The organism is Pedobacter sp. (assembly GCF_045627485.1).
In the GTDB taxonomy this organism is placed as follows: Bacteria; Bacteroidota; Bacteroidia; order Sphingobacteriales; family Sphingobacteriaceae; genus Pedobacter.
This window is the reverse complement of the sequence record NZ_JAZQNU010000092.1, coordinates 1-57,671: the sequence shown is the minus strand read 5'-3', so window position 1 is coordinate 57,671 and position 57,671 is coordinate 1. Positions and strand designations below refer to the sequence as shown.

Genomic DNA, 57,671 nt, shown 5'->3' with positions numbered 1-57,671 from the left:
ATAAATTTCTGGAACACCTGGGAAACCAGGCTGCCTTTCTGATCTGAAAATGCCGTACGAAGCGTCATAAAAGTAACGCTGTAATCGCCAGTAGTGTTGGGGCTCAGGTTATCAAAGCTTTCCGACTGATTGTTATAGCGGAAATTACTGGAATAATTTAGCGTACGGTTTTTATTGGCCGTTAACGTAATGCGTAGGTCGCGAATGGGTTCAAGGGTGCTGGTAAAGCTAAAGTCCTCCCGGATTGTGTTAATGTATAATTGCGATTGCAGGGTATCTGTAGTGATCCAACCGTTGTTAATGGCCATCATCCTGATGTCTCGCTGACTGCCGAATACAAAACCCAATCCCGGTGCACCAGTAGCCTCATCGATCCCAAAATATTGTGTGCGCGGCAGGTAACCAGGCAAGAAGATACCTTTGGTTTGTGTAAAAGCACCATTAACAGTTTTTACACCTGTCAACAGGTCTGACAAAATTTGGCCGACACCTGTATTGTCGTGCGATCCCTGTAGCCCCAGCTGGCTGTAAAAACTACTTAGGTTAAGAGTAGGATTAACCTGTATGGTTCTTGAATTTTGCACTGTATTGCCTAAATCAACCTGCGGATCAAGGCGCGTCACCTGACTTTCCGTTTGCCAGTTAAAGGTGGTTCCATAACGGGTAGCCACATTAATCCAATCCAGGCCCGGTATTTTGTTTATCGGCAGGTTATAGGTCAGGTTAAGATTATGCGCATAATCAGTAGTACGCCCTAAACGTTGGAGGTTTTGCCACACCGTGTCTCTTTTTAGTCCATTGATGCGCCCATCTGGTTCGTCAATAATAGAATAATTGGTCGCATCGAAATCAAGCAGGAAAGAACGGGTCAGGTTCCATGAAATACCGTAAACGCGGGTAACCAGGAAATTTTTATTAAAAGTAGTATTGATGGGAATACCATTAGATGGATTGTTATCGCGCAGGCTGTTTTCTGCATAATATCTGTCAAGCTCTATCCTGAAATTAATGGCAGAAGGCAATAAACTAAAGTTTACGTCCCTGAGTAAAGCCAGGGTGTTTGATTTAATTAACTTCTCAAAAGGCGAAATCATCACGGGCGGTGCTGAATAAGTATAGTTCAGCGAACCTCTGTAGTTGCGTTGTATGTTGTTCTGGTTAATAAAGTCACGGTGTTCAACATTGCTGTAAGCATAACTGGCGCTCAGGTTTTCTACATCCCATAACTGTGGCTTTTTATCTGGGTTTGTACGCTCTTTGCGTACATTGGTCAAACTAATGCTATTGCGCGTGGTATGGTCCTGCGCATAATTGAGGATACTTTCTTTCTCCTGATCCGTTTTGTTAGCGAGGGCATTCTTGAGTTCCACATCCGGAATTAATGGATCGTATTGTGGTGTACTCACCTGGTTGGAATAACTAAGAAACAGTGGGATTTTTACACCAGATTTTGCTGGAAAGAATTTACCAAGTTCCATGCTGGAGCTGAGGTCAAAGAATACATGATCTGCACGGTTGCGTTCACTTACCCTATTTTCTATCGAACCAAAGCCAATGGTAGATTTGCTGCCGGAGAGATTCACATCAGCGAAATCGGCCAAACGTGCATTTACCCTCGCTGTGGCGGCCCAACCTCCACGTTCATCAAACTCTGTTAGCCGAAGTTCATTAAACCATACCTGTGCATGTTTGTCAAGACCATCGTCACCTGCCTGCGCAGCCGGGTTACGCAACGGGTTTTTTATGCCCAGCATATATACCCTTATTTTACTCATATCAGGTTGCCCTTTCACAATGACGGTATTTGCGCCATCCCGGTATTCAAAAGGTATATTTTGTGGCCACAATTGTCCGTTTGGCATCATGGCCGCATTACGCGCCAGCTTAGCCTTTTGAAAGACCTCCAAATCAATGCGCATTACATTTTCTTCTGGCCAGATGGCATAAGGGCTAGCCGTACCAGGCCGGGTAACCAGCAAAGGCTGCACATATTCATAATAGTTATCCTGGTTATCAGTTCCAATCCTTAAAAAAGCATTCAGGTCGCGGTCGTTTAACACATTGTTACCCTCCGCTTCCAGATGGATATACATTTCCAGGTTTTTATAGGCCCTGAAATCATTAATAGCGGTTCTGAAAGCGGCACGTCCATAACCGTCGCGCAGGTTCTTAACCGTCAGGGTTAAAGACTGCTCATTTTGAATTGTTTCTGTGCGGTAATTGCTGTAATCACGCTCTCTTTCAATGCCTGGGGGCAACACATAGGGAATAGGCGTGCGCTTGCCATTTTCTTCGATGTTTATCGTTGCCACCTGTAAGGTCGAATGATCTGCATTTATTGCAGGGAGGCTGGGATCGGCAATCACCTTTGAGGCCTCGTTGGCGTTGTTGTATTGGCGCCATTCGCCTTTTACCAACTGTATTTTTGCAAAGCGGAGCACCGTGGTATCCTCAAAATTTGTCATAAACAAACGGATAAAACGGATGGATTTAAAGTCCTGTATGCCGCCCACACGCTGATCATATTCACTTAGGGGAATGCGTATCTGGTACCAGTTCACCGATTGTGTCTGTCCGTTTGAAAGCTTCACTTGTGAAGTGACCTTATCGGTGACATATTTTTTGCCCACCACCAGGTCAGCCGGGCGCATGGAGATTTTGTATTGAAAGTACTCGTCAGACTGCGTCATGTTGTTGTCGCGGTTTACATCCTCGCCGTCCGGTAAGGCTGTAGCTGCAGAATTTTCAACACCAAAGTCCTGCATAGACTGGCTGGGGGTTCTGGAATTTCCCTCCATACCGTTATAGCGCTGGTATCTTTGTAAAATACCGGCATTGCGCTGGTCCATAGCGGTACCCCTGAAATAGACATAATCATCAGACGAAGGGTCACTTTCCAGCGCTGCAGCGGCAGCAGGTAATAGCTTCCCTAATATTTGCTGTAATGGCGTGGCAAATTTCACTTTTTCATCAGCATTAGATAAACCATCCAATCCAACATCCTGTACTTTCCTTGATACCGGATTATTATCAAAAGTGGCCACTGCGGGTTGTAATTTGGACACCCTGCCCCAATTGGTTTCCTCAAATCGACTGGGGTCACCATCCACCGGCAAGCCATTTTCCAAAGCCTTACGACCGTCTTTTAAAATATCTTCGCTCAGGTTACCTATGTTAAAATAGAGGTCACCACCTGTGGCTGCTGGTTTATAGAGAAATGGGTCGAGCACCCAAAGTTCAATGTATTCAATATTCTGCGCTTCAAAATCGTTATTTTCCATTCGACGGAGCAGACCGCCCCATTTACTGCGCGGATTTACCCAGCTGCCATCGGGATTAAAACCTGTTGTATTAAAATTATATGGACCACGTACGGTGGGATAATAGGCTATATCAAGGGTTGGCAAGGCCAAAGCCTGACCAGCACCCAGGTCTTTAAAAGGAAATACTTCCTGCTCTAATACTTCACGCACGTAATGATTTGAGCGTTCAGTACGATTCTGACGCAGGGATTCGGGCAAATTAGCGGTGTTTCCATAATAAAAAGTAGGATCAATATTATAAAAGGCAATTAACGAGCGGTTATAACCATAAGCGAGATTATCAACCAGTTGCGATTCTGAAAATAGTTGTGGCGTGCCCGACAGCTGCCAGCTTAATGCACTTTTCAGGTCGATAACAGACCGTGCGGCTTCAAAATCATCAAGGTAACTCGTACCAGCTGTGGTTCCGTTAGCGTTTAATGCCTTTGGGTGTCCGGGAATTAACCTGGCAAATTCACCCGAAAAAGTAATGCTGGAGGGTTCTCTGGTGGAGAGAAATGGTAACTTATCGACCATTTTAGTTAAAAACCTCGATGGGGCGCTGTAATTCAGGTCCATACCCCACATGGTGTTGGCTATTGGTTCTTCACCCAGGTTTACTTTTGGCGTAATGGGTTTTTCACTCAGGTTCATCAAAGTGGCACCCAGGTAGAGGTGGTTGTTTAGCCGGTATTCCAGGCGTGTTCCGAAAAGGGAACGCTGCTGCTGACCGAAAAGTTCGTTATTTTCTGTGGAGATGCGGATGGGTTGTGCTGTTTGCAGTAAACTCTCATTAAGGATCTTCACACTTCCATTCATGTAGTTAACGGTATAATCCAAGCCTTCCTGTAAAGGCAATGTTCCGGCGAAAACCCTTACCGAACCTTCTGCTACATTAATCGCATTTAGCGAATATTCATTGGTATTGCTGCTTTGGAAACTACCCTTTAAGATGTACCTGTTTTTAGCAATAAATTGCGTTTGCGCCACTACTTTGGTAGAATCGTATAATGCCTGGTAGGTATATTTATCTATTAAATTTTGTTCAGCGGCATAAAATTGACTAGCCAGGTCTTTACCAAAAGGTTCCAGCACCGGGAATATCAGGCTTCCCTGCTGTGCGTCAATGGTGACGTAACCGCTTTTCCCCAGGGTTGTAAATTCAGTTAAGCCTGCATTTGCATCAACATTACCGCCACCGGAAAAAGGGTTATTTTCAGATTCAAAATCGAACATTCCATCAGCGGAGTTTTCTCGTTGCTGGTTTAACCGGTCCAAACGGGTTGCCTGCAACCAGGGTTTATTTTTTAAGGGAGTTTTAGTTTCGGCATCGATTTTTTCCCCTTCGGCAATAAATGCCTGCTCCACACCTGTTTTTTCGTCGATGCGGTAAATATCCAACTTAAACTGTTGCGGACTAATCTGATAGCCTCCAATGGAATAAATATTTTTCATCATCAAGTTCCATGTCGGCAAATAAGTTTTAATGGTTTCATTTTTTAATAACTTGGCAAATAGCACTTTCGGTACTAACGGATCAAAAGGTGTGTCGGTACTCAGTTCCCCTACCTGGTATTCTACACCATTGTAGGTGTAGCGAAAAGCAACTGCCAGCACTTCATCTGCATTCAAGGCGTTATTTAACGATATGTAACCTAATTGTGCATGAAATCTAAACTCACGATCGCTCAACTTCCTGGCATAACTTAACCGTGCAAAGTTGTCGGTACCTCCATTGGCTTGAAAAAAGGAAATTGCAGCATTGGAATTGCTTAACCTGGCATCGGCCGGAAGTTGAGTAAGTAAATCGTTTGAAACACGTGGAAAAGCTGGCGAGTTAAAACCCGACGGCATGGAAGAATAACCCGCACCGCCTTGCACTAAATTGTTAGCATAGGGATTATTTTCTCCAAGATCTAAAAGGGCGAGTACATCACGTGAATCCTGTGTGGCTCCCGATTTATTGGTAACCCATACCTCTATTTTGGTAACATTGATTCCAGTGGTTATAATTGGGGCCTTAGCTAAGGCCTGGTTATAGTGCTCCCTGAAATATTGGGCCAGGAAATAATGTTTATTTGCCTCGTACTGATCGGCTCCAAACCTAAACTCATTATGCTGTGCCCCATTATTGATGCGTATCTCCCTGCTTTGAGACTTTTGCTGTGAATAAACGGAGGTTACACTTAAACGGCCGAATTGTAGTTGTGTCTTCACCCCAAATAGCGACTGCATGCCCGTCATTAACGAGGTGTTTAAAGGGAAATTGACATACCCAGCTTCTATTTTTTTTATAATCTCATCTTCGCTGCCTGTATATTCCAGCTTAAATTGGTTCTCGAAGTCAAATTGCGCTTCGGTATTATAATTCATTTTCACCTGAAGCTTGGTCCCCACCTGTCCTACAAGGTCCATTTGAATGCGCTGATCAAAATCAAAACTACTTTGCTTGCGCTGGCGTTCATTAAGCAAAGGATTCTCATTTCTATTTACGCGGCCTAAGAAAACAAGTTCCGCTTCTCCCCTTGGTTTAATACTGATGGTATTACCGCCAAAAAGGCGCTCAAAAGATCGGTCGTTTACCTCAAGACTGGGAATTATTCCTGTTTCGCGTATCTGGGAAATTTCTGCATTGGAGTATTGCCGCCAGTTCTGGCGTTTCATCTCTGCATTCAGCAGGCGCTGGTATTCATCGACTGTTAAGTACTGTGGGGCAGACAGGTAACGCCCTTCCGATCTCTCGCGCAAGATATATAACCTACTCGGTGCATCGTATTCCACCTCCCTTTGCCCCAGACGGAAGCCAAGATCCTGCCGTTCTTTCCAGCCGAATGTATTTTTGAGGCTATCAGGAGCAACAGTGCTCCCCTCCTGCGAAAAAGCTTGCTGTCCCTGAAAAAGAATAACCAAAAAGGTTATCAGGAGAGATACGTTACGCAAGATAGGTTACAAATTATAGGTTCTTTAAGGCAATTTTGATCATCTGTTCTACAGTAAGATCCAAACCATTATTTTTAATGGCATTATCAAGGGCTTTTTCTGCTGGTGGTTTGGCAAAACCAAGCATCATCAGGGCGGAAAGCGCCTCCTCTCTTACGGTATTATTTAACGGTGCAGCCATTAGAGAGCCAGTACCTTCTTTTTTTAGTTTATCTTGCAATTCGAGCACTATACGTTGTGCACCTTTTGCGCCAATGCCTTTAATTCGCTGAATCAGGGCAAGATCACCATTCACAATGGCTTGTTGTATTTCTTGTGGGGTAATGGAAGAAAGCATCATTCTTCCGGTATTAGGGCCGATTCCGGAAACGGAGATCAGGTGTAGGAAAAGTCTGCGCTCCCCTTCATCGGCAAAGCCGTAAAGGGTATGCGCATCTTCCTTAATGTGTAGCCAGGTATATACTTTGCAGCGCTCAGCATCTGCAAGAAGGCTATATGTGTTTAATGATATATTGAGGTGATAGCCAATCCCACCAGTTTCAACGACGATATAAGTGGGGCATTTAAAAGTTAACTTGCCATCAATATATTCAAACATGTTTTATATTTTAGTCTTTCTTTTTAGACCACTTTTAGCAGCCGCTTCACTTTCTTTGGTTTGCACGTCTACCACAGCAATGGTTACCATATTTACAATCTCACGAACTGAACTACCCAATTGCACAATGTGAACTGGTTTTTTCAGACCTACCAAGATAGGACCAACCGCTTCTGCACCACCTAATTCTTGTAATAATTTATAGGCAATGTTACCCGATTCAAGGTTAGGGAATACCAGGGTATTCGCAGGTGATCCCGCCAGGGTGCTAAAAGGGAAATTATCATTAAGCAACTCACTATTCATAGCGAAGTTACCTTGCATCTCACCGTCAACCACAATCTCAGGGTGATCTTTATGTAGTATGTTCACTGCTTTTCTTACTTTCTGAGGTACTTCGCCATCGTTTGAACCGAAGTTAGAGTAAGATAACATTGCAATGCGGGGTTTAATGTTAAATTTCCTTACCGCACGTTCCAATAACAAGGTGAGGTCAACCAACTCTTCTGCTGTAGGATCCACGTTTACTGTAGTATCACCAAAGAAAACAGGCCCTTTCGTTGTCATCATCATGTACATTCCGGCCACGCGATTCACCCCCTCTTCTGTTCCGATAACTTGTAAAGCAGGTTTAATGGTAGAAGCGTAATTTTTTGTTAAGCCAGAAATCATCGCATCTGCTTCTCCAAATTCCACCATCGAAGCACCGAAATAATTCCTGTCGCGCAAAAGTTTCGCTGCGTCAACAGACGTTATACCCTTCCTTTGTTTTTTCTGGTATAAGGACTCCGCATATTTTTTCATTCTTTCAGGCTCCTGAAAAGGATCAATAATCACTACACCATCCAGTTCTAAGGCACTTTCCTCAATAATTTGGTTGATTACAGCTTTATTGCCTAAAAGAATTGGAATAGCAATGTTCTCTTCTTTTACAATCTGAGCTGCTTTAAGAATTTTGTAGTTATCAGCTTCGGCAAACACCACCGTTTTAGGCGCAGATTTCGCGGTATTGGTAATGGCACGCATAATGGAATCATCTTTCCCTAAACGTCCTTTTAACTCTTCGAAATAAGCATCCCAATCGGTAATAATTTTTCTGGCTACACCCGATTCAATGGCTGCTTTTGCTACCGCCATTGATACATTGGTCAACAACCTGAAATCATTAGGTTTTGGGATAATATAATCCTTACCGAACTTGATGTTCTTTTCGTTGTAGGCCATAATTACCGCTTCAGGAACTGATTTTTTAGCCAGTTCAGCAATGGCATTAACGGCTGCAATTTTCATTTCTTCATTAATACTGGTTGCCCTAACGTCTAGCGCACCCCTGAAGATATAAGGGAAACCCAACACGTTATTTACCTGGTTAGGATAATCAGAACGGCCTGTAGCCATAATTAAATCCTTACGTGAACTAATGGCCAAATCGTAGGCAATTTCGGGATTAGGGTTAGCCATGGCAAAAACGATTGGGTTTTTAGCCATCGACTTTAACATGTCGGCAGTTACGCAATCCGCTGATGAAAGACCGATAAAGACGTCACTGTCTTTCATGGCATCAGCCAGCGTATTAATATTTCTGCTGGTAGCAAACTCAGCTTTTAGGGCACCCAGATCTGGGCGATTGGCCCTGATTACACCAGCCCTGTCGCACATTACGATATTCTCAAGTTTCGCACCTAATGAAACGTATAACCTTGAACATGAAATGGCGGCAGCACCCGCACCGTTAACTACAATCTTAACTTTATCTAATTTCTTTTTCTGTAATTCGCAGGCATTTAATAAGGCGGCGGCAGAAATGATTGCAGTACCATGCTGGTCATCATGCATCACCGGAATTTTCATTTCCTCTTTTAAACGGCGTTCAATCTCAAAACATTCTGGAGCTTTGATATCCTCCAGATTTATTCCGCCGAAAGTAGGCTCCAGGGCCTTAACGATTTTAACAAAATCATCAACATTTGTCGTATCTAATTCCAAGTCAAACACATCGATGTCAGCAAAAATCTTAAATAATAAACCTTTACCTTCCATCACTGGCTTACCTGCTTCGGGACCGATATTTCCTAAACCAAGCACTGCTGTGCCATTACTGATTACCGCAACAAGATTACCTTTCGCGGTATATTTATAAACGTCTTCGGTATTATCTGCGATCTTCAAACAAGGCTCAGCTACCCCCGGTGAATAGGCCAAAGTTAAATCTCTTTGAGAATTAGTTGGTTTGGTAGGTACTACCTGTATTTTTCCTGGTCTACCTTGGGAATGGTAATCTAAAGCGTCCTGTTTCTTGTTCGTCTTACTCATATGAAATTTCTTCGTAAAAGCCCAAAGTTACAATTCTTTCATGAGCCTCGAAATAAAACGCTGTTAGATTTTGCCAGACTGGCTAGAAGCACTGTTTTTTTCTCTTGAAGAAATATATCCTTTTGTAGACCTTGATGAAGAAGGTGACCTGACAACCGCCTGTTGGGAAACAATTAATCGTTGTCCAGGCATTAATACCGAGGATTTCAACCTATTCCAGACCTTTAAGTCCTGCACTTCAACCTTATATTTTTGTGCAATAGTAGAGAGGCTTTGTCCCGGGCTCACCCTATGGTATTTAGCCGGCGTTTTTGCAGTTGTTCTTTTCTTTGATACGCGACGATCGTCATTGGCTGCTAATATAACCCTGGATGCTGGAATTCCTTCCTGGTTATAGAGTACATCATATACTCGGTCAAAATTATCGATCGTAATCCTTGGAACTACCAGTCGTTTTGGGTTTTCTTCCGTACCGTTTATTATATTTTTTTTATAAGAAGGATTCAGGGCGTATAACAAATCAGGCTCCATGTTCATAGCTTGAGCGACCATAGGTATGGAAACAAAACGGTTCACTTGTATGGAATCCGTAGCAATGGCAAGGGCCGAAGGCTGGTGTTTGATATCATGTGCTTCAGAAAACTTCATTACATATAAAGCAGCTATGAAAGCTGGCACATAATTTCTTGTCTCTGCAGGAAGAAAAGGCCTGATTTCCCAGAAATCTCTGGAATTGGCTTTGGCCATGGCGCGGTCAACATTTCCACGCCCACAATTATAAGCGGCAATGGCTAAAAGCCAATCCCCTAAACTTTCATATGCATCTCTAAAATAAGCAGCAGCGGCATAACTTGCCTCCACCGGATCCCGGCGCTCATCTACATAGTTGTCCATATTTAAGCCATAACCCTTAGCGGTACCAAACATAAACTGCCAGATACCGGTTGCCCCAACACGGGAAACCGCCTTAGGATTCAAATTAGACTCAATGATCGACAAGTATTTAATTTCTTCCGGAATATCATAGGCCTTAAAGGCCTTTTCGAAGATAGGAAAATAGTATTCAGACATCCCCAGCATTTTACCAAACTGGCTTGAACGGGCGCTATAAATATCTATATATTTATGCACATACTCGTTATAATTTAAGGGAACGCGCTGCTGAACAGCATCAAGCCTTTCTTTATAAAGACCATTATACTCGTCAAATACTGGGGTTTCCACAATCATAGGCACTATAATGGTGTCCACAATCAATAGAGGGTCGTATTTTTGGGCGGTTGCCCTGAAGCTGATTAACGCTATTATACAAAATGAGAGCAGACATGCATTTGTTTTCATAGGCTTAGTTTCAAGCTCACGCTTAATTTAGGGTTTCATATCTAATTTAAATATATACAGAATTATTTTAAAAAGCTATCAGATAACGAGAATAAAATCTCTTCCTTGAAATGTCCGGCCATTAATTGTAAACTTACCGGTAAGCCATTATCATTATTACCAAGGGGAATTGCAATTGCCGGTATTCCCGCCAAAGAAGCTAACACGGTATATATGTCGGCCATATACATTACCAAAGGATCCTCAATATTCTCCCCGATTTTAAAAGGCGGTGTTGGTGCCACTGGTGTTAAAATGACATCATAATCCTGTAGAAGATTTTCAGCCTTCTCCCTGATCAGACGTCGAACCCGCTGTGCTTTCTGGTAATAAGCATCATAATATCCTGCGCTTAATACGAAAGTACCCAGCAGGATACGCCTTTTTACTTCCTCACCAAAACCCTCTGCTCGCGAAAGTTTGTATAATGCATTGAGACTTTCCGCTTGTGTATTTCGATATCCATAATGCACACCATCGTAACGGGAAAGATTGGACGAAGCCTCTGCAGTGGTCAATACATAATAGGCAGGCACCATATAATCCAGCAGTTCAAATGAAACTTCAGTAACGGTATGTCCCTGGCCTCTCAATTTGTCAATAGCCGCCAGTATCGCAGATTTAACACTGCTATCTAGGGCCTCGCTGGATAAGGTTTCTTTCAAAACAGCAATCCTGAATTTTTTATCTTTAGTTTTTATCTCACTATACGCCGGTACCGGTTGTTGCGCTACTGTGCTGTCATAATCATCGGCACCCGCTAAAACTTCAAGCAATAATTCGGCATCACTTACAGAAGAAGTAATGGTTCCTACCTGGTCAAAAGATGATGCATAAGCAATTACGCCATACCTGGAAATACGTCCGTAGGTAGGTTTCATACCAATGCAGCCGCAAAAAGCCGCTGGCTGGCGTACCGAACCACCAGTATCCGTGCCTAACGCTGCCAGACATAAATCAGCCTGTACGGCAACTGCCGAACCGCCTGATGAACCACCAGCTACACGATCCTGATCAAAAGCATTTTTAACCGGACCAAAATAAGAAGTCTCGTTAGAGCCGCCCATGGCAAATTCGTCACAGTTGAGGCGGCCAATAATCACCGCATCCTCATCCAGTAACCGTTGCACCACAGTGGCCGAGTAGGGAGAAACAAAGCCGTCAAGCATCTTCGATGAAGCGCTTACCTGGTGGTCTTTATAACAGATATTATCTTTAATACCGATCACCATGCCTGCAAGTTTGCCTGCAGTACCTTGCTCTAATTTTTGTTGAACTGCTGCAGCTTGAAGACTTGCCGACTCCGAGAACACCTCATTAAAAGCGTTAAGCCCTTCATTAGCGGTAATCTGGTTAAAATAGTAGTCCAGCAATTGAGGCATGCTGGTCTTTTTTTGATCAATAAGTGTTCTTATCTCTTTTAAAGAGCTAAATTTCTTCAAAACTGCAGGAAATGTTTAAAATAATAATAGGGTGAATTAAAGCGGCTTATTTACTTTGTTGCCATCGCGATCGTAAAGATCATTGTCGGCTCCATCTTTACCATCTTTAAATTCTTTCACACCTTTACCTAATCCACGCATCAATTCAGGAATTTTCTTACCGCCAAAAAGCAATAAAACGATTACTAAAATTATCGCAATTTCCGGGGCGCCTAAGGCTGCTAATATGGTTGTGTTTAACATAGTCGTTAAATTAAATGTTGTTACTTGGTTTTATATCTTCTTCAGCATGACTTACAGGTGCCTTTGGTTGCACAGGAACCGTATTTTCTACAGGTTCAGTGTTAATTACCGCCGCTGTGCGTTCTACTGTTGATGGATGTTCTAATGGTTCGTTATTAACAACAGGTTCCGTTGCTGGTGCAGCATTAGATGCTTGTTGCTCTTCACGCTTTAATTCATCATCAATATCCATGGAATTAATATTTCTATGAATTTCGCGTTTTACCCCTTCCGAGGCGTCTTTAAAATCTCTGATTCCTTTTCCTAGTCCACGTGCCAGCTCAGGTAATTTCTTGCCTCCAAAAAGAAGCAACACTACGGCTAAAATGAGCATGATCTCTCCACCGCCCATGTTTAAGAATTCTAATAATGTTACTGTGTACATTTTAACCTCTTTTATGATTTGCTAATACAAATATATGCATTAAAATTTTAAAATTATTTCGCAATCCATGCTTGTGGGTTCTGAGCCACAGAACCTCTCCAAATCTGGAACTGTAATTCTGGTATATCTCCGGTATCAGCTACCACACCTATGGATTGTTTGGTACTCACATTATCACCTGCAGATACACTTACGGAGGTAAGGTTTTGATATACCGTAAAATACTCCCCGTGTTTGATTAACACGAAATAGGTTCCCAAATTATTCATCACCCTGGATACCTTTCCATTAAATACAGCACGAACCGTAGCCCCCGCAGCGGTTTGTATAGTGATACCTGCATTATCGTAACTTGCCTGGCCCTCCCGATGCCTACCAAAACCTTCTGTGATGGAACCCTGCGCCACCGGCCATGGTAAACCACCCCTATTACTTTCAAAAGCAGCAGAAAGCTTTGCTGACTCTGGAGTAGCTGTTAAATAACCGGCAGTAGTTTTAGCTTTTGGCGCTTCAGGAGCAGGTTTATTTTCTGCCCTCGCTTTTGCCGCTGCCGCTCTTGCTGCTTCTTCTTCACGCTTTTTAGCTAATGCAATTTCACGCTGAATCGCCTGACGAATCTGGCGGTCTATAGCCTGTTGCTGCTTTTTACGCTTGGAAATATCCTGGTTATATTGCCGCTCCTGTTTACTAAATTTATTAAGAACTGCAGAACGCTGGGTTTTATTTTTCCCTAAAATTTCTTTTTCATTCTCTTGTTCCCGCAGCAAGTTGCTTTTTTCTTTCAGACTTTTATCAAGAATAACAATTTTGTTATTTAGGTTTTTTTCTGTTCCCTGGATATAAGCGGCCTGTTTTTTACGGTACTGCCCAAATTGCTGCATGTATTTAATACGCTTATAAGCCTGGTTAAAGTCTTTCGCCGCAAATACAAACATCATCTTATCGTAAGCATTTTTGTTCCGTTGTGCAAAACGGATCATTCCTGCATACTCTTTCTTTAAATGGGCCAGCTGCTCTTTCAGTGAACGAACGGTATTGGTGTTCTCATGAATTTGGTTATCCAGATTTTTAATTTCCGAGTTGATCACCGTGATTTTGCTTTGCATTAAATCGATCTTGGTGTTCAAAGCCCTGATTTCACTTAAGGTAAGTTTTTTTGCATTGGCAGCCTTCTTCAAGTTACGTTGCAAAAGTTCAATCTCTCTCTGGATGGCTTCTTTTTTCCGTTTTAACTGTGCGCTGTTTTGAGAAAAACCCTGAACAGCAAAGGTCATAAGGAATAAAAAGAAAAATAATCTGTATAGCTTCATTAATTCAAAAGTATAAAAAATTTAGTTTATAACTTTAAACCTCTTCGGAACTGTAAACGAAAAATCCAGGTCAACATTGCTTTCTATTTTTGTAAAGTCGAAGTCAAGGTTGATCTTCTTCCGGCCTGAAAATGATTGCAATTGTATGGCAGTGGGATATAAAGCCTTGTTCACTTCCGTATAATTTGCATAAGTCACTTTGAGCGCCTGTGCGGTTTTTACGTCGTTCAAATTGGTCTCAGAGGCTTTAAGTAAGGTATTAAAGAGGATTTGGAAGCCCAAACCGTTTTTTTCACCCTTTAATAACCAGGATCCATTTACCGGGGTTAGCTCCGCATCGGCTACCATAAACTCATTTATTGCATTGCCGGCAAGAATGTCCTGCAGCATTTTAAAGTTTATTTCCCGGTTGGCGTACTGGTGGATGTAACGAAAAGGTTGCTGCAACACCAGCCCATGTAGGCGATTAATAACCACGAGGCTATCTGGCGTTACCAATACCCTGGCTATTTCTATTCCCGCAATGGCCGTCACGCTCATCCAGATTTTTTTATCTCTTAACATCCTGATATTAACCGATACGTTGTGCGCCTGGCCATCAATATCCACCGCTGCCTTTCCCCTCATAGAAAGGGTCTGGTATACGCTGTTTTTATTCTTTAGCAGCTGAATATTTGTTAATTTCACACTTGCTGCAGTATCTTTTTTAACCACTGGAGGAACTTCTACCAGTTTACGGCTTTTACAAGCCGCTAGAGTCAATACTACCGCCCCCATTAACAATACACTTCTCAGTTTCTTTGTATTATTCATCCCCTAAATTTTTTATGGTCTCCCTATTTGCCTGTATGGCCATACCCACCTTCTCCACGTGCCGTATCACTTAGCTCACCAACACTTTCCCAGGTAACAGTTTCATGTTTAGCGATTACCATTTGTGCAATTCGGTCTCCACTATTCACAACAAAGTCTGTATCTGACAAGTTCACTAACAGCACTTTTATTTCTCCACGGTAATCCGCATCAATAGTTCCAGGTGCATTTACAATACTAATTCCATGTTTATAAGCAAGGCCACTACGTGGACGAATCTGTGCTTCATAGCCAATGGGAAGTTCAATGTGTAAACCTGTTGGAATCAACATACGTTGTAAAGGTTTAATTTTAATTTCATTTCCTATGTAAGCACGCAGGTCCATACCAGCTGCATGTGCTGTTTCGTATTGTGGCAAAGGGAATTCTGAATGATTAACGATTTTTATCTTCATAGTTGTATTTATGGTAATTTGTACGTGATCAGGCTGTCATTGCCTTGTTAATTATTATTCTTTAAATCTTTACGCAATAACATCCTTACATCGTCTTTCTCTACAAAAACAATGAATGCAAGAAAAGCAAGGAGCAAGGCGTTGCCAATATAGATATTACGGTCGAAGACCCAAAAACTCAAACCTACCAGCACCGATGATAATACCAAATATAACACAAGGCGTTTTAGATTATAAGGAATGGGATAATATTTCTGGCCTAAAACATACGAAATCACCATCATCACAAAATAGGTTAACATCGATACCCATGCCGACCCCATATAACTGAATTTAGGGATTAAAAGAAGGTTAAACAGAATGGTAATTACAGCCCCTATCACCGAAATGTACAAACCAAATCGCGTTTGGTCAGATAAGCGATACCATATCGATAAGTTCATATAAATACCCAGGCACATGTATCCCGCCAACAAAAAGGGAACAGCAGGTAAACCCACCCAATACTCCTTACGGGTGATGAAATATTTTAACAGTTCGATGTTGGCTACCAGAAATACAAATAACAAGGTAAGCGCAATGACAAAGTAATGGAGTATGACCGCGTATGCTTTTTTTGCATTGAGGTTTTTGGCATAACCAAAGATAAACGGCTCTGCCCCTAAACGAAAGGCGGTGATGAAAATACTCATGAAAACTGCAATCTTGGCCACTGCGCCATAGATCCCAACCTGAGCGTCTGATATTTCTGCAGGCAACAGTTTACCGAGGGCAAGTTTATCGAGATTCTCGTTCACAATAAATGATAGGTTTGCAATCACGATCGGCCAGCTGTAAGAAAACATCTTCCTAAACAGTGCTTTATCAAACCTAAGCTGTAATTCCAAAAACTGCGGCAAAAGCATCAGCATAGTTACCACGCTGGCTACTAAATTAGCTATAAATACATAGCCTATCCATTGAAATCGATACCAGGAAGCAAACCAATCCCCCAAAGGCCAGTGATTTTTAATCATAAAAGGGACAACAAAAATGAAGAACAGGTTGAGCCCAACGAACGTCCCAATGTTCACAAATTTTATCACGCTGTAACGTAATGGCTTACCATCAGCACGCAGCTTGGCAAACGGAATTACGCATAAGGCGTCAACAGCCAACATGGCGACAAAAATCCGAACATAGTGCTGGTAGTCGAGTATCTTGTTGTCTACGCCTGTATAAATATATCGTGCAATGGGGTCGGTAAATACAAATCCTGTTACCAAGAACAGTGTGGCTATAAAAGCCACACACAAAAAACAATTGTTGTATACCTCCTGCTTTTTATCTTCGTGTTTGTTCAGGTAACGGAAAAACGTACTTTCCATTCCAAAAGCCAATAGGGCATTAACCATGGCCGCGTAACTGTATAAGGTAGTAAACACACCATAGGTTGCCGTTGCGTATACAGAAGTATAAATTGGCGTAAGAATAAAGTTGAACAGCCTGGAGAAGACTGTGGTAAGACCGTAAACGGCTGTCTGACCGAGGAATTTTTTAATAACCGACACGTGGAACCCTCATACTATTGTTATTTACTTTTTATAACCTCAAAATTACCATAGTTTTTTATTTCGCCCGGTGTCACTTCCACATTTTCTACGATTGCGCGATCTGGCCCATCATGGCACCATTCCAAAAATACTTCCAGCGACACGTCATCACCTTCAGCTTCTATATAGACACTTCCGTCTTTTTCGTTACGGATCATCCCACGAACCCCCATTTGATCGGCAATCATTTTTGTGACCGCCCGAAACGAAACACCCTGTACTCTTCCTGTAATTCTTATGTTGATATGTTTCATTGCGTTATTTATTTTTTCTTATGGAATGAAGCTGATAATGATTTCATTGCTTTATATAATCTAATTAATGGGTGCTAAAATCATGACGACCTTAAAACCTAAGCTGGGTAATTCTTTCCTTTTCCACTAAAAACTCGTGCCATATCTGCTCCAGAATTGCCTTAGCGCCTGCAATTTTAGTCAAACTTGCCGATACCTGCCCTATTTCCAGTTCTCCTTCTTCCAGGTCACCTTCAAACATACCAGCTTTAGCTCTTGCACGACCTAATAATCCCAGTAACATCTTTTTATCGGCACCTTCTGCTTCCGCCTTTGCTACCGCAGCTGCAAACGGATTGCTTAATAAACGCACTGGCAAAAGCAATTTCATCCTAAGCTGTGTATCCCCTTCCCTGGCCTCTAAAATCTTTTCCTTAAAATGTTGATGAGCAGAAGACTCTTCAGCCACGGCAAATGCAGATCCTACCTGCACCCCTTCGGCACCTAAAGCCATTGCGGCAAGCATAGCTGCCCCACTGGCAATTCCCCCGGCAGCAATCACCGGAATCTTCACTGCCTTTTTAATTAACGGAACCAAACAAAGGGTTGTAGTTTCCTCCCTGCCATTATGCCCGCCTGCTTCAAAACCCTCGGCAACAACGGCATCGACCCCACTGGCCTCTGCTTTTAGTGCAAACTTCGTATTCGCAATCACATGCACCACAGTAATCTGGTGTTCCTTCAGGAAGCTTGTCCAGGTGTCAGGGTTTCCAGCAGATGTGAAAATAATTTTTACCCCCTCTTCCACCAGGATATCCATAATGTCCTTTACCTGGGGATACATTAAGGGCACATTAACCGCGAAAGGCTTAGATGTTGCTGCTTTACATTTGCGAACATGATCCCGCAGCACCTCCGGATACATCGATCCAGCACCGATAATACCCAAACCACCTGCATTTGAAACGGCCGAAGCCAAACGCCAACCACTGCACCAAACCATTCCAGCTTGTATAATTGGATAACTAATATTAAATAATTCGGTAATGCGGTTGCCCATCTATATCCTGTTTTATATTAATCTTTTAATGGTCGTTCCCGAAGTCAACCGTCCGCCTTCCATGTGTTCTACCAAATTGATACCCGGCTTTTTACCAGGCTCCAGCGAACCAAACTTTTCTGTAATTCCAAGAAACTCTGCACCGTTTAACGTTGCCCATAACAGCAGCTCGTCAAAAGTAAGTGTCTCCCCAGATAAATGCTGACTTTCCTGAAGGATTTTCATTTCGGCTAAAATACTTAATTGGTGATTGCTTGCCAGGCTATCTGTACCCAGGGTAATTTTTACTCCAGCTTCCTTCAATACTTTCACATCAGGCAACCTGTTTTCTATATATAAATTCGCATTTGCACAAAGGCACCAAAATAAGTTATTATTCGTTGCTTTCGCAAAGGCGATATCTGAATTGCTGGTTAGTGTATTGTGCACCAGTAAAGCTTTTTCAGCCGGCAACTGAGGTAATACCGATTGAAGGGAAGTTTTACCTGTTGCATGAAAGAAAGAAATATCCAATCCTAAAAACTCATACAACTTTAAAAAAGCACCTTGTTTCTTTTCAAAAAACAAGTTCTCATCCGCGGTTTCCTGATTATGCATACTAATCAGGTTAGCGGTAGTTTCACTATATCTTTTAATCTCTGCAAATAATTCAGGAGATACTGAGTATGGCGCATGTGGAACTATTGATGCGCGCATGGGTGCAAAAGCCTCTTTTAACTTAATTGCTCCTTGCATTACCTGTGCGGCCTGGGCAGGATTAAACCCAAGAACTTCCACAAAGGTGTGGTATAAAATACCACTCTCCATCTTTATATCTTTAGAAATAAGTACATTAGAAATATCTCCTACTGCCACAATACCGTTCTCGTACATTTCCTTATCCGCCCTTTTCATGGCCTCAATAACATCCGCATCAGGCGCAGCTCTGTATTTGATTACCTGCTGCACAAAAGCCTGCAAGCCTTTATGTTCAGGAATGCGTCGAAAAAGATGCGAAAGTTCGAGATGACAGTGGGTATTGACCATACCGGGAATCAGGCATCCATCGTAATAGGTTATCTTGTCGGGATCTAAATGTCTGGCCGCTTCGGCTGTCATTAATGAATGGATGGTTCCATCACTTTCCAGGGCGATTACCCCATTTTCCAGGGGCGCTGAATTTACCGGATATATTGTCGATGCTGAAAGGTAGTGTAACATGGCTGCAAGTTAATACATTCCAGTAAACTGACGTGGGTACAGGTTACTGAAGTTAATTTCCATAGCTATAATCAGGTCTTACTATAGGTTAGGGAGCCAGCCTATTAAAATATTTAATAAATTAGGGTTTAAATTGCTTTTCTTTGCAAAAAGAAATTCAATATTAAAATTATCCCATGTCTGATACCAATACAAGATTAAATAAATACATAAGTGAAAGCGGTTTGTGCTCAAGAAGAGCTGCTGACAGATATATCGAGCAGGGCAATGTATTCATCAATGGTAGAAAGGCCAAAATTGGCGATAAGGTTCTTTTTGGAGATGTTGTAGTGGTTAATGGTCAAACCATTGAGCCTAAACAAGCGGAAAACTCCATTCTGCTCGCTTTTAACAAACCCGTTGGCATTACCAGCACCACCGAACCAGGTGTAAAAAGCAATATTGTTGATTACGTGAATTACAGTGAAAGGGTTTTTCCAATCGGTCGCTTAGATAAAGATTCGCAAGGTCTCATATTTCTGACTAACAATGGTGATCTTGTTAATAAGATCCTAAGAGCGGGAAATGCACATGAAAAAGAATACATTGTTACTGTAAATAAACCCATTACGGATAGCTTCCTGGAAGGGATGTCTAAAGGTGTTCCCGTTTTAGGCGTAATGACCAAAAAATGTAAAGTGGTCAAAGAAACACCTTATATTTTCAAAATAACCTTAATACAAGGCCTTAACAGACAAATTAGAAGAATGTGCGAATACTTCGGGTATGAAGTCACCAAGCTGGAACGCACCAGAATCATGAACATCACTTTAAAAGGCTTGCCTTTAGGTGAATTTAGGGAATTGACGCCAGAAGAAATGGAAGTCATCAATAAAATGGTCGCTAAATCAAGCTCTGAAAAAAGTGCCGAACCCCGTCGCGTAGTTAAAAAGGCAAAAAGCGATAAACCTGCCTTAGAGGAGATTTTAGGTAAGGATGCGCAGAAAAGAAGCTTCGTTAAAGGATCAAAAGGACGGGCAGCTGCAGCAGCAAAAGCCAGCTCTGGCAGATCAGCCAAACCAAAACCAGGTGCAGCAAACGCTGGCAGAAGTGCAGCGGCTGCGAGCGGCGACTGGCATAAAACCAATGGGCCTGCAAAAAGACCAGTAAGGCCATCCCATGGAAAACCGGGTGTGCCAGGCAAAAGTGGGAGCCGTAAACAACGATAAAATTGATTACAAAGCCATTATAAAAATACTTACATTATTTTGGTAACTTTGCACCCAAATGGCAACTACCAAAAAAACAGACATACGAGCGCTTGATTTAACACAATTACAACAGCATTTTAGCGCTATAAAAGAACCTTCTTACCGTGCTAAGCAGGTTTACCAATGGCTGTGGGAAAAATCTGCACGCACCTTTGCCGAGATGAGTAACCTCAGTAAGGACCTGCGTCGGAAGTTAGATGAGCATTTCGCCATCAATGTTGTCGAAGTCAACAGTTCACAAATAAGTAACGACCACACCATTAAAAGCGCGTTCAGACTTTATGATGGCAACATTGTGGAGGGGGTATTAATACCACTTGCCGACCGTATGACGGCCTGTGTAAGTTCACAAGTGGGTTGCAGCTTAACCTGCAAATTCTGTGCAACTGGTTATATGGACCGCAAACGAAACCTGAACGCTGACGAAATATATGACCAGGTGGTTCTGATCGATCAACAGGCCAAGAAAAATTACAATGTACCCTTAACCAATATTGTATACATGGGTATGGGCGAACCCCTGCTTAACTATGCTAATGTGCTAAAATCCATCGAACGAATCACATCGCCAGATGGCTTGAATATGGCCTCTAAACGGATCACCGTTTCTACTGCCGGTATTGCAAAAATGATCAAAAAACTAGGCGACGATGGCGTAAAATTTAACCTTGCCCTTTCCCTTCATGCGGCTAACGACGTCAAGCGAAACGAGATTATGCCCATAACGGAACATAACTCATTAACCGCACTGGCAGAAGCCCTCAAATATTATTTCTCTAAAACTAAAAACCCTGTTACTTACGAATACATTGTATTCAATCACTTCAATGATGAAATTGAAGATGCAAAAGAGCTGGCTAAATTCTGTAAGCATGTTCCCTGCAAAGTTAACCTAATAGAGTATAACCCAATACAGTTTGCCGATTTCGTTAATGCCGAAGGCGATAAAATCGATGCCTTCTCCAATTATTTGAAAAGCCAGGGCATAAACACCAACATCAGAAGAAGTCGAGGAAAAGATATCGATGCTGCATGCGGACAATTAGCTGTAAAAGAGCTAAGTTAGCTCATGCAGCTATTCTTTAACAACCCTATAACAGATTTCTTTAACCTGTTGTATCCCAGGTTATGTCCAGGATGTAATAAATTACGTAAACAAGGGGAAAAGGAAATATGTGTTTCCTGTGCATATCAATTGCCGTATACGGATTTTCACCTATATCCGGAAAACGCCTTAGCTAAACAGTTCTGGGGACGAGTACCCTTGAATGCGGCCATGGCGCTACTGTATTTTACCAAGGGCGGACGTACCCAAAACCTTATCCATCATTTAAAATATAAAGACCAGCCCGAGATAGGTGTGTTTTTAGGAAGAGCCATAGGCCTGCGGCTATTGCAAAGTGAGGCGTACTCAGGTATAGACCTGTTGCTGCCCGTGCCGCTGCATCCCAGGCGGGAAAGATGTAGAGGATACAACCAAAGCGATTATATTGCCAGGGGCATCGCAGAATCATTAAACACCACATTTAACAACAACATCTTGTATCGCAGCATTTCCACCGCTACGCAAACAAAAAAAGACAGGTATAATAGGTTTGAAAACCTGCAGCAGGCGTTTATCGTAAAACAACCCCAGGTTATTCCGAATAAACATGTGTTATTAGTAGATGATGTGATCACCACCGGCGCTACGCTCGAGGCCTGTGTCCAGGCCCTCCTGCAGCATCAACCTTTTAAGATCAGTGTAGCTGCCGCAGCATTTACTGCATAATTGCAGTAAAAAAAATACGCAACTGTTGCACTCACAAATGCCTATAAAATAACGAGTTAAAAATTCAATTAAACCTTTTCCTGAAAAGCGTCGCAACAATTTTAAAATAAATTAGGCCAATTCAAAATAAATATGTTTCTTTGTTCCGAGAGCGTTAATTTAAGAGTCGGCATTTCCTAGGAAGTGTCGGCTCTTTCTTCGTTTATAAGCATCTATACAAGGTAATTTTCTTATAACTGGTCTATTACAAAGAATTCAAGTAAGAGGTTCTTAAATGCTCCCGGATTCAGGGGTTTCATTAAATGTCCATTCATGCTACTTTCTTTATAACGGCTGAATTCATCATCTAAAGATGATGCTGTTAAAGCTATAATTGGTAAAGTCTTAAAGTAATCACCTTCCATTTTACGGATCAGCCCAGTGGTTTCGAAACCATCCATATCAGGCATTTTCACATCCATAAAAACCAGGTCATAGATCGCGTTTTTTACTTTTTCAATAGCTTCCCTACCACTACCAGCAACATCCACGGTCAGGCCCCATTTACCCAGAATACGTTTAGCAATCAATACATTAATTTCATTATCGTCTACAATCAATATGCGCTTCCCTTCAAAAACCAAGGGGTAGACTTCTTCCGAAACTGAAGCCTGATTAAGCACCGGTATTTTATCAAAAGCAATATGGAAGGAGAAGATAGACCCCTGGCCTTCAGCACTACTCAGTATAATTTCCGAACCGAAAATGTTCAGTAACTTTTTGGTAATGGCCAGCCCTAAACCTGTACCGCCATATTTCCTGGAGATATCTGATTCTGCCTGCGTAAAAGACTCAAATACATATTTTTGCTTCTCCCAGGCAATCCCTATACCTGTATCACTAATTTCAAAATACAATACCACTTCATGCTCACTATCTGACAGCATTTTTATCAGCAGCATCACCTCGCCATTTTCGGTAAATTTGATGGCATTACCCAACAAATTCATCAATACCTGGTAAAGCCTGGTTTTATCACCTAAAATCCTATCCGGAATGCGCTCATCATAACTAAGTCTCAGCACATTATTCTTTTTTGCTACGCTCACCTGTAAAGAAGTGAGAATGTCATTTACTAAATTCCGCAAGCTAAAAGGAACCGATTCCAATTGTAAATTTCCGGTTTCCATTTTAGTAAAATCAAGAATGTCATTAACGATATTCAAGAGGTTTTCGCCTGAAAATTTAAGGATATTAAGGTCATTAAGCTGACATTCCCTGGGGTTATTTTCCATCAGCAGATGCGTAATGCCGAGTATAGCATTAAGAGGTGTTCTGATCTCATGACTCATCACCGACAGAAACATTTCTTTGGCTTCGCTTAATTGTAAAGCCTGTTCTTTGGCTTCCATCATCTCCTGCTCTGCTATTTTTTTATCCGTAATATCAATGATAATTTCCACCTCAGTTGTCGGGTTACCCTCATCATTCAAAATCAACGTATTATAAATAGAGACCCATATGGGCTTTTTATCCTTTCTATAAGCTAAAAGGTCAATTGTAAAACTCTCATTTCTTTTATTTAATTCCCTTGCCTCTTCAATTAAGCTGACATCTGTTTTCGGGCCGGAAATCAAATCCCCCAGCCTCCTGCCTTTTAAATCCTCGAGGGTATACCCTGTTATCTTTTCAAAAGCCTCGTTTACCCAGGTAACATGGTTATTGGCATCATTGATTACAATGGCGTTATTCACTTTACTTGCAACAAATGAAAGATTAGTGAGCGTATTTTCAACGCGTTTACGCTCTGTAATGTCACGTCCGTAAGTATACCAGCGATCTTCCCGCACCACCATGTTCCAACTAAAAAGACTCACAATACCCGATTTACTGATGATCCGGAAATCCAGCTGGAAGTCTTTCTTTTTTGCCCTTAATCCATTCTCCAGGTGATTTTTAACATACGTTAGGTCTTCAGGATGGCATACATGCCAAATAGAGGTCTGGGTTGCCTCCTCCATTGTATATTCCAAAAGCTTCGTCACGGCCTGGTTGGCAAAGATTATTTTGCCCGAAAAGTCGAGTATGGCATGAATCTCAGGAGAAATAGAGGATATGGATACCAGCTCCTTTAAGCGTTTATGCTGGGTTTCAAGTTCCTGTTCGCGTCTTTTTAAAGAAATATGGGTGATGACTTCATGAGCGAGAATAACCAGAGACGCTTTCTGATCTTCATTCATTGATTTCGGAACACTATCTGATACACAGATCGCACCAATTTTTTGGCCCTGTTCATCAACCAATGGAACGCCGAAATAACTACGTATAAATGGCTCAGCGATTACATATGGATGATTTAGAAAACGGCCGTCGGCCAACATGTTGGTAATTTCAAAATAACCATCACCATCCATCACCGCCGAAGACAGGGTATAGTCGCGGTCGGCTTTATAATCATGCGAAATAATTCCAAAGGATGCCTTTAACACCAGCTGACCATCAATTTTTAAAACAATAATGGCCCGGGGCGACTTACATATCAGGGCAGCTAGTTTGCACAGGTTATCAAACTGGTTCATGGTGTTCTATCCTGATAAGTATTTTTTCTGACAACCTTTGGAATTTTTAAAATTTATAATATCTATTTGTAAAGTGGAAACTGCGCCGCCAATGCTAAAACTTCTTGCTTAACAGCAGCTAAATTAGCAGCGTCATCAGGGTTGGTTAGCACACGATCAATCAGGTCAACAATTACAGTCATATGTGCTTCTTTGAATCCCCTGGTTGTAATAGCCGCAGTACCTACACGGATCCCCGAGGTTACAAAAGGTGATTTATCATCAAAAGGCACCATATTTTTATTTACAGTAATGTCTGCTTCGCCAAGGGCGTTTTCTGCAGCTTTACCGGTAATGTTCTTATTGCGAAGATCGATCAGCATCAGGTGATTGTCGGTACCTCCGGAAATAATTCCATAACCTTTAGCTACAAAAGCAGCAGCCATAGCCTGTGCATTCTCTTTCACTTGTTTGATGTAGTCGAAATACTCATCGCTTAACGCTTCACCAAAAGCAATGGCTTTAGCGGCAATAATGTGTTCTAAAGGACCACCTTGTGTTCCAGGAAAAACAGCCATGTCCAATACAGAAGACATCATTCTGATTTCCCCTTTAGGTGTTTTCAAACCAAATGGGTTTTCGAAATCTTTTCCCATCATGATCATTCCACCACGTGGGCCACGTAATGTTTTATGTGTAGTGGTCGTTACAATATGACAGTGTGGAAGCGGATCATTCAATAAACCACGGGCAATCATGCCTGCAGGGTGAGAAATATCAGCTAACACTAAAGCGCCAATTTTATCAGCTACACTACGGATAAATGCATAATCCCATTCTCTGGAATAAGCAGAAGCACCGCAAATGATCAATTTCGGACGTTCTGCCAATGCGATTTCCTCCAGCTTTGCATAGTCAATCAGACCATCTTCCTTTTTTACACCGTAAAACAAAGGCTGGTATAATTTTCCAGAAAAATTAACCGGAGAGCCATGTGTTAAGTGACCACCATGAGCCAGGTCGAAACCTAATATCTTATCACCTGCCTGAAGTACACCTAATAACACTGCCGCATTGGCCTGTGCACCAGAGTGTGGCTGTACATTTACCCATGCAGCACCAAAAAGCTCTTTTGCACGTGCTATCGCTATATCTTCAACCTGATCTACTACTTCACAACCGCCATAGTAACGTTTGCCTGGCAGGCCTTCTGCATATTTATTTGTTAAAACCGAGCCTGCAGCTTCCATTACCTGTTTACTTACAAAGTTCTCAGAAGCAATCAATTCCAAGCCATTTTCCTGACGATCTAATTCCTTTCCAATCAGATCAAAAATTAAGGTATCACGTTTCATTTATATGTTTTTATAATATTCCTTTCAGGCCAATCAGGCTAAAGCCTGATTTATTCCTAAGGTGTAAAATTAGCTAAAATATTCTTTCTAACAATCTTATTCCGCGATTGTTATCCCTCTGTGCCAAATTATTCTGATAATATTAAACAAAATACCTTACTTTGTATATTCGATTATAACCTATGGAAGATAAAAAGGGTCCATTGCTACCAAACATCAACTATCCAGCTGACCTTAAACAATATAAGGAGGAAGACCTGGAGCAAATTTGCAAAGAACTTCGACAGTATATTATAGATGTGGTAAGTGTAAATGGAGGTCATTTCGGCGCAAGTCTGGGTGTGGTAGAGCTCACCGTCGCTTTACATTACGCACTCAATACCCCTTATGATAAACTGGTATGGGATGTAGGTCACCAGGCCTACGGCCACAAAATACTAACCGGTCGGAAATCCGTTTTCCACACCAACCGCTTACTTCATGGCATCAGTGGTTTCCCAAAAATAAGTGAAAGTGAATACGATACCTTTGGTGTAGGCCACTCTTCTACTTCTATTTCTGCTGCATTAGGTATGGCAGTAGCTTCACAATATAAAGGAGAGACAGACCGCCAGCACGTGGCCGTTATTGGCGATGGCGCCATGACCGCAGGTTTGGCATTTGAAGGCTTGAACCATGCAGGTATAGAAAACTCTAACCTCCTGGTGATCCTGAACGACAACTGTATGTCGATCGACCCGAATGTAGGTGCCTTAAAAGAATACCTGACGAGCATTACCACCTCAAAATCTTACAACCGCTTCCGCGACGATGTATCCAATGCCTTAATTAAACTTTCGGAACTTGGGCCCAATGCCCATAAGTTTGTGAAGAAGATTGAAAAGAGCATTAAAGGTACATTACTTAAACAAAGCAATTTATTTGAAGCCCTTAATTTCAGGTATTTCGGTCCGGTTGACGGGCACGATGTTAAAAAACTGGCTTCCATTATAAAAGACCTGAGTGCCATTCCTGGCCCTAAATTATTACACTGTGTTACGGTAAAAGGCAAGGGTTTTGCCCTGGCAGAAAAAGACCAGACCAAATGGCATGCACCCGGTTTATTCGATAAGATTACCGGCGAAATTAAAAAAAGCGTTAACGAAAAACCACAGCCTCCAAAATACCAGGATGTTTTTGGCCATACGCTCGTTGAATTGGCAGAAACCAACCAAAACATTGTTGGTATTACGCCAGCTATGCCCTCAGGCTCCTCTATGAACATCATGATGAAAGCCATGCCTAAACGGGCATTTGATGTAGGTATTGCAGAACAGCATGCAGTAACCTTTTCGGCCGGACTAGCCTCCCAGGGTCTTGTACCTTTTTGCAATATCTATTCTAGTTTTATGCAAAGGGCATTTGACCAGGTTATTCACGATGTAGCAATCCAAAACCTCAATGTTGTCTTTTGTTTAGACAGAGGTGGTTTAGCCGGTGCAGATGGTGCAACTCACCATGGTGCCTATGATATTGCCTATATGCGTTGCATTCCTAACATGACGGTTTCGGCCCCCATGAATGAAGAAGAGTTACGCAACCTCATGTATACTGCGCAATTGAAAGATCAGGGTCCTTTTTCTATCCGTTACCCAAGGGGCACAGGTGTTATGCCTGATTGGAAACGTCCTTTAAAAGAACTAAAAATAGGCAAAGGCCGCAAAATATGCGACGGTGAAGATCTTGCCTTTTTAACTATCGGACACGTCGGTAATTTTGCAGTAGCTGCTTGTAAAGAATTAAACAGTGAGGGAATACACCCCGCACACTACGATATGCGTTTTGTTAAACCATTGGATGAAGAGCTCTTACATGAAGTTTTCAAGCGCTATAAAAAAATAATTACAGTAGAAGACGGATGTCTGCCAGGCGGCATGGGTTCCGCAATCCTTGAATTTATGGCCGAAAATGGTTACCAGGCCACCGTTATCCGCTTAGGAATCCCTGATGAATTCATTGAACATGGCGAGCAGGCCGAGCTATGGTCTATCTGTGGCTTTGACACCGCTGCCATCATTAAAGCTGCAAAATCTATCGCTGTAGGCATAACAACCTCCAGCATCGCTTCTTAAAACCACAAGGTGTGGAACTTTTCCACACCTTAAAAAATATGGCACAATGCCTATCTCTTATAAATCAGCTATTTAACAAAATTGTAGTTCTTGGCATCATTATGTAATCATACTTAACATATAACAAGAATACTAAACACAAAAATTAAATAGTTATGAAAAAGATCATTTTATCAGCAGCATTTTTAGCTTTCGCAGGAATCGCTTCAGTTCAAGCAAACGAAGTAAACGCTCCAGTAACTACCTTAGTTCAAGACAGTACTACTAAAACACCTGTAAAAGTTGAAGAACTTCCTGATGCAGTGAAAGCAACATTACAGTCAGATGCTTATAAAGAATGGGTTCCAACTGCGGCTCACTTAGTAACGTTAGCCAACAAATCAGAGTACTACCAAATAGATGTTAAAAAAGGTGAAGAAACTGGATCCTTAAACATTGGTAAAGACGGAGTTGTCGTTCAATAAGCCCCATAATAATTTTAATAAAAACACCACAAAAGCCGGATATCGTTCCGGCTTTTGTATTTTTGTAGGGATACGAAAGATAACCTATGGCAAAAATACTGATAATAGAAGATGATTTAACGTTCTCCCAGATATTAGAAGGCTTTCTTCAAAAACACAACCACCAGCCTCATTTGGCAAATGATGTGAAGAAAAGCTTAAAACTATTAGCACAGGAGCGTTATGATCTGTTATTAGTTGATTACCGCCTTCCTGACGGCACCGGCCTCGATGTATTAACCCAGGTTCGCGAACAAGGGACTACTGTTCCTGTCATTATCATGACCAGCTTTAACGATGTCCGTACAGCTGTTAAATCCATTCGCATGGGTGCTTTTGACTACATCACCAAACCGGTTAATCCAGACGAGCTGTTGATGCTGATTGAAAATGCCTTAAGCAAACCTAAAGTCGAAAGTCCGAAAAACCAACAACAACACGCCGACACCATTAAAGGCTCCAGTGAAACCGCAGAAAAATTGTATGAGCACATTAGCCTGGTGGCCCCAACCGATATGTCGGTTGTGATACAAGGGGAAAGTGGTACAGGTAAAGAATATGCGGCACGTACCTTACACCTGCAAAGTAAAAGAAAAAACAAGCCATTCGTGGCCATAGACTGTGGTGCCTTGTCCAAAGACCTTGCAGCAAGCGAACTTTTCGGCCATGCCAAAGGTGCCTTTACCGGGGCTTTAAGCGATAAAAAAGGCCAGTTTGAGGCTGCAGACGGCGGAACTTTGTTTTTAGATGAAGTAGGAAACCTAAGTTACGAAGTACAGGTCAAATTATTGCGCGCACTACAGGAAAGGGTAATACAACCCTTGGGCAGTACGAAAAACATTCCTGTTGACGTACGACTCATCGCAGCAACCAACGACGATTTATTAAATAGTGTAAGCAAAGGCGCCTTCAGGGAAGACCTTTACCACCGCTTAAATGAATTTAAAATACAACTTCCCGCATTACGCGACCGCGGTGAAGATATTGACCTGTTTATTAACCATTTCGTTGACCTAAGCAACCAGCAACTGGACCGCAATGTACAGCATATTGCACCTGCAGCAAAAGCTTTACTGAAGAAATATGATTGGCCAGGAAACCTTCGCGAACTGCGTAATGTAATTAAACGCATGGTACTTTTAAGCCCTTCCGACACCGCTGAAGTCAGTTCCCTGCCCGATGAAATGATTCTGGCAGTAAACCGGGGCGACAAAAGCCAGGGTTCCGACTTAAAAGCCATCAATGAGGTAAACGAAAAGGCGCTAATCATGGAAACACTGGTCAAGGTAAAATACAACAAGTCGCGCGCAGCGAAGTTGCTTAATATCGACCGGAAGACTTTGTACAGTAAAATGGAACGCTACGAGATCGAATAAGTAAGGCGTTGCAGCTGGTTACACAATTCCACAATACGTGTTTTTTGCATCTCATCAAGTTCATCCTCTTCTGCGGCATCAAGACTTGCATCCACCTCAATTTCCAATAACCTGAAAGAAGTGGCAAGGTCTCGACTGCCCATTTGTGCTAAACGCCCGGCCAACCGATGTAAAAGCAGCGACACATGATCATAATTTCCTTTTTTCAGGCTCTCCAATAACTCTTGCTGGTCATTCTGGCAATCGAGGTAAAAGCGGTTCAGTATTTTGTCAAACTGCTCCTGATCACCGAAGGTCATTTTTTCCAGGTAACTCGGGTCAAAGAATATAGGTTCTAAAGGCGGCGAAGGTTGCGCCGTCAAATTACTTTCCTGCGTTGCATCATTAGCATTCCTCCTGGTAGTACCGATCTCCTCGTGCCCTTCAAAAATCTCAAGCAACTCCTGTTCCCTGAACGGCTTGGCTACAATACCATCAAAACCACCCGCTAACAGATGTTCCTTTTCTTCGGGCATCACCTGTGCGGTCATCGCAAATATTTTTACATGGGCAGCTACCTTCTGTCGCATGGCTTTACACAAGTCAAGGCCCGACATTTTTGGCATACGAATATCCATTAACACGATTCCTACCTCAGGATCCACAGTTTCATTCAACATCTCCTGAGGCGAATTAAAACAAGTATAGGTTATGCCATGTTTTTTAAAGAGGAGGCTGCAAAGATCCAGGATCAACTGGTCATCGTCTACTACCCATACCTTACGCTCGTGAAGCTGTAAACGTTCACTTTTTTCGTCAACCACCAATTCCGGCGTTTCGGCCACTTTAAACGTTAGGAAAAATGTGAAGTTACTGCCCTGGCCTTTTTTACTCTTTACATAAATACGGCCACCCTGGTTCTCTACCAGGGCCTTTACAATCGTTAATCCAAGTCCGGCGCCTGTTTGGTTCACTTCAGTCTGTTCAGGCGCGTCAGCCTGTTCAAATTCATTAAATATCTGCGTACTCTCCTCTTCTGTCAAGCCGATACCTGTATCTTTCACGCGAAAAGTAAAATGGAGGTTATCGCCCTGGCGTTTAAAGAAAGCACATAACTCCACTTCACCTGCCAGGGTAAATTTAATGGCGTTGCTTAACAAGTTAAACAAGATCTGTTTCAGGCGGAAAGGATCACCCTGCAAATAATTCACATGGTCTAGCTCAAACGATGTTTTCAAACGCAACGATTTACGTTCAGCCTGTGGGGTCACAATCTTCACTACTTCCTCCAACAACTGGCGGATGTTAAACACCTGGTCGGTAAAGGTAAACTTACCTGAAATCAGGCGGTTATAATCAAGAATTTCGTTAACGATCTGGAGCAGGTGCTCTGAAGAGTCATAAATCGCGTTAATGTCTTTAGGATCCGGGTGGTCCTGGTTACGGATAATCTCGGCATAACCAATAATAGATTGCAAGGGCGTACGAATCTCATGGCTCATGTTGGCCAGGAAACGCTGTTTCGCCTTGCCATGGTATTCAGCCTTTTCAGTGGCCTCTTCCAGTTCCTTGCGGTAGCGGTTACTACGTGTAATATCGGTCAGAATCAAAAATAGCAACAACACCATCAGCAGAAAAAACACCACCATAATAATGGTAATCTGTTTGATCCCGGTATTCACCACTTTCTTTGCCTGTATACTGCTTTGCTCAATTTCAGAAACCGCCTCCTGCTCTACTTTCTTCAAAATATCGAGCATCTGGGTGGTCAACACATTATTGGCCTTTGCCAATACCGCTTCGCGGGCCACAAAAGTGCGGCTTTTTTGTTGTTGAGCGCGTTGCATCGCCCTTAGCGACTTCTCCACCCCTTCCACTATTTTTCCATCGGTAGACAAGGCAATGGTATCCCGGGTTACATTCTCCTCATTGGTAATGCGAAACGCTGAAGCCATATCCTCTTCTGCTTTCTTTTTGCCCGTTCCAAAGATCTTACTAAACAGACTCCGGGGTTTATCATCAGAGGGGATTACCGTAGTGGTGGTCGTACGGCGTTCCGAAGTCACTACTGTGCTGTCGGCAGCAGCAGCAGTTTTATCCACCATGTTGTTAAACTTCTCCAGCTGCAATGAAAAAGATCGGTCATTTACCAGTCTTTCCCTTATTTTTAAATAATCTACAAACTGTTGATCACGCACCCTCAGCAGTTTCTTAATCGAAGCAATGCGTTCCAATTGTACCGTATCAGCACTGTAGAGCATACCCAAGGTATCCAGGTCTTTACGTAACTGGAGTGATTCCTTAAAAAACGAATTATATTTACGAGGTTCATTGAAGACCAGGTTCTTCTGCGACTGGTCTAAACGGGCAATATTTCTGGAAAGCTCATTAACAATACGCAGGCGTTCATTTGGCGAAGTGATATTTTCCACCGTATCGAGCATCTCTTTAAAAGCAACCCTGCTCACTGCCCAGGCCATAAACAGGGCAAAACAAGCCAGGGTAAGGGCTAAAATCACCTTTCCCTTTGTTGCCCTAATTACACCTGTTTTCACCATTCCGCTCATCGTCAATCATTTAATCTGTACAAATCTACAATTTAAACAAGAAAAATGATGCCAGAACGCTTATATTAACGGTATCGTAGCAGCCTGGCCGGCATAAGTAACAGGATCCAGGAAAACATCCCTGAGTTTACGGCCAAATTCAAGGTGTTTAGCTACCGATGCAGCACGTTGTTTATAAAACTCGTCAAAGACCTGTTCGTAGGGTTGCCCCGAACGAAGCAGTTCCGCTAAAGTTTTGGCATCCACTAAAGCATTGGTGGTACCTGCACTGGTAAAAGGCAAAGCTAAATGTGCAGCATCACCAATTACAATTACATTTTGATGGTGAAATTTAGGCAGAAGGTCAAAATCACGGGTATTCCATAAATAAGTTTTCTCAAAATCATTACCCTGTAATACCTGTTGCACCTCTTGCGGGAAATCATGCAGCAAATCAGCACAGAATGCCTTCAGCGTTTCTGGTTTACTATCTGTGGGTTCCGCAACAGAAGGATCATACTGTATAAACCACACCAGTTCCTCTTCCGAAGTAGGAATCATGCCAAAAGCAAGCCCACGGTACGACTTTTGAAATTTATTGAATATGCCAGCATATTTCAAGGCAATATCAGCCTGTCGTGAAATTCCCACCACCTCCTTAACCCGGCCTGCTTTAAAATCCACCGGACCTAATACTTCGGTGCGTACCCTGGAGTAACCTCCATCTGCACCGATAAAAATGTCACCTTCCTCGCGGTCCCCGTTTTCGAACACCGCAGCAACAGCTTTTCCACGTTCATAAACAAAATGCGAGAAAACCCGTTGCTCTTGCACACCATTTTTTAACAAACTATACAAAAAGGTAGTCAGTTCCGATCGTTTCATGCAATGCCAGGCTTCGAGTTGCAGTTGTTGTAACACTTCCCCCTCAGGGCGCAATAAGCAAAACTTTTCTACAAGCTTACCCGGCAGCGATGAAGATTCACCTGTAGCCAGCTCCTCCAGAATGCACAGGCCATCGTGGTGCATTAAAAAAGCATGGCCACCACCAGGTGTTCCGGCAACACGCTCATTAATCACCACCTCTATATCATATTTTTCCAAATACAAGGCCAGGGTTAGTCCTGCTATACCCGCTCCAATGATTACGACCTTCATCGGTTGTTGATTGTATTTTTTATACGTAACAAAGCATCTTCTAAAATCGGGCGGGTAGTGGAGAAGCAAAGGCGGATGTAGCCCTCTGCCCCTTCGCCAAACCATTCCTTTTGCCCAGGCACCACGGCCACCCGAGCTTCATTAAACAAGATATCCCTAATCTCCAAACTACTTTTACCCGTGGCCTTAATGTTGGCAAAAGCCACATAACATCCCTCAGGTGCTATACAATGGAAACCATTGGTTTCATTTAACAGACGAACCGTCAAATCCCTCATTTCCTGCAGGTGTGCTACAAAACCATCCAGGTAACCCTGGCAATCGTTTAAAGCGGTTGTAGCTGCAATTTGCGATAAAACGTTGGCTCCATGAATAGTTGACTGGTGTAAGGAAGCCTCAAACAACATCGAATAGTGTGTTGCATTTGAAGCCATTACGGTACCAATACGCAAACCCGCCAAACCATACGATTTACTGTAACCAGTTACGGTTATTGTACGTTGCCTGATCTCTTCATTTAGAGAAGCAATGCTTGTAAATACATGCGGGGCAAAAATAATATCACTCCAAATCTCGTCTGAAAGGATAACAAGGTCATGTTTAATGGCAATTTCACCGAACTTCAACAGTTCTTCCCGCGTAAACACCTTTCCCGTAGGGTTCAAAGGGTTACACAAACAAAGCAATTTTGTACGAGGCGTAATCAGTGCTTCCAGCTTGTCAAAATCTAGCGAATCCGTGCCGGGAGGAATAGCAAAAGTTACCGCCTTGCCTCCTACAGCTTCTGTGGAGTAGCGAAAAAGAAAATCAACCGGATCAAAAATCAGGGCTTCATCACCTGGTTTCAAAAAAGTCTTGCAAATCAGGTAAATACCAAAAGCGGCACTGTCTACCGGAAACAACCACTCCGGGTTAGCCGGAATATTTCTTTTTTCCTGGAAAAAACGCGCTACACCCTCTTTAAACTCAGGCAAGCCAGCTGGCGGCCCATAAGACAGGTAGCGGTCTTTAGTAAAACGAATGATGGCTTCAGCTATCTCAGGTGCACTTGGAAAATCCGGATCTGCAGCCGTTAAGGGAATTACCCCTTCCGGCACCGTGGCCCAACGCAAATTGAAAGCCCTTTTTTTTAGGATATCTAAATTGATTGTATTCTGGTCAAACATGTATATGTATTGTTAAACTGCCGAGTCGGCAAAGTCTTCCTGATTTATAAATTCAATGGTAAATTTCGAACCTTTATCCACCTCGCTTTCCACCTGGATCGAACCACCCATCATTTCCACCTGCGTTTTGGTCATGTATAAGCCTAAACCTTTCGCATTAGAATGGTTGTGGAACACTTTGCCAATTTTAAATACTTGTTCCCTGTATTTTTTCAGGTCAATGCCAAGCCCGTTGTCCTCTACCGATAGGAAAATACTACTTCCAACCTGTTGCGTCGTAATGCGAATCACCAGACGGCGGTTTGAAGACCTGTATTTTAAGGCATTGCTAATCAAATTATGAAAGATACTGTCTATATATTTCGGTGGAAAGTTCAGCTCTGGTGCTTGCGCACAATCGATCACAATGCGGGCCATGGCTTTTTTGACTTCCATTTCCAAACCCTCCATCGTTTTCTTCAAACAAACTTCCAGGTTAACCCTTTCCGATTTAATTTCCAGGTCCTGTTTAATCTGTATGGTTTCTACAAGCTGGTTAAAAGTGAGGCTCAGGCTTTCAATTAGCGGCTGCAGTTTCGCTACCATCTCCTGTTGTTCATCCCAGTCGTTACTGTTGCGAATCATTTCAATTAACATCGACATGTTGTTCAGCGGGCCCCTGAGGTTATGGGTAACAATATTGCAGAAATCAAAGAGCTGTGTATTCTGGAATGATAAACGTTCTACCAGCACATTCTGTTTCTCTTCCATTTCCTTACGATCGGTAATATCTACCCCGTAACCAATCACTAAAGACAGCCGGCCATATTCATCATGGATGGGATAGAAATTTCTCAGGTGCGTAATCAGCTCCCCGTCAGCATTCATGCCCTGGTCTTCCCAGGCAATGGACTTGCCAGTAATTTTAGCCTTTAAAAATTTAGCGCGCCGCTGTATAGCCAGGCTATTGTCGCGGTTGCGATAGGCTGCATATTCAAAATCGTCTTTCCCAATAATATATTCCCGAAGTTCCGGATTCGCTATCGCGAAAGGGTTAACAAACAAATAGCGGTGATCTGCGTCAAAAACAGCAATATCAGTTGGTATTTTATTTAATATGTTTTCGTAAAAACTTTTCTGCAGGGCCAGCTCACGTGAAATTTGCCTGCTTTCGGTAATATCACGGGCAAAGCCAATAAACAAGCGTTCTCCATCAATGTAAGCCGAAGAAACACCCATGTCAATGGTACGTAACGTGCCATCCTTACGTTTAACGGTCATGTCGTAGCGGCTGCCTGTCGAATCTTTCTCGTTGGCTAATAGTGCCCGGAAATGCTCCCAGAACAACGGATAGTTCTCTTCAGGGATGAGCAGTTCATGAATGGCCTTTCCCATAGCTTCTTCTGCCGTCCAGCCAAACAACTCTTCGGCACGTGTGTTCCATTGCAGAATCCTGCCCGCATCGCTCGAAACAATTACAGCATCAATGGCATTGTTAAACACCGGACTAATCTGATCAATGATTTTTTTGCTCTGGGTTTCCATCTGGCGCATTTTTATAATGCTCAGGCGGAGGTTCAATAAACTTAGGATCTGCTGGGTAAGCATCTCCATCGCTTTATATTGCTTTTCAGTTAAGGCCCCAGGTTTGGTGTCGGCTACTGTTAAATGACCGAGCGTATAGCCTTCGTTGTTCGTTAGCGGAAAGATAGCTACAGCCCGAACTTTCGGTTCACCCAACACAAAAGGATGATCAGTAGAACATGGATCAATTGCCGCGTCATGAATCACCACCGGGTGCGGAGTTTTTAAAATAGCCTCTTTATACGCCTGGTGGGTAGGTACGGCATTAGATTCCAAACCAATAGCCGATTTTATCCAGGTTCTGTAGCGGTCAATAAAACCAATGGAGGCAATGGGCCAATCAGAAAGCTGGACAGCCAAAGCAACAATATTGTCGAAATCCGTTTCTTCTTTGGTATCGAGAATTTCCAGGTTATACAGTGCTGCGAGGCGTCTGGTCTCCCAATCAGAAAGCGGAAATTCCATCATAAGTTAGTTTATAAGGTAACCTTGGTTGCTGTAAAGTTAAAAATATAAAATAATTCCCACGCTTATTTTACAAATAATCGCGAGAATTATTTCCATATTATTCTACGGTTACAGATTTAGCCAGGTTTCGTGGTTGATCTACGTTACACCCCCTTAACACGGCAATGTGGTACGATAACAATTGCAATGGAATGGTAGCGAGTAATGGCAGGAAAGCTTCACTTGCATCAGGTATTTCAATACAGTAATCGGCCATTCTTTTTACTTCGGTATCTCCCTCAGTAACAATGGCAATCACCTGGCCTTTACGGGCTTTAACTTCCTGAATATTGCTGATCACTTTTTCGTAGGATGAATTTTTAGTCGCGATCACCACAACCGGCATTTCCTCATCAATTAAAGCAATCGGGCCATGTTTCATTTCCGCGGCAGGATAACCTTCTGCGTGGATATACGATATTTCTTTCAATTTTAAAGCACCTTCCAGGGCCACCGGAAAACCGCTTCCACGACCCAAAAACAAGCAATTTCTTGAATCTTTAAATTTGTTAGCTATTTCTTTAATTATGGTATCTGACTCCAATGCTTTTTCAATTTTCGCCGGGATATTATCCATTTCAGTTAACAGCTCTACCAATTGCGATTTCGTCATGGTGCCCTTTTGCTGCGCCATGTAAAAAGCCATCTGAATTAAAACCGTCACCTGGGCAGTAAAAGCTTTAGTAGAGGCAACACCAATCTCAGGACCGGCATGTGTATAAACACCGGCATGTGTAATCCGTGGAATGGAAGAACCCACCACATTACAAACCCCGAAAATAGTTGCTCCTTTTTCTTTAGCCATTTCAATTGCCGCCATGGTGTCTGCTGTTTCACCAGACTGAGATATGGCTATCACAACATCTTTTTCGGTAATAATCGGATTTCTATACCTGAATTCAGAAGCATATTCCACTTCTACAGGAATCCTTGCATATTCTTCAATTAAGTACTCCCCTACTAAACCTGCATGCCATGAAGTACCACAAGCTACAATAATTATACGGTCTATATTTTTAAGCTTTTCAGCATATTCTTTAATTCCGCCCAATCGAACTTCACCCTCTTCCGGATAAATCCTTCCACGCATACAATCGCGAATCGAACGGGGCTGTTCATAAATTTCTTTAAGCATAAAATGCTCGTAGCCCCCTTTTTCCAACATCTCCAACTGCATTTCCAGTTCCTGAACATAAGGGGTTTGTACAACGTTGTCTAAACGTTTAATCAACAATTCATCCCTTTTAATTAAGGCAATTTCATTGTCGTTCATGTAAATTACATTTTTGGTATATTCTATTATCGGAGTAGCATCCGAGGCAATAAAATACTCGCCATCACCCACACCAATTACCATTGGACTTCCTTTACGTGCCGCAATTAATTGATCGGGGTTTTCCTTATCCATAATGACGATGGCATAAGCGCCGTTTACTTCATGTAAAGCCAGGCGAACTGCTTCCAATAAATCAATACTATGACTTTTATAAATTTCTTCAATCAAATGAATTAATACCTCAGTATCGGTATCACTATTAAATTTGTGTCCACGACGCAGCAATTCTGTTTTTATGGTGGCATAGTTTTCAATAATCCCATTGTGGATAATCGCTAGCTGGCCATTGTTTGAAGTATGCGGATGGGAATTGCGATCAGAGGGCGCGCCATGGGTTGCCCAGCGGGTATGGCCAATGCCTATGGTGCCATCCAGGTCTTTGCCTACTGCAAAGTTTTCCAATTCCTGAACTTTCCCTGCCTTTTTTAAAATTTTCATCTCCCCCGCATTCAATAATGCTACGCCTGCACTATCATAACCGCGATATTCTAATCTTTTTAAGCCTTTAATCACTAGCGGCCATGCTTGTCTATGGCCTATGTATCCTACTATTCCACACATTATTCAATATCAATTAGTTGATGAGTTTGTTAATCCAACGTAAATGTAGAAAAAATATGTAGATGAATATCTTTTTTAAAATATGCACCATTTACCTGTTCCAAATTGAGTATTAATTTAAAGAACATAACGAAAAAAAAAATTAAAGCGCTATTTGCTAAAAATGCGGCTTCAAGTAACATCTTTTTTACTCATCACATAATTTTTTTTTACTCACTGAGCATATAAATCAACACAACACACAACCCCCACTTTAAATTGATTACCAGTTTGTTACAAATTTTTCACAATTTAATCATAAATTAAAAATCGACTTGCACAAGGTGAGAAATACGTGAAATAAGTATTTGCACAATTTATTCTATAAATAGATGAAAATTTCTCCTACCTTTAACTTATGATTCTAGTAATTTACTAAAAGCATAAAACACACAATGAATTAACAAAAACGTAGAACTTTTTTAATTACACCAAATGAACAACGTAGGTAAAAACATCCGTCGATTACGCCAGAAAAAAGGCTGGACATTAGTTCAGATCGCAGAAAAGGTACAGGTTTCGGTGCCGGCATTTTCTAAAATAGAAACAGGACCGACAGACATCAATATGTCAAGGCTAAAGCAACTAGCTGATATCTTCGGTGTTTCTATTTTAGACATCCTTTATGACGAGGGAGAAAACCCTCAGGAAGCCCTTCACAACGAAGCCGCCATGTTAAAAGCAAAGATCCAGGAAAAAGAAGAAACGGTTAGCAATCTTCAACGTAAACTGATTGATCTTTACGAAGAAGTTACCAAAAAGTAAACCTTCTCTGTTACACACACACACACTAAATGACACCTAATCCCGTTAACAAGCAACTGTTAACGGGGTACTGTGTATTAATCTCACCTCCTGCACAAATTCAACATAAGCCGCTGACCACCGCATTTGTAGTTATAAAAATTAATTAAATTTATAACATGAAATACATCGGTAAAAACATTCGTCGTCTTCGTCAAAAGAAAGGCTGGAGCCAAAGCCAAGTGGCAGCCCAGTTAAATATTTCTGTTCCGGCATTTTCGAAAATCGAGACAGGAATAACTGATATCAACATTTCCAGGCTCACGCAGATTGCTACGCTGTTTGGCATTACCGCAGCGGGTATTCTTCAGGAAGACGGTAGCACTGCCCCTGCTGCGAATTCAGGAGAGCTGCAAAAATTAAGAGACAAACTTCAGGAACGCGAAGAAGAACTCAGCAGCCTTCAAAAAAGACTGATTGGCATCTATGAGGAACTTAGGCGAGGTTGAGACCCTTAAACATCGAGAAAAACTAAAACCCACCATATCAGCTTCCCATTGAAGCACTGATCATCTCGTACCCCCAAATACGACAGCAAACCGCTTGTCGCAATACGTGCAAGATCTCAAGTACAAACTATAAGCAACAATCAGCTTCGGAATAACCATAAATATTAGTATTAGGACTTCTAAAAAGCACTAAATTAATTTTCACAATTAATTTAGTGCTTTTTTTTTGTGTTTTGTTACAAATTCTCCGGTGATGACCCCATTTTTCCGTAGCAAAAGCCCTTTTCTTAGCAAACACACCCTATTAAATTAAAAAAGACAAATAAAATGGGCGGTTTTTTCCTAAATAATTTCAATTAAGCAAAATATGGTAACACTTTTTTACACAAAAAAACATTTTTTATCAAAATAATCAAAAACAGAGTGGTAAATGAATATATTTACACCACATTACATCGTTTAAATTAAAGCAATTAAATCTTAGCATATTATATGTTGTGCGAAAATCCTTTGGCATTAATGAAAATAGTTAATTAGTGGATATGAATAATAACTCCTATTACTATATGTGCCCATAGCATCCGCACTTCTGAACCATAAATAACAATTAGGACCAAAGTCTATAGAATACGACGTAAGGACTGTATATAGAACATTAATTCTTAAAGTTATGGATCAAGCACTTCCAAAAAGGAGAATTATTTCAATCAATGTATCCTATGGCACTTATAAACAATTTGTAAGCGCTATCATACAACAAGCCATACAAAAAGTCTCTTGTTATGTTTGCTTAGCTAATGTTCATATGATATTAGAAGCTTATCAATCATTGTTTTTTAAAAAGGTTGTAAACAGTGCATTTCTGGTCACACCAGATGGTATGCCAGTTGCTAAAAGCTTCGGGTTATTGCATCGGCAAACTCAAGAAAGGGTAGATGGAATGAGTTTACTACCAGTACTTCTTTCCGAAGCCGAAAGACATCACCTGAACGTGTATTTTTATGGTGGAACACAAGCGATGCTTGCGAAAACAACGGATTACCTTACTGTCACATATCCGAATTTAAACTTGGGAGGTACTTACTCCCCACCATTCCGGGAATTAACCAAGTTCGAAATGGATGAAATAGCACAGAATATTTCATCCTCAGGTGCAAATATCATCTTCGTCATCCTCGGTTGCCCCAAACAGGAAAAATGGATGCATGCCATGCAAGGGAAAATTGATGCCATCATGATTGGGGTTGGGGGTGCCCTTCCTGTCTTAATCGGATTGCAAAAACGTGCACCAATTTGGATGCAAACCAATAGCCTCGAATGGTTGTACAGGTTAAAACAGGAGCCCAGAAGACTCTTTATACGATATTTTAAAACGAATCACCTATTTCTTTACCTATTAGCAAAAGAACAACTCAAGAGGAGTATCAAAAAAAATATAATCAGAAAAATCATCATGAAATACAAATAGTTATTCCTATTAAAAAAAACTTATATGATCAACAAAAGTGTTGTCACCCTTGCCTATATCAGCAGCTTAACAGTTTGCTTAGCCTTTCTGTGCACTTCCACGACCAAAGGCCAATATGCTCCTGTGAAACTTGAAATTGAAACTCAAATAATCGGTACTACAAACCATGCAGTACCTTTCTGGATGCGCTCAAACCAATTTGGCTCGATTCCTTTACCTGGCGGATCAGGGAGTTTTATCGGTAGGGCTTATAGAAACTACGATGAAACAAAATACAGCCTTAAAAAAAAGACATTTGATTGGGGATTTGGGTTTGAGGGACGCGTTAACGCAGGTACGGGATCCAATTTAACGCTTATAGAAAGTTTCGTTAAAGTGAGAGCCTCGATATTTCAGATCAAAGCTGGGAGAACCAAAGATGTAACTGGCTTAAACGGTGACACCACATTAAGTAGTGGCAATTTCGCAGTTGCGGGTAATGCTTTAGGGGTCCCTAAAATAGAGCTGTCCATTCCGAAATATTTTTCCCTTCCTATTTTCGGGGGACTATTAAGCTTCAAAGGAAACTTTGCCCATGGCTGGCTAGGCAACACCACCATTCTGGACAAGGTGAATTTGGGTAGAAATGGGACTATCAACACTTACGACAGAAACCCATCTACCTACCTGCATCAAAAATCCTTATATGTAAGGCTTGGAAAAAAAAGCTGGCGGCTGCAGTTATATGGAGGTGCCAACCATCAGGTATTTTGGGGTAATGAACGCGCCGCTTACGGCGACTTATTTGACCTAAGTACCCTAAGCACCTTCTTTTATGTGCTCAGGGGCAAAACGTATCGTCATAATCCAATACCCCATTCAAAAATTGGCAACCAGCTGGGAAGTATTGATTTGGGTGCCGAATACCAATTCAACAACATCAGCATCTCCTTATACAGGCAATCGATCTATGAAACAGGGGCACTTTCTAAATTAGCTAACATCAAAGACGGTCTGAATGGAATCACCTTAGCAAATCTAAAATATAAGGAAAGCAACAGCGATTTCAGGTGGAAAAAAATCTTAGTGGAGTTCTTTTATTCCAAGGATCAGGCAGGCTATCCCTGGTCAAAGCCTACCCAATCCGGTGATGAAGACTATTATAACAATTACTACTATCCACAAGGATGGAGTTATCAGGGGGAGGGATTAGGGAATCCACTTATCACCACAGCCCCTTATGCAAATGATGATCTTGCTGCTGCGCCGAGCAAGTATTTTTCCAACAACCGGGTGATCGCCGTCCATAGCGGTTTTACAGGCAGTTATAAAACATTTGACTTCCTGATTAAAGCCACCTACTCCAAAAATTACGGCACCTTTGCAACAAGTAAATACGGTGAATCGACGGGCTCTAACAGGAGCCGACCATATTGGGGACTATTTACCCCAGTACAACAATATTCCATCTATGTCGATGCTGGAAAGGCTTTAAGAAATAACTATTACCTGTCGGTAAGCGGCGCAGTTGACCAGGGCAAATTACTACCGAACAGCTGGGGGCTGCAGTTAAAATTAAAAAAAGAATTCAATTAGTGCCTTGTTTGATAAATTTTCACCAGTTGCCTTATGTTTTCTTCTGGTGTATAATTACCTAAATAATTTCTGTACACCGCTTCACTAAAGTCCATCTTTCGCTTGGGCGAAAGAGAAGCCCAATACTTTACACAACTGATTAGACTGGCCGAATCACCTGCAACAAAATGCAGCCCATTATGACCATGATTAATCATTGTACTCAAAGCACCAATATTACTGGCAAGCACCGGAAGCCCTAAGGAAAAAGCCTCCAGAATTGTCATTGGCATTCCCTCGTACCAGATGGAAGGAACAATTAAGGCAGTGCTTTGTGCCATAACCTGACGCACTTCTGCCGATTTTAAATTCCCCAGGTAATGAATGTTTTTCCCTGCAGACGAAGCCTGGCAGACTAATTCGCCCAGTGGCCCATCCCCTACAATGTTTAATACGGCATCACAATCTTTAAAAGCTGCCAACAAAATATGGATGCCCTTCTCCTGGCTTAACCTGCCTACAAAGAGGAAACTGCTTGAATTTAAATTTAAATGGGCCTCCAATTTCTCCACAAAATTAGCCTTCACCACCATGCGCATTGCATCTACATTTAACTTCGATGATAGAAATAAATTTTTAGAAAACTCAGTTAAAGCAATATAGCGATCCACCTGCTTCCAGGTTCCTATTTTCCTATGAAACCAAAATGTCAACGCCAGCCAGAACGTAGCCAGGATAGAGCCCCTATAAACTTTTTTTTTAACCGCCTTCCAAGGGAAATTTTGACTTAAACTTTCCGTAAAAACCTTCCCCTCATGCATTAGAGTTGCAGAGGGGCATAGCAACCTATAATTGTGCAAGGTTAACACCAAGGGCACATTCATTTTTTTTGCTGTTCTTATCAAAATCGGCCCTGATGAAAAATGAAAATTATGGACATGTATCACTTCAGGTTTAAAAGATTTAATTTTATTCCTGAGCCTACTGGCAGCTAAAACATTCCAAATGGAGCACACAAACTCCAATGCGCCTTTCCAACCAGTTTTGTTGTAAAAAACTAAGGCTTCCACATCATGCGCTTTTTTTAAATGTGCCAATTCCTGCTCAAACACCACATCCTCACCGCCCCTTAAAACATAATAATTGTGAATCATTAAAATTTTCAAAACTTCAACATGTTTAAGACTTTAAATTTAACCCTGGTAAAAACACTAAACTGCTTTAAAAACTGCGACAAATAATATTCTTCCAATTGAACATTTTCCTTAAATGAGAACGATATTTTATTGGTTGTATCAAGATTTGTTTTGAAACGACTGAACCCATCCCTTGTATTGGTAGCACCATGGCCATTACCAATATTTAAAACCTTTGACAAAACGGGGTACACCGTAAATTGCTGAGTTTTGAACTGGTGGTAACACCACCTGATCGCCCAGGAGTTTATTTTTCCAATCATTTGGTCATTGAGCATTTTCGTCATATCAGACCCCATCCTGTTAAAATTTCTTTTCATATTCAAATCATTAGAAAAATTAGGGTAATCTTTAATATTCCAATCCACATTATCCCAACGGTCAATCCAGGTTGCCCATCCCCAGGATGAAGCTCTTTGCGTAAAATATACATCTTCATTCTCCCTGGGCGTAATAGGTATCGTATAACCGGCTATGGAATATACCCTGGCATCGTCCTGATAATAATTCAAAGCCTGATTCATAAAAATCAAAAAATTCTTACTGGTGATTAAATCATCTTCAAGCACAATGGCCCTGCCATATTTTTCTAAAATGGAAGTGACGCCAAGGATGATGGAGTTGGCCAAGCCCCTGTTTTCAACAGCTTCTATAATGTTGACCGCTTTAAAACCTTTGATTTGGTGGATGTAATCCCGAACAGCAAGTACAGCGACTCGATCCTTCTCGCCCTTGAAATGGTCTGAATAGATATATAAGGTCGTCAACTCCGCCCATCTATTGGCTTTTAATGCCTCACAGGTCCTTTTCAGCGTATCAAGCCGTTTATAGACAAATAAAATAACGGGGGAAAATTCAATTGTTGGAGTTTCCATTTCAAGATGATTTGATCAAATTAAACAATAGCCTCTTTTCTTTTAATTTAAACCTTTTGTCTATCAATACCCATGGAAACCAGGTAAATAAAAGCACAAACTTGTAGAGGTTATAGTATGTCCTTGAACGATGCCTTTTCACAAAATATAAAGCGCCTTTTTGAAGGTTGTAGACGGTCTTGCAGGAGAGTTTTTGCGCAAGGTTATCACTGCTTCCCCCTTCATAATGTATAATTTCAGGACCTCTGATGACTAATCTTTTAAAACCCAATTTATCCATGCGTTTTTGCAGGTCTACTTCTTCTCCGTACATAAAATACGCCGGATCAAAACCACCTACAGCTTTATAGACTGTTGAAGGGATAAACATGTCCGCCCCGATCACGCCATCAACCTCCTGGTAAGAATTTCCATTAAGTTTGGCCTGCACAAAGGATGGTGGTAAACTAAATACTTTTTGCACTAATTTCTTTATCGCAAATTTGATTAATCTGGGTATACTCTTAAAATCCACGACAGAGTGTGTTTCCACCCCATTTGCATTTAACAGGACGCATCCAATGGCACCGAAATTAATAGGCGTATGATTGGCAAAATCGAGGAAAACTTTTACCGCATTATTTAGTAAAAGCGTATCTGAGTTCAGCAAGAACACATACTTTCCACGCGCTTGTTCAAAGCCGATATTATTTGCCCTCCCAAATCCCAAATTAGCACCGCTTTTAATCAATAAAATCCTTGCATCTTGTTCCAGCAGTTCCACAGATCCATCAGTTGAAGCATTATCAACCACAATCACCTCAAAATTGACATCTTTAGTGTGTTCAAATATACTGCTGATACAATCCTTAGTAAAAGCTTTAGTATTATAGTTTATGATAATAATTGACACATCCATAGATCATCATTTAGGTATGCGTTGGTTTAATAAGTCCTGATAATATTCAAAGACCTTTCTGCTATTTTCCTCAATAGCGTATAACCGGATAGCCGTCTTTTGGGCCCTTCTGATCATGGGGACATAAGAGGCGATGCCATTTGATTTGACCTCATTCAAGGCCCTGCTGAGCTCAGTAGTTGAAGAAAACCTTAACCCAATTTCAAGACCATTTTCTTTTAGTCCATTGTCGAACTGTTCTTTCGTTCCCGTAACGTTTCTGCCAATCACCAAACACCCATTAAACATCGCCTCCGCGGTAATGAAACCAAAACCTTCAAATTTAGAAGGCACGATTAAAGCAGTTGCCCTTAACATGAAGTCCTGAACGTCCGCACGGTAGCCTAAAAATTTCACACGAGCTTGTAAGTTTTTTTGATGAAGTTTATTCTGAATGGCCTTCGTGTATTCATTGTCAACAAACTTTGCTGCAATCCATAGTTCATAATCTTGGTCTTTAGCAGCAAAATCAACGAAAGCATCAATTAAATCGGTAAAGCCCTTCTGGTGATTGATCCGTCCAACAAACAAAAAGTACCGACTTTTGTCGGCAACGAAGTTCCCGTTAGTGGATTTAAAAACGCCGTCGTAAATAATTCGTGCCCGATCGCTGTGCATGTTGAAATGCCTATAGATCCCTTCAGTAATCGCAATGGAATAGTTTTCAGGAAAGTACAATTTTGAAAAAAAACACTTTATGGTTGGAAAAGGGTGCATGTGAAAATGATATTCCACATTTACCCCGGTATTTTGGTACTCCCTGAAATGCCATACATGGGGCAATCCCAGTTTCTTTGCCACTTTAAATCCAACATGTAATACGCCAGTATTCGTGTGAACTAATTCAGCACCGAAATTCTTAGCAAAGCCCTCCATCCTTTTCAGGGCAATTAAATTATAAACCGGATTAGAAAACAAACGCCAAAAAAAACGAATCTTATCATTCCAGCTCGAATAAAAAGGCCATAAATTAAATTTATACCTCACCACTTGGTAAGGAATGTTTCTTCGTTCCAATTCTTCCGTAAACTCATTTTTAACATTAATGATTACCAAAGGATTAACATGATAGGCCGCTAATCCGTCAAGCATATTTAGTAAAGCTTTAAAAGAACCACCATCACACACAGCAATGTAAACTATGTTAATTGGCCTGTCATTATTTTTCATCCAGATAAGTTTTATAGGGTACAACCTTGTTACCGACAAATAAAGGATTGAATTGTACCAGCAGGATGGAACAAGACTTATATAAATAGTAGACAACAATTAGGGTATATATTATGGCAGCCAATAACCCCTGCCTGTTGAATGCTTTAGGAACAATAATCACAATCAAGATCAGGAGATAAATTACAATACGAAAGCCAATAGGATAGGATATAATGAGGTTATTAACCACTACCCCGGTGATGAAAAGTTTTAAATAATGATAATCAATCTGTTTTTGAGAGATAACTATCCCTAAGCATATGACTGATAATGGCAACATATCCCAAAGAATTCTATGTGAGTTACTCTCATTCTCCACTGTAAAATCAGAATAGCCACCGTATTTATTTACCAGTCCATCACCAACATTGACCATTCCAAAAATAGTAGCTATTGCAGAGCGATAGTCAAAAACCCCATACAGGCCTGCTATGAAAGAAAGCACCAAAAGAATATAAACCCACTTTTTTTTGAAACTAACTTTATCAAGAAATAAGATGAACGGCAGGGTCCAAGCTACGGTTGCATGGAATAACATCGCCAGCACAAAAAAGAGAAAAGCCTTTTTCTTATCCGGTGTATTTGCATGATAATAATATAAAGCAAAAAGGAAAAAGGAAATTGCGATCACTTGCCGCATCCCACTAAATTCCATAAAGTAGAACTGTTCAACAATGACAAATAACAACAATGAAAATGTACGGTAAGGAGATTCTTTGTAAATAAAAAATATAACCCCGCTCATGGCCAACAGGGAACTGGAGAAAAGAAAAAAATACTCATTATACCAAATAAATCGGATGATATCATTCCACACTTCGTAACCGAACTCAATAAGCTGATCATTATATCCGCGACTTGGATATAAAAAATAATTGACATAATTAATGGTATCCGTTCCTACAGAAACAGCACGCAAGGCAGGCAATAAGGCAACTAGCAAAGCTGAAAGGAAAAAAATCGTATTATTCTCTTTCTTCCAGGTAATTATGGAAACAACAATTAAATATATATATAAAGCGACATAGGCTACCATACTATTCGCTTAAATTCTTTTTAAAAAAAGCATGGGCTAAACTCTTTAATTCATCGTTTATCCTGCCTATTTTCACCCAATCAATCGCTATATTTAATTGTCTTACCAGATTAGCCTCATTATATTCCCTAACGATCTTATCCTCCAGGCCGAACTTCGTTAACAAGGTCTCAATCCGATCATTCATTCCAGCATGACGTCCCTCTACAGGCACAACCAGGAAGTTCCTTTTTAGTAAAAGGGAAAAAACAACGCCATGAAAAGAATTTGTAACCACAAACATTGAATTTGCAATGTTAGACAGCCACTCCTCAATGCTCATGGTAGCATGTTTAAAATGTTTGGTGTTGACCACATGCAGCCTTAACTTGCCAGTTACAAATTTGTAGATGTCGTTGATACAGTTTTGATCTTCCTGCAAAATATAAAAGAAAGCAAATGCGCCAACCTTCTTCTGGAGCGGCCGTATAAATTTAGCTAAGTCTGCCTCCCCTAGTAATAAGGTTGGATCCGGCATGAGCGCCACTTCCTTTACATCTACATGTTGCAAAATGGTAATCCCCGTATTTTCACGAACACTTAAGGCATCGAAATCTTTCAAAAACGAACGTATTAAGTCCATTTTCTCCTTTGGATAGTCAATGCAGCCCAAACTAACGGCATAAGAAATTCTCTTGACGGTCTGATCACCAAAGCCTAAATAATAGGGTATCCCATAAGTATCAAGGATATAAGGATTCCAGACTTGATCACTTCCGCTTATATATACATCCATTTCGGGAGGATGCTTTTGTAAATCCTCCAAACTGTAATACCTTCTGGTAAGCGTCAAATTTTCGACCCTAAAAGGAACGAATCTTTTTTCCTTAAAGAACGTTTTTGCATTATTAAAGCTATTCCTCAAGCTTTTCGATATCACACTCCTTATGAAGGATTCACTTTGAGATTTGGGAAAATAATTTATAATAGACACTTCATGTCCCATTTTCTTCAGGTATTCCTGCAATGCGAAAGCTTGAAGTACACCACCATAATTTGTTCCCCAATGAAAAGTTATAATTCCAATCCGCATATCAATTCATTTAATATTTGCTATTTTTTTTAATCGATTAATAACCCTGTTGAGGAACGGAACTTTGTATAATGATTTATAATCGGATACAGCAGGCGCTAATTCTTGTTTAAAAACACTAAACTCACCCGCTGCAAGTGCTTTCTTAAAGGCAACATGACTTTTTTCGGCTAATTCAATGCGTTTTCGTTGTCGTGCCTTCACCAGGTCATTTATCGATGAATCGGAGGCTTGCACCCTTTTAATTGGCCGCCATTTCCCTTGGATGTCGGTTAAATATAATCTGTAAGCTAAGCCCTCGCGGCGGTGTAAAAACCCTGCTTGTTGTGACTTAACGACTTCATCAAAACTAATTTCTTCAAGATTTAACCTCTTTTCTACATTTGCCCGATCAACCAATTCCTTGAGTTGCTGGTTACGTATGACGATAATATTAGTGCCTTCACTATCATGCAGGTATTGTGGAAGCCAGGCATCGCCGATGGTAAGGTCTGCCGTTTCCCCTACTACATCATCACAAAAATCACAGGCCTTGTATTTAAACAGGCCCCAACCCCAATCCGCACCATATAATTGGCTTAAAGGGGGGCTTTCCTTTGTGACCATCTGGCCATCTACATCACCTTTAACGGCAACACCATATTTATTGGCGCCATAACCCTTCAACTTGTTTCGAAAATTGATAGCCACAACGTTATTAGGATGAACACCAATTTGCCAGGCCCACATGTTACCGAAATTGGCACTTTTTAAATGGCCACAAACCAAGGCTACACAAAACTTGATGCGATCGGCAATCGTTGAATCGTTTTTTTGCAATAGACGAATCGCTTTAATAAAACAGGGTAACCCAACAATAGCATAGCGCCCTGGCGTACTTTTAATTGTGCGAATGACCTCAGACAGCTCAATGGGGTAGTATCTGGATTTTGCACCTTTTAAAACTTCACTTTGAGTAGTAGAAATAGCGTATTCAAAAATCAAAGGGTTATCTTTTGTTTTCACCCGCTCTTTAACATGGATAATGCCGTCGACTAAGCCGCTTTTTAATAGTTCATTTAATATCCAGGTGCCCATTCCACCCGAACTACCATCTTTACGATAGGTTCCTTCAGAAACAAATCCTGCGTAACTGGCTATAGCGAATCCTAATTTTTCGTGCTTGTTTGCCTGCAAACCATAAAGTTCCTTACCAATTTCATCTTCATCGGGACTTTCATTTGAGAAAGGACAGACAGCTAACACTGGACTTTTAGCTTCAAGAAATTGCAGGCCAGGTTCTAAAACAGCCTGTAATTTGGCATATTCATCCAATTTAATGCTAATCGGAGAATTATCCAATGCGGCGCATGCACCACAACCAATACAATAGCCACCAACGATTACCTGGTCAACCAGTGACTTAATATTTTCGGCATTGTTCATTATTTCATTTTATTTAAAACATTAATGAATAATTTATTTATCAATAGCCTTTCATCGTTACATAATCCTAAGAAATAAACACTTATGCTAAACACTGCAGTAGAAAAAATGCAAGTGACCAAAAACCTATACTGGAGTTCAAATGTGCTTACTTGTGTTATATACACACAAATTAAACAGGAGATCATTACAGGTAATAACTCTCTGGCCAAAACCCTGTTAAAGAATACTTTTACAGATAAACCAGCGAGCTTTTTTAAAAGTAGTATGCGTAAAAAACATGCGATAGCCTCAATGAAAATATAAGAGCGTAAAACGGAATATGCAGGAAAGTGAAACTTCAACAATAAGTACGCTAATGGTAGATTAAGCAGCAAGGTAATACCAACCAGGGTCTGGTATAATTTTATTTTGCCAGTCGCCTGAAATGCAGACTGCAATCCTATGGTGAGCTGATTGGTCAACAAAGCAATGAGAACCAGTTTACAGAATATGACCGTAAATTCCGGGACCTGAGTCAGCCAAAATCTAAGGATATTCTCCATTTCAAAAATGCAGGGGATGGCAATAATTGCTAATAAAAAAAAACAAAATTTACTTCCTATCATGGACAACCTTAACATTCGTTGCCTGTCATTAGCCCCCTCACTTCTCATGATCTGTGGATTTAGCGCTTTTAACAATGTGGCAGAAAAAAAATTTAATTGACCAGCCACTTGATTAGCAATGCCATAAGCCGCGTTTACCACAGCTCCAAAAAACAAATTTAAAATAATGGCTAAGCCTTGTGTTCTTCCTATCCCAGCTAATGCCCCGAAGAGATTCCAACCAGCAAAAGAAGTTAACTCTTTAAATAGTTTAACATCAAATTCATTTAACCCTGGCCGCCGGCACTCTTGATATTTTTTAAGACAAAACCATGCATATAAAATAAAACTCACGATACTTATAGCCGCCGTTAGCAAACCATATACTTCCAATTTATCCCTGTTTATTTCCAGAAGAAGAATAGCTATACCGAATTTAAGCACAGACTCCAAAATATTGACAATGGCGGTCCACATCATATTTTCTCTAGCATTCAATGAAGCAGTGAACGGGACAGCGATGATCGTAAAAAACACAGTAACCGACATGAAATGAAAGATGTACTTTGCCGCATTTACCCTATCCACAGGTATTTTTAAAAATCCATCAAATAAAAACATACCCGAAACCTCTAAACCAAACACGACTATTATCCCTATTAAAACATGAATAAACAGACTATTAGAAAAAACTTTTTTTTGCTGGAAGAGATCATTACGTCCTTGATAAAAAGACAAGTATCTCTGGGTTGACGCAGTCATGGCTGCATTAAGGAAAGACAACATGGAAACAATACCTGCAATTAAGTTGAATATTCCATAATCCGTAGCACCTAAAGCACTTAAAACCAATCGCGTTGTATATAAGGACAATACAACCGTAATTATCATTCTTATATACAGAACAACCGTGTTGAAAGCTACCTTATTTGCTGATTCCATTTTTAAACCTTTGAATTTTTCGGTTAAAAAGGGAACTTACCTTACTTAATCCGTTCTTTTTGACCTCGTCATTTCCATAGGAGCCGTAGCCATAACCGTAACCATACCCATATCCATTAAATTCACTTGCAATAATATCATTGATCACCACCCCAACATTCCGCATTTTTTTATTAGTCACTAAATCTTCGATAATCTTAAGTTGGGATTTCAATGTATAGTTTTGTCTAACTACATACAGACACAAATCAGCATGAACTTCCATGAGCTGAGCATCAGTTACAATTCCTATAGGTGGGGCATCAATAATGATGTAATCGAATTGCAATTTGAGCAAATCGATGAGTTCTTTAGTTCTCACATTTAACAAAGTTTCAGCCGGATTGGGAGGGATTGGCCCTGAGCTTATCAGGAAGATATTGTCTTGAAAATCTAATTTCTTTACAATGTCTTTGACTTCTAAGGCATTATTAATGATGTAGTTGGTGAATCCCAAATTGTTAACAACATTTAACTTATGGGCTAGCCCTGGTTTACGCAGATCCAATTCCATCAATAAAACTTTCTTTCCGGTGATCGCTAAAATATTTCCCAGATTGATGGTCACAAATGATTTTCCTTCCCCAGCCATGCTTGAGGTCATTACAACCACTTTTTTATCTGGCTGATTTAAATAAAATGAAAGATTTGTACGCAATGCCCTAAATTGCTCCGCAATAGGAGAACGACTATTATTCGCTACCACCAGGTTATCTCCAAGGATATTATGACCTATTTCGGCAAAAATCGGAACAGTGGTTCCTTTAGTTACATCTTCTTTATTTCTTACTTTATTATTTAATACGTCCAATGAATATATTAAGCCAATTGGAATAGCAAGGCCAAAAAACAAACCAATTAATGCCACAACCCTAGATTGAGGCGAAAACGGTTTAAATTCAGCTTTCGGGGGATCAATCGTTCTGGAGTTTGATATTGTTGATGTCTTGGATATGGCTGTTTCCTCGCTTTTTTGCATCAGGAAAATATACAGTTCCTGTTTGATTTGCTGTTGCCGCGCTAAATTAAGGTAATTGCGCTCTGTAGCAGGAACCTCCTGGATCCGATTTTCCGCTTTATTGATTTCAGCATTAAGCCTGTTTTTTGTAATGACTAAACCATTTTTAGTACTAATCAGATTGGAGAGCATGTCAATGCGTAAATTGGCGATCTGTTGATCTAAGTTTAAAATGAGCGGATTAGTTACTGTGACCGCTAATAATCTTCTATCCCGCTCTAAAAGCAAATTATTGTATTTTTCAATCAGGCTGGTAAAAACCATATCCGTTGGCAATAATGAACTTGGCAACACCCTGTTCTCCGATTTTTCATCCAGGTATTCCTGCAAACTGGTTAATATATTTAACTGCGTTTCTACTTTTGATAATTCATTTATAATAGAACTCGTATTTTGGACCAGCAATTTTGATTGCTCAGTCATATCAGCAAGGTTGTTTTTCTGTTTAAATCCTTGAATATCCCCTTCAAGGCCACCAAGTTCAGTACTGATATACAACAAGCGATTGTTGATGAACTTAATGGTGCTGTCAGCAACTTCGTTCTTGTCTCTTAAGTTACTTTCTACATATTTATTAATAAGGTTATTTAAAACCTCTTCTCCTTTATTTGGAATAGGGTGATTAATCCTCAGGTCAATGATAGAGACTAATTTATTTGTAACGCCTACATATAACTGATCCATCAATTGAGAAACCTTTTCATCAACAGAGGTAATTGAAAAGCTATATTCTTCTCCATTCACGAAGGATAAATTTTCATTCCTCCTAAAAACCAACGTTCCGATATCGGGCAAAGCAACTTGTTGATTAAAATTTATGGTTGTATCTAAATCAGCTGAGGATAACAACACCTTATTAGGACCGAGTGGCGTTATAGAAAAATGGGCAGGTTTTAGCGTATCCAGAATAGTTACTATTTGTACGCTAAAAGGACTGTTGTTAGTTTCAGTATTTTTAAAATTCTTCTTCATAAAGTAAGTGATATGCAGATCCAGATCACGAACTACCTGCTCCATTAAAAATCGGGTTTTAAAAATCTCCGCTTCATTATCCACCGTACTTTTGCCGCCTAGCAAACCACCTAAATCGCCTAATAGTTCCGCACCACCTATGGCTCCACCTCCTTTTTTCTCATCATTAACTAAAACTCTTGCCGTAATTCTATACATAGGCGTTTTGTATTGAATGTATAAGTAAGATAAGCCCAGACAGATAAATAGTGAAAGCAATAACCAAGGCCATTTGGCCAGAATCTTAAACAAAAGCTCTTTATAATTAATGCCATCTTTTTTTAACAGCACATTATTTTGGGGTTCGTTATTCATTTAATATCTTATTAAATTTGAATTATAACCTTGTTATTAATACGATCAGTACAGAAATGGCTGAACCAAGGATGGCAAATGTCTGGCTTCTGGCTGCATTATTAGCAGCAACCCTGGCCTTATTAGGTTCAATATAGATGACATCATTCTGCTTTAAGTAAAAGAAGGGACTACTGAACAATTCACTGGAATTTAAGCTAAACCTGGCAAATTGTTTTTTACCATTATTGTCCCTAATGAGTAGCACATTCTCGCGCTTACCATATATCGTCAAATCCCCAGCTAGACCAATAGCGTCTAAAATACTTACTTTTTCATTTGGTAAAGTGTAGGCAGCTGGTCTTGCCACTTCACCTAAAACAGTTACTTTGAAATTGGCAAAGCGAACCTGCACACTTGGTTCGTTATAGAATTCCCGAACCTTTGAGCGTAAGAGTTCTCTAGCTTCATAGGTGGTTAATCCTATAAGCTTAATCTTCCCAATTACGGCAAGTTCAACTTCCCCATTTTTATCCACTAGATAGCCGGTAATCTGTTGCTGGCCAATCGTACTTGCAGAGCTTGCACCCAGGGCAGGCATAGCGGCGACTTGATTTATTAAGGAAGTGGTTTCGGGATCAATTGTAAATATGGAGATAGAAAGGATATCATCAGCCATGATTTTAGGATCCGTATAAATTGCTGTATTATTCAGATCACTATGCGCAGCAAGATTAATATCCTGAAAATAAGGCACATTTTTAGTGCTCACACAGGAGGTAAACAGACAACACGTGATGAAAAAGATCCAAGAAAACAACATATTCTTATGGCCATGAACAATCATATCACTTTGATTATAAATTACTTTTCTATGCGTATTCAATCTATGCAAAGGCCATAGCTGTCCCTTGATGACATATTTATAGTATTTAGAAAATTTTAGATGATATAAAGACGGTAGTAGAGTTATTTTTTATAAAAATATGTCATATTTTCTATATTTTTATATAAATACAGAAATATTTTTAATTCACATCATTCATACCTTGGGGGCAGTTATTGGCACTATAGGTCTTCAGAAAAGAAAAAAGCGCCTGGCAGCGCTTAAATAGAAAGGAAAAGACAAAGGACTAGTATTAGTTAGCCGTTTCTATATATGCATCAAGAGCTTCAAACTTTGAATTTTTGCTTTTAAATTCAGGTACCATCGCTTTCATTTGCAGCACCACCTTACGGTTGTCGTTTACACCGGCATGCGCTAACAACTCATGTATTTGCGATTGCACATCGTTAAATATATATTCACGAACCTTACCAATCATAATTTTCTTATGATGTGTAGGCATTACATTTTCATTGTCATTCAGTAATTCCTCATAAAGCTTTTCCCCAGGACGCAAACCCGTAAACTCGATCTTGATATCCTGGTTCGGTATTAACCCGGCTAAACGAATCATTCTCTTTGCCAGTTCTACAATTTTAACTGACTTGCCCATATCAAAAACAAAGATTTCACCACCCGTACCCATGCAACCAGCCTCTAACACTAAACGGCAAGCTTCCGGTATGGTCATAAAATAACGGGTAATTTCAGGGTGGGTAACCGTAAGCGGCCCCCCTTTTTCAATCTGTTGTTTAAAGCGGGGAATCACAGAACCATTTGACCCTAAAACATTGCCGAAGCGCGTGGTGATAAATTTAGTAATCGCCCTCACCCCCGGCTCATTAAGGTAACTCAAGCCATTGCTAAAAATCAAATCAGGAGCACTTAGCGAGTTATTTAAAGATTGCACATAAATTTCTGCAATTCTTTTAGAAGCCCCCATAATGTTGGTAGGGTTCACTGCTTTATCCGTAGATATCATGACAAATTTCTGTACGCCGAATTTAACAGACAGGTCTGCAATGGTTTTTGTTCCTAATACATTAGTTTTGATCGCTTCAGCCGGATTATCTTCCATCATTGGCACATGTTTATAGGCAGCTGCATGGTAAACATACTGAGGACTAAAAGACTCGAACAAAAACGACATGCGTTTTTCATCCCTTACATCACCTATAAAAGCATGAAAATTCGAATTTGTATAATTTTCTTCAATCTCCAGGTATAAATCATGCAAGGCCGTTTCACTTTGGTCGCACATGATAATCAAACCGGTTTCAAACTTCATCAGCTGCCTTACGATTTCACTACCTATTGAACCAGCAGCCCCGGTAATCAGCACACGTTTACCCTTTAACTCTTTCTGTATACCCTCAATGTCAATATCTATGGTTTTACGGTTAAGGAGGTGTTCAATATTAATGTTTTGTATTTGTGAGGTATGCACATTTCCCCTCGCCCAAACTTCAGGAGGCGGAATATTTAAAATGTTAATGTTATGTTCCAGGCAAACGTCTACAATTTGATTTTTACGTTCAGTGGGTATGGTATAACTGGCAAATATAATCTCATCCAATTCGTGTTTGGTAATTAACTCTTCCAGGGAAGCTGCATTTAAAATCTTGACCCCATCAATGGTCTTACCCACCTTTCTCATATCGTCATCAACGAAAGCAATAATATTTTTATTTATTTTATTATCATGGTCAAAAGTGCGTTTTGTTGCCAGGCCGGCTTCCCCTGCCCCATAGATGATGATTCGGATTTTATCCAGTGTGGAGTTTTTAATGTACATAAAAAAGT

General features: G+C 40.9%; 42 protein-coding genes (1 of these 42 running past the window's edge). 10 read left to right on the top strand and 32 right to left on the bottom strand.

The window, feature by feature from the left end:
* The 14 genes from sprA to ACR2F3_RS06960 all read right to left on the bottom strand — a co-directional run.
* Positions 1-6,242, bottom strand: the 5' portion of a protein-coding gene (sprA, locus tag ACR2F3_RS07025; RefSeq protein ID WP_432709272.1) for a cell surface protein SprA. Its footprint begins 868 nt before the window's first position; only the first 6,242 of its 7,110 coding nucleotides appear in the window; the start codon lies at positions 6,240-6,242; the stop codon falls past the left edge of the window.
* Positions 6,243-6,255: 13 nt separating this feature from the next.
* Positions 6,256-6,840, bottom strand: a complete 585-nt coding sequence (gene ruvA, locus ACR2F3_RS07020; protein WP_432709271.1) for a Holliday junction branch migration protein RuvA — start codon at positions 6,838-6,840, stop codon at positions 6,256-6,258.
* Between the two features lie 3 nt (positions 6,841-6,843).
* Entirely contained in the window at positions 6,844-9,153 is a 2,310-nt protein-coding gene (locus ACR2F3_RS07015) for an NADP-dependent malic enzyme (protein WP_432709270.1), read from the bottom strand.
* 63 nt (positions 9,154-9,216) lie between these two features.
* Positions 9,217-10,494, bottom strand: a complete 1,278-nt coding sequence (locus ACR2F3_RS07010) for a transglycosylase SLT domain-containing protein (protein ID WP_432709269.1) — start codon at positions 10,492-10,494, stop codon at positions 9,217-9,219.
* A gap of 62 nt (positions 10,495-10,556) precedes the next feature.
* The gene (gene gatA, locus ACR2F3_RS07005) at positions 10,557-11,975 is read right to left on the bottom strand and encodes an Asp-tRNA(Asn)/Glu-tRNA(Gln) amidotransferase subunit GatA (protein ID WP_432709268.1); all 1,419 of its coding nucleotides are present in this window, start codon (positions 11,973-11,975) and stop codon (positions 10,557-10,559) included.
* A 36-nt stretch (positions 11,976-12,011) separates the two neighbouring features.
* Complete coding sequence (locus ACR2F3_RS07000) at positions 12,012-12,218, bottom strand: Sec-independent protein translocase subunit TatA/TatB (RefSeq protein WP_432709267.1); 207 nt, start codon at positions 12,216-12,218, stop codon at positions 12,012-12,014.
* 10 nt (positions 12,219-12,228) lie between these two features.
* Positions 12,229-12,642, bottom strand: a complete 414-nt coding sequence (locus tag ACR2F3_RS06995) for a Sec-independent protein translocase subunit TatA/TatB (protein WP_432709266.1) — start codon at positions 12,640-12,642, stop codon at positions 12,229-12,231.
* Between the two features lie 53 nt (positions 12,643-12,695).
* A complete protein-coding gene (locus tag ACR2F3_RS06990; RefSeq protein ID WP_432709265.1) occupies positions 12,696-13,952 on the bottom strand; it encodes a murein hydrolase activator EnvC family protein in 1,257 nt (418 codons plus the stop codon).
* Positions 13,953-13,973: 21 nt separating this feature from the next.
* Entirely contained in the window at positions 13,974-14,765 is a 792-nt protein-coding gene (locus tag ACR2F3_RS06985; RefSeq protein WP_432709264.1) for a DUF4292 domain-containing protein, read from the bottom strand.
* Between the two features lie 23 nt (positions 14,766-14,788).
* Positions 14,789-15,220 carry a dUTP diphosphatase gene (gene dut, locus ACR2F3_RS06980; RefSeq protein WP_432709263.1) on the bottom strand — a complete coding sequence of 144 codons (432 nt, stop codon included), beginning with the start codon at positions 15,218-15,220 and terminating at the stop codon, positions 14,789-14,791.
* Between the two features lie 47 nt (positions 15,221-15,267).
* On the bottom strand, positions 15,268-16,770 hold the full coding sequence (locus ACR2F3_RS06975; RefSeq protein WP_432709262.1) for a polysaccharide biosynthesis C-terminal domain-containing protein: 1,503 nt from the start codon (positions 16,768-16,770) through the stop codon (positions 15,268-15,270).
* A 20-nt stretch (positions 16,771-16,790) separates the two neighbouring features.
* Positions 16,791-17,066, bottom strand: a complete 276-nt coding sequence (locus tag ACR2F3_RS06970; protein WP_432709261.1) for an acylphosphatase — start codon at positions 17,064-17,066, stop codon at positions 16,791-16,793.
* Positions 17,067-17,157: 91 nt separating this feature from the next.
* Positions 17,158-18,105 (bottom strand): NAD(P)H-dependent flavin oxidoreductase, encoded by a 948-nt coding sequence (locus ACR2F3_RS06965; RefSeq protein ID WP_432709260.1) that lies wholly within the window; start codon positions 18,103-18,105, stop codon positions 17,158-17,160.
* 12 nt (positions 18,106-18,117) lie between these two features.
* Positions 18,118-19,305, bottom strand: a complete 1,188-nt coding sequence (locus tag ACR2F3_RS06960; protein ID WP_432709259.1) for an amidohydrolase family protein — start codon at positions 19,303-19,305, stop codon at positions 18,118-18,120.
* A gap of 176 nt (positions 19,306-19,481) precedes the next feature.
* Here ACR2F3_RS06960 and rluF point away from each other — a divergent pair, with 176 nt between their 5' ends.
* Genes rluF through ACR2F3_RS06945 form a run of 3 tightly spaced genes read left to right on the top strand, consistent with a single transcriptional unit; the run spans position 19,482 to position 22,326 of the window.
* Positions 19,482-20,513 (top strand): 23S rRNA pseudouridine(2604) synthase RluF, encoded by a 1,032-nt coding sequence (rluF, locus tag ACR2F3_RS06955; protein WP_432709258.1) that lies wholly within the window; start codon positions 19,482-19,484, stop codon positions 20,511-20,513.
* 58 nt (positions 20,514-20,571) lie between these two features.
* Positions 20,572-21,621: a 23S rRNA (adenine(2503)-C(2))-methyltransferase RlmN gene (rlmN, locus tag ACR2F3_RS06950; RefSeq protein WP_432709257.1), complete on the top strand. Its 1,050-nt coding sequence runs from the start codon at positions 20,572-20,574 to the stop codon at positions 21,619-21,621.
* A 3-nt stretch (positions 21,622-21,624) separates the two neighbouring features.
* Positions 21,625-22,326 (top strand): ComF family protein, encoded by a 702-nt coding sequence (locus ACR2F3_RS06945; protein WP_432709256.1) that lies wholly within the window; start codon positions 21,625-21,627, stop codon positions 22,324-22,326.
* A gap of 230 nt (positions 22,327-22,556) precedes the next feature.
* Here the strand turns inward: ACR2F3_RS06945 and ACR2F3_RS06940 are convergent, their stop codons facing one another.
* Both ACR2F3_RS06940 and glyA read right to left on the bottom strand, forming a co-directional pair.
* Positions 22,557-24,884 carry a PAS domain S-box protein gene (locus ACR2F3_RS06940; protein ID WP_432709255.1) on the bottom strand — a complete coding sequence of 776 codons (2,328 nt, stop codon included), beginning with the start codon at positions 24,882-24,884 and terminating at the stop codon, positions 22,557-22,559.
* Between the two features lie 62 nt (positions 24,885-24,946).
* Positions 24,947-26,218 (bottom strand): serine hydroxymethyltransferase, encoded by a 1,272-nt coding sequence (glyA, locus tag ACR2F3_RS06935; RefSeq protein WP_432709254.1) that lies wholly within the window; start codon positions 26,216-26,218, stop codon positions 24,947-24,949.
* Between the two features lie 182 nt (positions 26,219-26,400).
* Between glyA and dxs the strand changes: the two genes are divergently transcribed.
* From dxs to ACR2F3_RS06920, 3 genes are all read left to right on the top strand, one after another.
* Positions 26,401-28,329 carry a 1-deoxy-D-xylulose-5-phosphate synthase gene (gene dxs / locus ACR2F3_RS06930; RefSeq protein ID WP_432709253.1) on the top strand — a complete coding sequence of 643 codons (1,929 nt, stop codon included), beginning with the start codon at positions 26,401-26,403 and terminating at the stop codon, positions 28,327-28,329.
* 155 nt (positions 28,330-28,484) lie between these two features.
* The gene (locus ACR2F3_RS06925) at positions 28,485-28,793 is read left to right on the top strand and encodes a hypothetical protein (RefSeq protein ID WP_432709252.1); all 309 of its coding nucleotides are present in this window, start codon (positions 28,485-28,487) and stop codon (positions 28,791-28,793) included.
* Between the two features lie 86 nt (positions 28,794-28,879).
* Positions 28,880-30,208, top strand: a complete 1,329-nt coding sequence (locus tag ACR2F3_RS06920; protein ID WP_432709251.1) for a sigma-54-dependent transcriptional regulator — start codon at positions 28,880-28,882, stop codon at positions 30,206-30,208.
* Here ACR2F3_RS06920 and ACR2F3_RS06915 read toward each other — a convergent pair.
* The 5 genes from ACR2F3_RS06915 to glmS all read right to left on the bottom strand — a co-directional run bounded on the left by ACR2F3_RS06915 (position 30,193) and on the right by glmS (position 39,024).
* The gene (locus ACR2F3_RS06915; RefSeq protein WP_432709250.1) at positions 30,193-32,754 is read right to left on the bottom strand and encodes an ATP-binding protein; all 2,562 of its coding nucleotides are present in this window, start codon (positions 32,752-32,754) and stop codon (positions 30,193-30,195) included. The two genes, ACR2F3_RS06920 and ACR2F3_RS06915, sit on opposite strands and share 16 nt — an antisense overlap.
* Before the next feature lie 60 nt (positions 32,755-32,814).
* Positions 32,815-33,891 carry an FAD-dependent oxidoreductase gene (locus ACR2F3_RS06910; protein WP_432709249.1) on the bottom strand — a complete coding sequence of 359 codons (1,077 nt, stop codon included), beginning with the start codon at positions 33,889-33,891 and terminating at the stop codon, positions 32,815-32,817.
* Positions 33,888-35,057, bottom strand: a complete 1,170-nt coding sequence (locus tag ACR2F3_RS06905; RefSeq protein WP_432709248.1) for a pyridoxal phosphate-dependent aminotransferase — start codon at positions 35,055-35,057, stop codon at positions 33,888-33,890. Before ACR2F3_RS06905 ends, ACR2F3_RS06910 begins: the two co-directional genes overlap by 4 nt.
* A gap of 12 nt (positions 35,058-35,069) precedes the next feature.
* On the bottom strand, positions 35,070-37,088 hold the full coding sequence (locus ACR2F3_RS06900; protein WP_432709247.1) for a GAF domain-containing sensor histidine kinase: 2,019 nt from the start codon (positions 37,086-37,088) through the stop codon (positions 35,070-35,072).
* Between the two features lie 97 nt (positions 37,089-37,185).
* Positions 37,186-39,024, bottom strand: coding sequence for a glutamine--fructose-6-phosphate transaminase (isomerizing) (gene glmS / locus ACR2F3_RS06895; protein WP_432709246.1), 1,839 nt, complete (start codon positions 39,022-39,024; stop codon positions 37,186-37,188).
* A gap of 474 nt (positions 39,025-39,498) precedes the next feature.
* Between glmS and ACR2F3_RS06890 the strand changes: the two genes are divergently transcribed.
* The 4 genes from ACR2F3_RS06890 to ACR2F3_RS06875 all read left to right on the top strand — a co-directional run bounded on the left by ACR2F3_RS06890 (position 39,499) and on the right by ACR2F3_RS06875 (position 43,359).
* The gene (locus ACR2F3_RS06890) at positions 39,499-39,828 is read left to right on the top strand and encodes a helix-turn-helix domain-containing protein (protein ID WP_432709245.1); all 330 of its coding nucleotides are present in this window, start codon (positions 39,499-39,501) and stop codon (positions 39,826-39,828) included.
* Positions 39,829-39,986: 158 nt separating this feature from the next.
* Complete coding sequence (locus ACR2F3_RS06885) at positions 39,987-40,316, top strand: helix-turn-helix domain-containing protein (RefSeq protein WP_432709244.1); 330 nt, start codon at positions 39,987-39,989, stop codon at positions 40,314-40,316.
* A gap of 670 nt (positions 40,317-40,986) precedes the next feature.
* The gene (locus ACR2F3_RS06880) at positions 40,987-41,784 is read left to right on the top strand and encodes a WecB/TagA/CpsF family glycosyltransferase (protein WP_432709243.1); all 798 of its coding nucleotides are present in this window, start codon (positions 40,987-40,989) and stop codon (positions 41,782-41,784) included.
* A 24-nt stretch (positions 41,785-41,808) separates the two neighbouring features.
* Complete coding sequence (locus ACR2F3_RS06875; RefSeq protein WP_432709242.1) at positions 41,809-43,359, top strand: capsule assembly Wzi family protein; 1,551 nt, start codon at positions 41,809-41,811, stop codon at positions 43,357-43,359.
* On the opposite strand, the gene ACR2F3_RS06870 is transcribed toward ACR2F3_RS06875, so the two are convergent.
* The 11 genes from ACR2F3_RS06870 to ACR2F3_RS06820 all read right to left on the bottom strand — a co-directional run.
* Positions 43,356-44,492: a glycosyltransferase gene (locus ACR2F3_RS06870; protein WP_432709241.1), complete on the bottom strand. Its 1,137-nt coding sequence runs from the start codon at positions 44,490-44,492 to the stop codon at positions 43,356-43,358. The genes ACR2F3_RS06875 and ACR2F3_RS06870 overlap by 4 nt on opposite strands.
* A gap of 8 nt (positions 44,493-44,500) precedes the next feature.
* Positions 44,501-45,409, bottom strand: a complete 909-nt coding sequence (locus ACR2F3_RS06865) for a sugar transferase (RefSeq protein WP_432709240.1) — start codon at positions 45,407-45,409, stop codon at positions 44,501-44,503.
* Position 45,410: 1 nt separating this feature from the next.
* The gene (locus ACR2F3_RS06860; RefSeq protein WP_432709239.1) at positions 45,411-46,307 is read right to left on the bottom strand and encodes a glycosyltransferase family 2 protein; all 897 of its coding nucleotides are present in this window, start codon (positions 46,305-46,307) and stop codon (positions 45,411-45,413) included.
* A 6-nt stretch (positions 46,308-46,313) separates the two neighbouring features.
* Entirely contained in the window at positions 46,314-47,516 is a 1,203-nt protein-coding gene (locus tag ACR2F3_RS06855) for a glycosyltransferase (RefSeq protein WP_432709238.1), read from the bottom strand.
* Positions 47,506-48,594 (bottom strand): EpsG family protein, encoded by a 1,089-nt coding sequence (locus ACR2F3_RS06850; protein ID WP_432709237.1) that lies wholly within the window; start codon positions 48,592-48,594, stop codon positions 47,506-47,508. The genes ACR2F3_RS06855 and ACR2F3_RS06850 overlap by 11 nt, the downstream gene beginning before the upstream one ends.
* Position 48,595: 1 nt before the next feature.
* A complete protein-coding gene (locus ACR2F3_RS06845; RefSeq protein WP_432709236.1) occupies positions 48,596-49,666 on the bottom strand; it encodes a polysaccharide pyruvyl transferase family protein in 1,071 nt (356 codons plus the stop codon).
* 6 nt (positions 49,667-49,672) lie between these two features.
* Entirely contained in the window at positions 49,673-51,091 is a 1,419-nt protein-coding gene (locus tag ACR2F3_RS06840; RefSeq protein WP_432709235.1) for a Coenzyme F420 hydrogenase/dehydrogenase, beta subunit C-terminal domain, read from the bottom strand.
* The gene (locus tag ACR2F3_RS06835; protein ID WP_432709234.1) at positions 51,091-52,620 is read right to left on the bottom strand and encodes an MATE family efflux transporter; all 1,530 of its coding nucleotides are present in this window, start codon (positions 52,618-52,620) and stop codon (positions 51,091-51,093) included. The genes ACR2F3_RS06840 and ACR2F3_RS06835 overlap by 1 nt, the downstream gene beginning before the upstream one ends.
* Positions 52,604-55,003 carry a GumC family protein gene (locus tag ACR2F3_RS06830; RefSeq protein ID WP_432709233.1) on the bottom strand — a complete coding sequence of 800 codons (2,400 nt, stop codon included), beginning with the start codon at positions 55,001-55,003 and terminating at the stop codon, positions 52,604-52,606. The genes ACR2F3_RS06835 and ACR2F3_RS06830 overlap by 17 nt, the downstream gene beginning before the upstream one ends.
* A gap of 22 nt (positions 55,004-55,025) precedes the next feature.
* Positions 55,026-55,754 (bottom strand): polysaccharide biosynthesis/export family protein, encoded by a 729-nt coding sequence (locus tag ACR2F3_RS06825; RefSeq protein WP_432709232.1) that lies wholly within the window; start codon positions 55,752-55,754, stop codon positions 55,026-55,028.
* Positions 55,755-56,121: 367 nt separating this feature from the next.
* A partial coding sequence (locus ACR2F3_RS06820) for a polysaccharide biosynthesis protein (RefSeq protein WP_432709231.1) occupies positions 56,122-57,671 on the bottom strand: 1,550 nt, incomplete at its 5' end.

Coding starts and splice junctions, on each gene's coding strand:
- ACR2F3_RS06870 (WP_432709241.1), bottom strand. CDS start 44,492: ATGATTCACAATTATTATGTTTTAAGGGGCGGTGAGGATGTGGTGTTT.
- ACR2F3_RS06840 (WP_432709235.1), bottom strand. CDS start 51,091: ATGAACAATGCCGAAAATATTAAGTCACTGGTTGACCAGGTAATCGTT.
- ACR2F3_RS06945 (WP_432709256.1), top strand. CDS start 21,625: ATGCAGCTATTCTTTAACAACCCTATAACAGATTTCTTTAACCTGTTG.
- ACR2F3_RS06900 (WP_432709247.1), bottom strand. CDS start 37,088: ATGATGGAATTTCCGCTTTCTGATTGGGAGACCAGACGCCTCGCAGCA.
- ACR2F3_RS06910 (WP_432709249.1), bottom strand. CDS start 33,891: ATGAAGGTCGTAATCATTGGAGCGGGTATAGCAGGACTAACCCTGGCC.
- ACR2F3_RS06990 (WP_432709265.1), bottom strand. CDS start 13,952: ATGAAGCTATACAGATTATTTTTCTTTTTATTCCTTATGACCTTTGCT.
- dut (WP_432709263.1), bottom strand. CDS start 15,220: ATGAAGATAAAAATCGTTAATCATTCAGAATTCCCTTTGCCACAATAC.
- ACR2F3_RS06845 (WP_432709236.1), bottom strand. CDS start 49,666: ATGCGGATTGGAATTATAACTTTTCATTGGGGAACAAATTATGGTGGT.
- ACR2F3_RS06960 (WP_432709259.1), bottom strand. CDS start 19,305: ATGTTACACTACCTTTCAGCATCGACAATATATCCGGTAAATTCAGCG.
- ACR2F3_RS06860 (WP_432709239.1), bottom strand. CDS start 46,307: ATGGATGTGTCAATTATTATCATAAACTATAATACTAAAGCTTTTACT.
- ACR2F3_RS07000 (WP_432709267.1), bottom strand. CDS start 12,218: ATGTTAAACACAACCATATTAGCAGCCTTAGGCGCCCCGGAAATTGCG.
- ACR2F3_RS06985 (WP_432709264.1), bottom strand. CDS start 14,765: ATGAATAATACAAAGAAACTGAGAAGTGTATTGTTAATGGGGGCGGTA.
- glyA (WP_432709254.1), bottom strand. CDS start 26,218: ATGAAACGTGATACCTTAATTTTTGATCTGATTGGAAAGGAATTAGAT.
- ACR2F3_RS06925 (WP_432709252.1), top strand. CDS start 28,485: ATGAAAAAGATCATTTTATCAGCAGCATTTTTAGCTTTCGCAGGAATC.
- ACR2F3_RS07015 (WP_432709270.1), bottom strand. CDS start 9,153: ATGAGTAAGACGAACAAGAAACAGGACGCTTTAGATTACCATTCCCAA.
- ACR2F3_RS06965 (WP_432709260.1), bottom strand. CDS start 18,105: ATGGGCAACCGCATTACCGAATTATTTAATATTAGTTATCCAATTATA.
- ACR2F3_RS06880 (WP_432709243.1), top strand. CDS start 40,987: ATGGATCAAGCACTTCCAAAAAGGAGAATTATTTCAATCAATGTATCC.
- ACR2F3_RS06995 (WP_432709266.1), bottom strand. CDS start 12,642: ATGTACACAGTAACATTATTAGAATTCTTAAACATGGGCGGTGGAGAG.
- glmS (WP_432709246.1), bottom strand. CDS start 39,024: ATGTGTGGAATAGTAGGATACATAGGCCATAGACAAGCATGGCCGCTA.
- rluF (WP_432709258.1), top strand. CDS start 19,482: ATGTCTGATACCAATACAAGATTAAATAAATACATAAGTGAAAGCGGT.
- ACR2F3_RS06850 (WP_432709237.1), bottom strand. CDS start 48,594: ATGGTAGCCTATGTCGCTTTATATATATATTTAATTGTTGTTTCCATA.
- ACR2F3_RS06865 (WP_432709240.1), bottom strand. CDS start 45,409: ATGGAAACTCCAACAATTGAATTTTCCCCCGTTATTTTATTTGTCTAT.
- dxs (WP_432709253.1), top strand. CDS start 26,401: ATGGAAGATAAAAAGGGTCCATTGCTACCAAACATCAACTATCCAGCT.
- ruvA (WP_432709271.1), bottom strand. CDS start 6,840: ATGTTTGAATATATTGATGGCAAGTTAACTTTTAAATGCCCCACTTAT.
- ACR2F3_RS06920 (WP_432709251.1), top strand. CDS start 28,880: ATGGCAAAAATACTGATAATAGAAGATGATTTAACGTTCTCCCAGATA.
- ACR2F3_RS07010 (WP_432709269.1), bottom strand. CDS start 10,494: ATGAAAACAAATGCATGTCTGCTCTCATTTTGTATAATAGCGTTAATC.
- ACR2F3_RS06885 (WP_432709244.1), top strand. CDS start 39,987: ATGAAATACATCGGTAAAAACATTCGTCGTCTTCGTCAAAAGAAAGGC.
- ACR2F3_RS06835 (WP_432709234.1), bottom strand. CDS start 52,620: ATGGAATCAGCAAATAAGGTAGCTTTCAACACGGTTGTTCTGTATATA.
- ACR2F3_RS06830 (WP_432709233.1), bottom strand. CDS start 55,003: ATGAATAACGAACCCCAAAATAATGTGCTGTTAAAAAAAGATGGCATT.
- ACR2F3_RS06875 (WP_432709242.1), top strand. CDS start 41,809: ATGATCAACAAAAGTGTTGTCACCCTTGCCTATATCAGCAGCTTAACA.
- rlmN (WP_432709257.1), top strand. CDS start 20,572: ATGGCAACTACCAAAAAAACAGACATACGAGCGCTTGATTTAACACAA.
- ACR2F3_RS06855 (WP_432709238.1), bottom strand. CDS start 47,516: ATGAAAAATAATGACAGGCCAATTAACATAGTTTACATTGCTGTGTGT.
- ACR2F3_RS06905 (WP_432709248.1), bottom strand. CDS start 35,057: ATGTTTGACCAGAATACAATCAATTTAGATATCCTAAAAAAAAGGGCT.
- ACR2F3_RS06970 (WP_432709261.1), bottom strand. CDS start 17,066: ATGAAACATATCAACATAAGAATTACAGGAAGAGTACAGGGTGTTTCG.
- ACR2F3_RS06940 (WP_432709255.1), bottom strand. CDS start 24,884: ATGAACCAGTTTGATAACCTGTGCAAACTAGCTGCCCTGATATGTAAG.
- ACR2F3_RS06890 (WP_432709245.1), top strand. CDS start 39,499: ATGAACAACGTAGGTAAAAACATCCGTCGATTACGCCAGAAAAAAGGC.
- ACR2F3_RS06915 (WP_432709250.1), bottom strand. CDS start 32,754: ATGAGCGGAATGGTGAAAACAGGTGTAATTAGGGCAACAAAGGGAAAG.